The sequence below is a fragment of the Candidatus Accumulibacter contiguus genome (genome assembly GCF_012940005.1).
Lineage (GTDB): Bacteria > Pseudomonadota > Gammaproteobacteria > Burkholderiales > Rhodocyclaceae > Accumulibacter > Accumulibacter contiguus.
The window spans coordinates 1-56238 of sequence record NZ_SPMX01000015.1 but is presented as its reverse complement, the minus strand read 5'-3'; the positions used below and the strand labels follow the sequence as shown (position 1 = coordinate 56238).

56 protein-coding genes, 1 other RNA gene and 3 pseudogenes (1 of these 60 only partly in view) are annotated in these 56238 nt (G+C 61.3%); 22 read left to right on the top strand and 38 right to left on the bottom strand.

Features of this window, described 5'->3' with window-relative positions; translation table 11 throughout:
• The 4 genes in view from ubiU to E4Q08_RS07080 are tightly spaced (at most 16 nt apart) and all read left to right on the top strand, a layout consistent with a single transcriptional unit that may run on beyond the window.
• Window positions 1–310 carry the final stretch of a ubiquinone anaerobic biosynthesis protein UbiU gene (ubiU, locus tag E4Q08_RS07095; protein ID WP_169069854.1) on the top strand. 704 nt of this gene lie to the left of the window's left edge, so 310 of the gene's 1014 nt are visible here — the last part of the coding sequence; its start codon lies off the left edge, out of view; the stop codon is at window positions 308–310.
• A 9-nt stretch (window positions 311–319) separates the two neighbouring features.
• Window positions 320–1237 (top strand): U32 family peptidase, encoded by a 918-nt coding sequence (locus tag E4Q08_RS07090; protein WP_169069853.1) that lies wholly within the window; start codon window positions 320–322, stop codon window positions 1235–1237.
• Complete coding sequence (gene ubiT / locus E4Q08_RS07085) at window positions 1234–1686, top strand: ubiquinone anaerobic biosynthesis accessory factor UbiT (protein WP_034910110.1); 453 nt, start codon at window positions 1234–1236, stop codon at window positions 1684–1686. Before E4Q08_RS07090 ends, ubiT begins: the two co-directional genes overlap by 4 nt.
• Window positions 1687–1702: 16 nt before the next feature.
• On the top strand, window positions 1703–2644 hold the full coding sequence (locus tag E4Q08_RS07080) for a DMT family transporter (protein ID WP_248594750.1): 942 nt from the start codon (window positions 1703–1705) through the stop codon (window positions 2642–2644).
• Between the two features lie 57 nt (window positions 2645–2701).
• On the opposite strand, the gene E4Q08_RS07075 is transcribed toward E4Q08_RS07080, so the two are convergent.
• Together E4Q08_RS07075 and E4Q08_RS07070 are read right to left on the bottom strand one after the other, a co-directional pair.
• Window positions 2702–3622, bottom strand: a complete 921-nt coding sequence (locus tag E4Q08_RS07075; protein ID WP_169069851.1) for a hypothetical protein — start codon at window positions 3620–3622, stop codon at window positions 2702–2704.
• A gap of 103 nt (window positions 3623–3725) precedes the next feature.
• On the bottom strand, window positions 3726–4418 hold the full coding sequence (locus tag E4Q08_RS07070; RefSeq protein WP_034910114.1) for a Crp/Fnr family transcriptional regulator: 693 nt from the start codon (window positions 4416–4418) through the stop codon (window positions 3726–3728).
• Between the two features lie 185 nt (window positions 4419–4603).
• Here E4Q08_RS07070 and E4Q08_RS07065 point away from each other — a divergent pair, with 185 nt between their 5' ends.
• Window positions 4604–5038 (top strand): DciA family protein, encoded by a 435-nt coding sequence (locus tag E4Q08_RS07065; RefSeq protein WP_169069849.1) that lies wholly within the window; start codon window positions 4604–4606, stop codon window positions 5036–5038.
• Here E4Q08_RS07065 and E4Q08_RS07060 read toward each other — a convergent pair.
• From E4Q08_RS07060 to rnpB, 18 genes are all read right to left on the bottom strand, one after another.
• Window positions 5025–5213, bottom strand: coding sequence for a hypothetical protein (locus E4Q08_RS07060; protein ID WP_034913323.1), 189 nt, complete (start codon window positions 5211–5213; stop codon window positions 5025–5027). The two genes, E4Q08_RS07065 and E4Q08_RS07060, sit on opposite strands and share 14 nt — an antisense overlap.
• Window positions 5214–5217: 4 nt before the next feature.
• Window positions 5218–6147, bottom strand: a complete 930-nt coding sequence (gene lpxC, locus E4Q08_RS07055; protein WP_034913326.1) for a UDP-3-O-acyl-N-acetylglucosamine deacetylase — start codon at window positions 6145–6147, stop codon at window positions 5218–5220.
• A 98-nt stretch (window positions 6148–6245) separates the two neighbouring features.
• Complete coding sequence (gene ftsZ, locus E4Q08_RS07050) at window positions 6246–7409, bottom strand: cell division protein FtsZ (RefSeq protein WP_169069848.1); 1164 nt, start codon at window positions 7407–7409, stop codon at window positions 6246–6248.
• 71 nt (window positions 7410–7480) lie between these two features.
• Window positions 7481–8710, bottom strand: a complete 1230-nt coding sequence (gene ftsA / locus E4Q08_RS07045) for a cell division protein FtsA (RefSeq protein WP_034945042.1) — start codon at window positions 8708–8710, stop codon at window positions 7481–7483.
• Window positions 8707–9459: a cell division protein FtsQ/DivIB gene (locus tag E4Q08_RS07040; protein WP_169069847.1), complete on the bottom strand. Its 753-nt coding sequence runs from the start codon at window positions 9457–9459 to the stop codon at window positions 8707–8709. Before E4Q08_RS07040 ends, ftsA begins: the two co-directional genes overlap by 4 nt.
• A gap of 3 nt (window positions 9460–9462) precedes the next feature.
• The gene (locus tag E4Q08_RS07035) at window positions 9463–10389 is read right to left on the bottom strand and encodes a D-alanine--D-alanine ligase (protein WP_034915718.1); all 927 of its coding nucleotides are present in this window, start codon (window positions 10387–10389) and stop codon (window positions 9463–9465) included.
• A 10-nt stretch (window positions 10390–10399) separates the two neighbouring features.
• Complete coding sequence (murC, locus tag E4Q08_RS07030) at window positions 10400–11788, bottom strand: UDP-N-acetylmuramate--L-alanine ligase (protein ID WP_169069846.1); 1389 nt, start codon at window positions 11786–11788, stop codon at window positions 10400–10402.
• Window positions 11785–12843 carry an undecaprenyldiphospho-muramoylpentapeptide beta-N-acetylglucosaminyltransferase gene (gene murG / locus E4Q08_RS07025; protein ID WP_034910773.1) on the bottom strand — a complete coding sequence of 353 codons (1059 nt, stop codon included), beginning with the start codon at window positions 12841–12843 and terminating at the stop codon, window positions 11785–11787. The genes murC and murG overlap by 4 nt, the downstream gene beginning before the upstream one ends.
• Before the next feature lie 67 nt (window positions 12844–12910).
• The gene (ftsW, locus tag E4Q08_RS07020) at window positions 12911–14071 is read right to left on the bottom strand and encodes a putative lipid II flippase FtsW (RefSeq protein WP_169069845.1); all 1161 of its coding nucleotides are present in this window, start codon (window positions 14069–14071) and stop codon (window positions 12911–12913) included.
• Window positions 14071–15438, bottom strand: coding sequence for a UDP-N-acetylmuramoyl-L-alanine--D-glutamate ligase (gene murD, locus E4Q08_RS07015; RefSeq protein WP_169069844.1), 1368 nt, complete (start codon window positions 15436–15438; stop codon window positions 14071–14073). The genes ftsW and murD overlap by 1 nt, the downstream gene beginning before the upstream one ends.
• A gap of 1 nt (window position 15439) precedes the next feature.
• Complete coding sequence (gene mraY, locus E4Q08_RS07010) at window positions 15440–16528, bottom strand: phospho-N-acetylmuramoyl-pentapeptide-transferase (protein WP_034917238.1); 1089 nt, start codon at window positions 16526–16528, stop codon at window positions 15440–15442.
• A complete protein-coding gene (locus tag E4Q08_RS07005) occupies window positions 16528–17901 on the bottom strand; it encodes a UDP-N-acetylmuramoyl-tripeptide--D-alanyl-D-alanine ligase (RefSeq protein WP_169069843.1) in 1374 nt (457 codons plus the stop codon). The genes mraY and E4Q08_RS07005 overlap by 1 nt, the downstream gene beginning before the upstream one ends.
• Window positions 17898–19406, bottom strand: coding sequence for a UDP-N-acetylmuramoyl-L-alanyl-D-glutamate--2,6-diaminopimelate ligase (locus E4Q08_RS07000; protein ID WP_169069842.1), 1509 nt, complete (start codon window positions 19404–19406; stop codon window positions 17898–17900). Before E4Q08_RS07000 ends, E4Q08_RS07005 begins: the two co-directional genes overlap by 4 nt.
• Complete coding sequence (locus tag E4Q08_RS06995; RefSeq protein WP_169069841.1) at window positions 19403–21154, bottom strand: peptidoglycan D,D-transpeptidase FtsI family protein; 1752 nt, start codon at window positions 21152–21154, stop codon at window positions 19403–19405. Before E4Q08_RS06995 ends, E4Q08_RS07000 begins: the two co-directional genes overlap by 4 nt.
• Window positions 21151–21429, bottom strand: a complete 279-nt coding sequence (gene ftsL, locus E4Q08_RS06990; protein ID WP_169069840.1) for a cell division protein FtsL — start codon at window positions 21427–21429, stop codon at window positions 21151–21153. Before ftsL ends, E4Q08_RS06995 begins: the two co-directional genes overlap by 4 nt.
• Window position 21430: 1 nt before the next feature.
• Window positions 21431–22375: a 16S rRNA (cytosine(1402)-N(4))-methyltransferase RsmH gene (gene rsmH, locus E4Q08_RS06985; protein WP_169069839.1), complete on the bottom strand. Its 945-nt coding sequence runs from the start codon at window positions 22373–22375 to the stop codon at window positions 21431–21433.
• An 8-nt stretch (window positions 22376–22383) separates the two neighbouring features.
• Entirely contained in the window at window positions 22384–22830 is a 447-nt protein-coding gene (mraZ, locus tag E4Q08_RS06980) for a division/cell wall cluster transcriptional repressor MraZ (RefSeq protein ID WP_034920297.1), read from the bottom strand.
• A gap of 349 nt (window positions 22831–23179) precedes the next feature.
• Window positions 23180–23545: RNase P RNA component class A (rnpB, locus tag E4Q08_RS06975), an RNA gene on the bottom strand.
• 161 nt (window positions 23546–23706) lie between these two features.
• Here rnpB and E4Q08_RS25665 point away from each other — a divergent pair.
• From E4Q08_RS25665 to mepK, 3 genes are read left to right on the top strand one after another with little or no spacing between them, the layout of a single operon-like run.
• Window positions 23707–24624: a L,D-transpeptidase scaffold domain-containing protein gene (locus E4Q08_RS25665; protein ID WP_308240080.1), complete on the top strand. Its 918-nt coding sequence runs from the start codon at window positions 23707–23709 to the stop codon at window positions 24622–24624.
• A complete protein-coding gene (locus tag E4Q08_RS25660; protein ID WP_308240079.1) occupies window positions 24599–25330 on the top strand; it encodes a L,D-transpeptidase family protein in 732 nt (243 codons plus the stop codon). Before E4Q08_RS25665 ends, E4Q08_RS25660 begins: the two co-directional genes overlap by 26 nt.
• Window positions 25331–25348: 18 nt before the next feature.
• Window positions 25349–25900 carry a peptidoglycan L,D-endopeptidase MepK gene (gene mepK / locus E4Q08_RS06965; protein WP_169069838.1) on the top strand — a complete coding sequence of 184 codons (552 nt, stop codon included), beginning with the start codon at window positions 25349–25351 and terminating at the stop codon, window positions 25898–25900.
• Window positions 25901–25955: 55 nt separating this feature from the next.
• Here mepK and E4Q08_RS06960 read toward each other — a convergent pair whose 3' ends face one another.
• The 3 genes from E4Q08_RS06960 to flgK all read right to left on the bottom strand — a co-directional run bounded on the left by E4Q08_RS06960 (window position 25956) and on the right by flgK (window position 30006).
• Window positions 25956–26363 (bottom strand): hypothetical protein, encoded by a 408-nt coding sequence (locus E4Q08_RS06960; RefSeq protein ID WP_169069837.1) that lies wholly within the window; start codon window positions 26361–26363, stop codon window positions 25956–25958.
• Window positions 26364–26509: 146 nt separating this feature from the next.
• A complete protein-coding gene (gene flgL, locus E4Q08_RS06955) occupies window positions 26510–27826 on the bottom strand; it encodes a flagellar hook-associated protein FlgL (RefSeq protein WP_169069836.1) in 1317 nt (438 codons plus the stop codon).
• 134 nt (window positions 27827–27960) lie between these two features.
• Window positions 27961–30006 (bottom strand): flagellar hook-associated protein FlgK, encoded by a 2046-nt coding sequence (gene flgK, locus E4Q08_RS06950; protein ID WP_169069835.1) that lies wholly within the window; start codon window positions 30004–30006, stop codon window positions 27961–27963.
• Between the two features lie 270 nt (window positions 30007–30276).
• Here flgK and cas2 point away from each other — a divergent pair, with 270 nt between their 5' ends.
• From cas2 to E4Q08_RS06925, 5 genes are all read left to right on the top strand, one after another.
• Window positions 30277–30597, top strand: coding sequence for a CRISPR-associated endonuclease Cas2 (gene cas2 / locus E4Q08_RS06945; protein WP_248594749.1), 321 nt, complete (start codon window positions 30277–30279; stop codon window positions 30595–30597).
• Window positions 30594–31565 carry a CRISPR-associated endonuclease Cas1 gene (cas1, locus tag E4Q08_RS06940; RefSeq protein ID WP_169069834.1) on the top strand — a complete coding sequence of 324 codons (972 nt, stop codon included), beginning with the start codon at window positions 30594–30596 and terminating at the stop codon, window positions 31563–31565. Before cas2 ends, cas1 begins: the two co-directional genes overlap by 4 nt.
• Before the next feature lie 186 nt (window positions 31566–31751).
• Window positions 31752–32006, top strand: a complete 255-nt coding sequence (locus tag E4Q08_RS06935) for an AbrB/MazE/SpoVT family DNA-binding domain-containing protein (protein ID WP_169069833.1) — start codon at window positions 31752–31754, stop codon at window positions 32004–32006.
• Window positions 32006–32428, top strand: coding sequence for a type II toxin-antitoxin system VapC family toxin (locus E4Q08_RS06930; protein WP_169069832.1), 423 nt, complete (start codon window positions 32006–32008; stop codon window positions 32426–32428). The genes E4Q08_RS06935 and E4Q08_RS06930 overlap by 1 nt, the downstream gene beginning before the upstream one ends.
• Window positions 32429–32602: 174 nt before the next feature.
• Window positions 32603–32893: an Eco57I restriction-modification methylase domain-containing protein gene (locus E4Q08_RS06925; protein ID WP_211203338.1), complete on the top strand. Its 291-nt coding sequence runs from the start codon at window positions 32603–32605 to the stop codon at window positions 32891–32893.
• 173 nt (window positions 32894–33066) lie between these two features.
• On the opposite strand, the gene E4Q08_RS06920 is transcribed toward E4Q08_RS06925, so the two are convergent.
• The 10 genes from E4Q08_RS06920 to flgB form a co-directional block, all read right to left on the bottom strand.
• Window positions 33067–33375, bottom strand: a complete 309-nt coding sequence (locus tag E4Q08_RS06920) for a hypothetical protein (protein WP_169069831.1) — start codon at window positions 33373–33375, stop codon at window positions 33067–33069.
• 250 nt (window positions 33376–33625) lie between these two features.
• A complete protein-coding gene (flgJ, locus tag E4Q08_RS06915) occupies window positions 33626–34573 on the bottom strand; it encodes a flagellar assembly peptidoglycan hydrolase FlgJ (protein WP_169069830.1) in 948 nt (315 codons plus the stop codon).
• 39 nt (window positions 34574–34612) lie between these two features.
• The gene (locus tag E4Q08_RS06910) at window positions 34613–35734 is read right to left on the bottom strand and encodes a flagellar basal body P-ring protein FlgI (protein WP_372703546.1); all 1122 of its coding nucleotides are present in this window, start codon (window positions 35732–35734) and stop codon (window positions 34613–34615) included.
• 24 nt (window positions 35735–35758) lie between these two features.
• On the bottom strand, window positions 35759–36439 hold the full coding sequence (locus E4Q08_RS06905; protein ID WP_169069829.1) for a flagellar basal body L-ring protein FlgH: 681 nt from the start codon (window positions 36437–36439) through the stop codon (window positions 35759–35761).
• Window positions 36440–36449: 10 nt separating this feature from the next.
• Entirely contained in the window at window positions 36450–37232 is a 783-nt protein-coding gene (gene flgG / locus E4Q08_RS06900; RefSeq protein ID WP_169069828.1) for a flagellar basal-body rod protein FlgG, read from the bottom strand.
• Window positions 37233–37243: 11 nt separating this feature from the next.
• Window positions 37244–37993: a flagellar basal-body rod protein FlgF gene (gene flgF, locus E4Q08_RS06895; protein ID WP_169069827.1), complete on the bottom strand. Its 750-nt coding sequence runs from the start codon at window positions 37991–37993 to the stop codon at window positions 37244–37246.
• Between the two features lie 154 nt (window positions 37994–38147).
• On the bottom strand, window positions 38148–39422 hold the full coding sequence (gene flgE / locus E4Q08_RS06890; protein ID WP_034909514.1) for a flagellar hook protein FlgE: 1275 nt from the start codon (window positions 39420–39422) through the stop codon (window positions 38148–38150).
• A gap of 16 nt (window positions 39423–39438) precedes the next feature.
• On the bottom strand, window positions 39439–40122 hold the full coding sequence (locus tag E4Q08_RS06885) for a flagellar hook assembly protein FlgD (RefSeq protein ID WP_169069826.1): 684 nt from the start codon (window positions 40120–40122) through the stop codon (window positions 39439–39441).
• A 20-nt stretch (window positions 40123–40142) separates the two neighbouring features.
• The gene (gene flgC / locus E4Q08_RS06880) at window positions 40143–40547 is read right to left on the bottom strand and encodes a flagellar basal body rod protein FlgC (protein ID WP_169069825.1); all 405 of its coding nucleotides are present in this window, start codon (window positions 40545–40547) and stop codon (window positions 40143–40145) included.
• 5 nt (window positions 40548–40552) lie between these two features.
• Window positions 40553–40954, bottom strand: a complete 402-nt coding sequence (gene flgB, locus E4Q08_RS06875; protein ID WP_169069824.1) for a flagellar basal body rod protein FlgB — start codon at window positions 40952–40954, stop codon at window positions 40553–40555.
• A gap of 22 nt (window positions 40955–40976) precedes the next feature.
• Here flgB and E4Q08_RS06870 point away from each other — a divergent pair, with 22 nt between their 5' ends.
• On the top strand, window positions 40977–41135 hold the full coding sequence (locus E4Q08_RS06870; RefSeq protein WP_169069823.1) for a hypothetical protein: 159 nt from the start codon (window positions 40977–40979) through the stop codon (window positions 41133–41135).
• 138 nt (window positions 41136–41273) lie between these two features.
• Window positions 41274–42494: a PLP-dependent transferase gene (locus E4Q08_RS06865; protein WP_169069822.1), complete on the top strand. Its 1221-nt coding sequence runs from the start codon at window positions 41274–41276 to the stop codon at window positions 42492–42494.
• A gap of 2060 nt (window positions 42495–44554) precedes the next feature.
• Here E4Q08_RS06865 and E4Q08_RS06860 read toward each other — a convergent pair.
• Complete coding sequence (locus tag E4Q08_RS06860; protein ID WP_169069821.1) at window positions 44555–45190, bottom strand: lipid-binding SYLF domain-containing protein; 636 nt, start codon at window positions 45188–45190, stop codon at window positions 44555–44557.
• 170 nt (window positions 45191–45360) lie between these two features.
• Between E4Q08_RS06860 and E4Q08_RS06855 the strand changes: the two genes are divergently transcribed.
• Both E4Q08_RS06855 and E4Q08_RS06850 read left to right on the top strand, forming a co-directional pair.
• Window positions 45361–46836: a DUF1254 domain-containing protein gene (locus E4Q08_RS06855; protein ID WP_169069820.1), complete on the top strand. Its 1476-nt coding sequence runs from the start codon at window positions 45361–45363 to the stop codon at window positions 46834–46836.
• Window positions 46837–47186: 350 nt separating this feature from the next.
• Window positions 47187–47618 carry a hypothetical protein gene (locus E4Q08_RS06850; RefSeq protein ID WP_308240078.1) on the top strand — a complete coding sequence of 144 codons (432 nt, stop codon included), beginning with the start codon at window positions 47187–47189 and terminating at the stop codon, window positions 47616–47618.
• A 398-nt stretch (window positions 47619–48016) separates the two neighbouring features.
• On the opposite strand, the gene E4Q08_RS06845 is transcribed toward E4Q08_RS06850, so the two are convergent.
• The 3 genes and pseudogenes from E4Q08_RS06845 to E4Q08_RS06835 all read right to left on the bottom strand — a co-directional run.
• On the bottom strand, window positions 48017–50512 hold the full coding sequence (locus E4Q08_RS06845; protein WP_169069819.1) for an arylsulfatase: 2496 nt from the start codon (window positions 50510–50512) through the stop codon (window positions 48017–48019).
• A 401-nt stretch (window positions 50513–50913) separates the two neighbouring features.
• Window positions 50914–51210 carry an antibiotic biosynthesis monooxygenase family protein gene (locus E4Q08_RS06840; RefSeq protein WP_169069818.1) on the bottom strand — a complete coding sequence of 99 codons (297 nt, stop codon included), beginning with the start codon at window positions 51208–51210 and terminating at the stop codon, window positions 50914–50916.
• Window positions 51211–51346: 136 nt separating this feature from the next.
• Window positions 51347–51505: pseudogene (locus E4Q08_RS06835) on the bottom strand (LacI family transcriptional regulator); the annotation flags it as partial.
• Between the two features lie 5 nt (window positions 51506–51510).
• Here E4Q08_RS06835 and E4Q08_RS24495 point away from each other — a divergent pair.
• Window positions 51511–51678, top strand: a pseudogene (locus E4Q08_RS24495) (NAD(P)H:quinone oxidoreductase); the annotation flags it as partial.
• Window positions 51679–51749: 71 nt separating this feature from the next.
• On the opposite strand, the gene E4Q08_RS06830 reads toward E4Q08_RS24495, so the two are convergent.
• The gene (locus tag E4Q08_RS06830; RefSeq protein ID WP_169069817.1) at window positions 51750–52391 is read right to left on the bottom strand and encodes a trimeric intracellular cation channel family protein; all 642 of its coding nucleotides are present in this window, start codon (window positions 52389–52391) and stop codon (window positions 51750–51752) included.
• Window positions 52392–52978: 587 nt separating this feature from the next.
• Here E4Q08_RS06830 and E4Q08_RS26025 point away from each other — a divergent pair.
• From E4Q08_RS26025 to E4Q08_RS26355, 4 genes and pseudogenes are all read left to right on the top strand, one after another.
• Window positions 52979–53200, top strand: coding sequence for a DUF2789 family protein (locus E4Q08_RS26025; RefSeq protein ID WP_372703544.1), 222 nt, complete (start codon window positions 52979–52981; stop codon window positions 53198–53200).
• A gap of 104 nt (window positions 53201–53304) precedes the next feature.
• The gene (locus tag E4Q08_RS25290; RefSeq protein WP_169069816.1) at window positions 53305–54252 is read left to right on the top strand and encodes an IS1634 family transposase; all 948 of its coding nucleotides are present in this window, start codon (window positions 53305–53307) and stop codon (window positions 54250–54252) included.
• On the top strand, window positions 54233–55012 hold the full coding sequence (locus tag E4Q08_RS25285; RefSeq protein WP_169069815.1) for an IS1634 family transposase: 780 nt from the start codon (window positions 54233–54235) through the stop codon (window positions 55010–55012). Before E4Q08_RS25290 ends, E4Q08_RS25285 begins: the two co-directional genes overlap by 20 nt.
• 1085 nt (window positions 55013–56097) lie before the next feature.
• A pseudogene (locus E4Q08_RS26355) lies at window positions 56098–56238 on the top strand (ISAzo13 family transposase); the annotation flags it as partial.

The window sequence follows — 56238 nt, the reverse complement described above, 5'->3', positions numbered from 1 at the left end:
GACACTGTGCAAGGGGCGCTTCGAGGTGGACGGCGAAACCTACTACGCACTCGAAGAACCGACCAGCCTCAATGTCCTGGAAATTCTGCCGAAGATCGCCAGTATCGGCGTCGCGGCGATCAAGGTCGAAGGACGGCAGCGCAGCCCGGCCTATGTCGCGCAGGTCACCCGCGCTTTGCGCGCGGCGCTCGACGAACTCGCCAGGGACGCGCGGCACTTTCATGTCAAGCCAGAGTGGCAGGCTGAACTGGCACGCGTCGCCGAGGGCAGCCAGGTGACACTCGGCGCCTATAACCGCCCGTGGCGATAGGGAGGCACAATGAAACTCGCTCTCGGACCACTGCTCTACTTCTGGCCGAAACACGAGGTCTTCGAGTTCTATGCCGAAATGGCGCAGAATCCGGCGATCGACATCCTCTATGTCGGCGAAGTGGTTTGCTCACGCCGCCAGCAACTCCGCGTCGCCGACTGGCTGGGACTGGCACGCGACCTCAGTGACGCCGGCAAGGAAGTGGTCATTTCGGCACAGGCACTGCTCGAATCGGAAAGCGATCTGAAGGCGCTGCGTCGTCTGCTGGACGAACTCAGCGAAATTCCGCGCTGCCAGTTCGAGGCCAACGACCTCGGCGCGGTGAACATCGCCGCCGGCAGGCCTTTTGTCGCCGGCCCCCATCTGAACATCTACAACGAAGTGACGCTGGCCACTTTTGCCCGCTACGGGATGCGCCGCTGGCTGCCGCCGCTGGAGGGTGACCGTCGGCTGATCGAAGCGCTGCATCGCAGTCGCCCGGCTGGTGTCGAGACCGAGGTCTTCGTTTTCGGCAAACTGCCGCTCGCCTACTCGGCACGCTGTTTCACCGCACGTCGCTATCACCTCAACAAGGACGACTGCCAGTTCAAGTGTCTCGACCACCCCGAAGGAATCACGCTGCGCACCCGTGAAGGGCAGCCGTTTCTGGCCATCAACGGCATTCAGACGATGTCGGCACAGACCTACAACCTGTTGGCGCAGATCCCCGAACTGCTGGCGATGGGCGTCGAGGTCATCCGCATCAGTCCGCAGCCGCAGACCATGGCAGCGATCATCACCGCTTTCGACAGTGCACGCCATTCGCAGGCAGTCGAACCCGATCCCGTCGGCTGGGCATGCGAAGGGCTGGTCAACGGTTACTGGTTTGGCAAACCCGGCATCGTGCAGCAGACTACTGTCGCAGCACGGCAAGGAAGCTGTATATGAACAATGGTTTTTCGATTCCCCGTTTCAGGCTGCCGATCCTGGTCTCGGCGATCGGCGCACACCTGCCGCAATGGCCACACTCGCTGGCGCTGGCAACGGCGCTCAACGCTGCGGCCAAGCTTGGGGTGCTCCCCGCGGACAATCTGGCGCAACTCGAAGGGCGCTGCTTCGTCATCGAAGTCCTCGACGTCGGTGGGCAGGCATCTTTCAACTATTACAAAGGCATTTTCCGGCCGCTGTTCAAGGTTCCGGAAGTGCCGGATCTGTGCTTTCGCGCCAACCTTTCGGCTTTTCTGCAACTGCTGGTGCGCCAGGAAGATCCGGACACGCTATTCTTCAACCGCGAGCTGTCGATCGTCGGCGATACAGAACTGGGTCTGTTGGTCAAGAACATGCTGGACGCCATCGAGTGGCCGCCACTGCCGAAGGCGCCGATCTTCCGCCACTGACCGGGTGCAACCAGAGTTGCTGGTCCACCGCGCCCTTGTCGAGGGCGTAGCCTGCGCACTCGGCGCCGGTCTGCTGTGGGGGCTGGTGTTTGTCGTTCCCCTGATGCTGCCCGACTATCCACCGGCAATGCTTTCCTTCGGTCGCTACCTCGGTTTCGGAATCATCGCGCTGCTGCTCGCCTGGACCGACCTGCCGCGCCTGCAACAATTGCAGCGGCAGGACTGGCGGATGGCTTGCGAACTGGCGCTGGTCGGAAACCTCCTCTACTACCTTTTTCTCTCGGCGGCGATCCAGCTCGCCGGAGCCCCCTTGCCGACGATGCTCATCGGCACGCTGCCGATCGTCATTGCGCTTGTCGCCAACTTCGGTGCCGAAGCCCTACCCTGGCGTCGCCTGCTGCCTTCGCTGGCGGTGATCGCGAGCGGCATCGCGCTGGTGAACCAGCATGAGATGGCGCTGCTCGATGGCCAGCGCAGCCACCATGACCATCTCCTGGGAGCGCTGCTCGCCATCGCTGCAGTACTTGCCTGGACCTGGTACCCGGTACGCAATTCCCGCTGGCTGCGCCAGCGACCGGCGCTCGCTTCCGGTACCTGGGCGATCGCCCAGGGCCTGGCGACGCTGCCGCTGGCGGTCATCGGCATGGCTGGTGCCGGCCTGTACTTGCATGGGTCGAGCAGTTTCGACTATCCACTCGGACCACAAGCGCTACGCTATGTTGGCCTGATGCTGACCCTGGGACTGTGCGCGTCTTGGCTTGGTACGCTGCTCTGGAATCGTGCCAGCAAGCTGCTGCCGACCGCTCTCACCGGCCAGTTGATCGTTTTCGAAACGCTCGCCGCTTTTGCCTATGCCTTCATCTGGCGAGGCGCGCTACCCGGCAGCACGGCACTGATCGGTATCGTCTTGCTGATCGGCGGCGTGATTCTCGGGGTACGAGTATTTCGGCCGGCCTGAAGGGTGAAGATATCTGCCAGGATGATCCGCGGAAAGAATGCGGACTTCCGCGCGGAGTCAGCGGAGCCAGTTGCCAAGCACTTGTAGTAGCGGATTGACGTTGGCGGCTACACCGCTGCCGCGGATGGTATTGATCAGGGCTTGCAACTGGTCCGCTGCGCTTGCTGATGTAGTCGCTTGAGTGGCTTCACTGTGGCTGGCGGTGGTGCTGGAACTTGAGTTGCGAGCGCGAATGCCGACGCTGGCATTCGCGCTTGCCTGGGAAGCAATGTCGGTGACGCTGCCGCCATAGAGTTGACTTGCCTGGTTTGCCTGTTCACTGCTGCCATACCAGGCGGCGACGCTGCCATTGAACATCACATAGTGACGCGGCGATGCTCCTGTTGCCGCCTGTGTTGTGAAGCGAGTCGGGTCGATACCCTGGTTTTTCGTCACTTCGGCGTGGGCCGTGAGATTGAGTGACTTTGCCAGGGCGGCTGCCTCTTCGAGTCTCTGGAGAGCGCCCGGGCCCTTGGCGGCAACATTGGCGTCCCGAGTCCAGTCATAGGCGGTTCCCAGCCCACCGGCAATCAGGTCATCGAAATCGATCCCATGGTCCGAACCGGTTCCCTTGTACAGATCATAGGGCTTGTAGCCAATGCCTGCGGCATCGAGTTGCCTGCCGAGATCCTTGAGATCACCAAGGCTGATTCCAAGCTGCTGCGTATTGCGCAGGATGCTCTCTGCGGAGAAGGCCGAGGCAGTCAATCTGTTCCCTTGCTCGTCGAGGTACACCATTCGCAACGGGACACCGTTGGAATTCAGGTCGACGCCGAGACGCCCGGAAACGAAGCTGGCCTCTTTTGCCTCCTTTCTTTCGGCAAATTTGACCGTATCCACAAGCAGGTCGGCAAAATTTGCCGCGCTGGAGTTGTTCTTGGGAGCCGTGATGGCTGTCGATGCCAGATTGGTGACGGCTGTCGCAGAAGTAATTTCCATCGTGCGCCTTTCGAAATAGATTCTCTTGCACAGCAAATTTTATGCCAGGCAAAGTAGCAGGATGAGGCAGCCCTTCGCCACCGGGCGCCGATGCGCACTGCTGTCAATCGCTGCCGCTGCCCGCACGACTGGTCGCCAGTTCAGACAATTTGGCGGAATCCACCAGCAGGTCTTCTCCTTCCCTGGTCAGCACCCCCTTGGTTTGCAGCACCTGAAAAGTGCGCGTGACGGTTTCACGGGTCAAACTCACCATGATGGCGATCTCCTGGTGCGTAGGTGCCTTGAGAATGCGCCGGTTGCCATCACTACCCATGGTCAGGAGTTCCAGATGCGCGCAGATGCGTTGCAAGGGATTGTTCAAACCCAGAATCTGGCGATGGTTCACCTGGATGCGCACTCTTTGTGCCAAGCGCCGACACAGTGCCTCGGCCATCGAAGGCGTTGAGAACAGCAAGGGCCGAATCTCGGCTCCCGGTACAAACACCACCTGGGATGCGCTATTGGAGATCACCAGTTCCGGCTGCGTCTGACCGTCGATCAGGGCCAACTCGGCAAAATAGTCGCCTGGGTCGATGAAATAGAGGCCGACTTCCCTGCCGTCGAGGGTAAAGTCAATTGCCTGAAGGCGCCCATTGACCAGGAAGCAGAGGTTGCGAGGAGCACTCGATTTAGGCAGCACCACCTCTCGTTTGGCGAAGGTCTGGGTACTGGCCTGACCGGCAAGTCGTTCCAGCTGATCTGCAGGAAGCGAGTTAAGTAGCGGAAATTGCTGCAAAAGAAGGGGATGTACAGCCATGACGGGGATTATATCGCTTGTTTTTGCCCGATGCCGGTATTGCTGCGCCTGAGCGCATCCTGGCGGTTTCCCGGTAGGCGGGCGATTGGCATCTGGATGGCGCGCATGCACCCACCATCGAATCGCTGTCAGTGGACGTCCCACAGCTGTCTGGCGTATCCTGCAAACCCTAACCAGGAAAGCTGATGGCAGACTTACTGCTGAATTATCTTGAAGGAACCGAGGGCGCCGGCAAGGTGCTGGCGCACGCGCGACTCCTGGTCAAGCTGGAAGGTCTCTACCAGGAGATCGTTCCGGCACATCTGGGCGAGGCCAGTTGCGTGGCCAATTACAAGTCGCGAGTCGTGGTGATTCACGCCAGCAATGGCGCAGTGGCCACCAAGCTGCGCCAGATGGCGCCAACGCTCGCCGACGAACTGTCGAAGCGGGGGCTCGAATGCACCAGCGTGCAGGTCAAGGTACAGGCCCGGCCAGAGCGTGCCGCGACCCCTGCGCCGACGCAGAAGCCACTCAGCACCAGGACCAGCCAGGAATTGACGGCATTGCGCGATGCGCTGCCGGCATCGGCATTGCGCACGGCGGTCGAAAACCTGCTGGCGCATTCAGCTAGACAGGAATGACGGCAACCCGTTCGAGGATCAGCAGCGCGAAAATCAGCAGTGCAACGATCAGCGAATAGCGAAACAGGCGCCAGGAAAACTGCAGATAGCGCGCGTCCCGAGTGAAAAGGAAGGCCAGCACGCCGCCGGCGACGGTGAGTACCGTCAATACCCCCAGCAGACGCAACAACCACATGTATTCAGAAAGCCGGCAAGGTCAGCCAGCGGGAGACGGTCGCTGGTGCCAGTTCGCGATTTTCGAAGCTGACGTACTCCCATGCCGCCGGGGTGGCCAGGAGTGCCCGGGCCAGCGCATTGTTCAGCGCATGCCCGGATTTATGAGCGCTGAATGAAGCCAGCAAGGGGTGGCCGAGCAGGTAGAGGTCGCCGATCGCATCGAGTACCTTGTGCTTGACGAATTCATCGCTGTAGCGCAGACCATCCGCGTTCAGCACGCGATACTCGTCAAGGACGACGGCGTTTTCCAGGCCCCCGCCTTGTGCGAGACCGTTTTCGTGCAGCCACTCGACCTCCTGCATGAAACCGAAGGTACGCGCCCGCGCCACTTCACGGACATACGAGTGCTCGGCAAAATCGATGGTCACCTGCTGACCGGTGCGATCGATTGCCGGATGGTTGAAACCGATCGAGAAAGACAGGCGGAAACCATCGTATGGTTCGAGGCGTGCCCACTTTTCGCCGGAGGAGTCCATTTCGCGGACTTCGATCGGACGTTTGATCCGGATGAAGCGCTTGGCGACCGGCTGTTCTTCAATTCCGACCGACTGAATCAGGAAGACAAACGGCGAGGCCGAGCCATCGAGGATCGGTACTTCGGCGGCATCGAGGTCGACGAAGGCGTTGTCGACCCCCAGGCCCGCGAAAGCCGACATCAGGTGTTCGATGGTCCCGACCTTGGCGCCGTTACGCTCCAGGCACGAGCACATGCGCGTGTCGCCGACGAGCAAGGCCGACGCTGGCAGGTCAAGCACCGGATCGAGATCAATTCGCCGAAAGACGATACCTGTCCCGGAAGCGGCCGGACGCAAGCTGATGTTCACCTTGACGCCGGAATGCAGACCAACGCCTGCGGCGCGGACCACCGACTTGAGAGTTCGCTGCTTTAACATCTGTCTGAAATAACGGTGGAATTGGCGGATTCTAGCACAGGCTGGCCGGCCCAGGAACCCGCCAATCCCCACAGGAGAGTGACGACCACTTGCCAGGCCTAGTCCGCCTGTTTCCTCAGAAAGGCCGGAATATCGTAGCGATCGACACCGCTATTGGCCAGCGCTTCGACGGTTGCACTGCGCCCCTTGCGGACGATCGCCGGAACCTGATCGAGCGACGAGTAGTCAATGTTCGGACCATGCGCGAAACGGCCGTCGGTACCGGTGCCCTGGTTGATCGAGCTGTTGATCACTTCGAAGCGTTTGGCCTGTGCCTGGCCAAGACCGGTGGCCACCACCGTCACCCGGATGTCCTCGCCCATATTTTCGTCATACACTGCGCCGAAGATGATGTGCGCGTCGTCAGCCGCAAAGGCGCGAACGGTGGTCATCACTTCATTGACTTCCTTCATTTTCAGGGAACGCGTGGCGGTGATATTCACCAGCACACCCTTGGCGCCGGACAGGTTGACACCTTCGAGAAGCGGCGACGAAACGGCGCGTTCGGCAGCAATTCGCGCCCGGTCGACACCCGCAGCGTTCGCAGAGCCCATCATGGCCATTCCCATCTCGCCCATGACCGTCCGTACGTCCTCGAAGTCGACGTTGACCAGTCCCGGGAAGTTGATGATTTCGGCAATGCCGCCGACGGCGTTACGCAAGACGTTATCGGCGGCCTTGAAGGCGTCATCCATGGAAACATCATCACCGAGAACGTCCATCAGTTTGTCATTGAGGATGACGATCAGTGAATCGACATGCTTCTGCAGTTCGGCAATCCCGACGTCCGCCACTTTCAGGCGCTTGCCTTCGAAACCGAAGGGCTTGGTGACCACGGCGACGGTCAGCACCCCGAGTTCGCGGGCCACTTCGGCAACGATCGGCGCGGCACCGGTACCCGTTCCGCCCCCCATGCCGGCGGTGATGAATACCATGTGCGCACCTCTGAGCGACTCGACGATGGCTTCGCGCTCCTCGATCGCAGCGCTACGCCCGGCTTCGGGCTTGGCACCAGCGCCGAGGCCGGTCTTGCCTAGTTGCAGCTTGTGAACGGCAATACTGCGGCCGAGCGCCTGGGAATCGGTATTGGCGGTGATGAAGTCCACGCCATTGACACCCTCGCGGATCATGTGATCGACGGCGTTGCCACCGGCACCACCGATCCCGATCACCTTGATGACGGTATCCCGTTCGCCTTCTTCCTTGTCGATGATTTCAAACATGGTCGTCTCCTCTGCAAAAATAAAAAATCAATAAACTTGTAAAAAACCGGTAATTCTGGTCCACGATCCGATCAGAAATTCTTTTCGAACCACGACTTCATGCGGCCGAAGACCTGTTTGACATCGCGGGTTTCCCGTACCTTCAAGCCACGCTTGCGTTGCGTCTGTGCTTCCAGCAGCAATCCACAAGCGGTCGCAAAGCGGGGGCTCTGCACCACGTCGGAGAGGGCACCCTGATACTTGGGTACGCCCAGCCGGACCGGCATATGGAAAATTTCTTCGCCAAGCTCGATCATCCCTGGCATCACCGAAGCGCCGCCGGTCAGCACGATGCCGGAAGACAAAACGTCCTCGAAACCGGAGCGACGAAGTTCCGCCTGAATCAATTCGTACAGTTCCTCGACGCGTGGCTGAATGACATCCGCCAACGCCCGGCGCGACAGCTTGCGTGAAGGACGGTCGTCCACACCGGCAACGTCGAGGACGTCTGCCGGGTCCGCGAGATGGGCAAGCGCACAACCATACTTGCGTTTGATGTCCTCGGCCTCGCGTGTTGGCGTACGCAGCGCCATCGCGATGTCGTTGGTGATCTGGTCACCGGCGATCGGAATGATCGAAGTGTGACGAATGGCTCCCTGTGTCCACACCGCCAGATCGGTGGTGCCACCGCCGATGTCGATCAGGCAGATCCCGAGATCCTTTTCGTCTTCCGAGAGGACGGCACAGCTGGAGGCAAGCGGTTGCAGCACCAGATCGTTCACCTCCAGCCCACAGCGGCGAACGCATTTGACGATATTCTGAGCCGCCGAAACCGCACCGGTAACGATGTGCACTTTCACCTCAAGGCGAAAGCCGCTCATGCCGATCGGCTCGCGGATGCCATCCTGGTCGTCGATGATGAATTCCTGCGTCAGAATGTGCAGGATTTCCTGGTCGGCAGGGATTGGCATGGCGCGCGCCGTCTCGATCACCCTTTCGACGTCCATCGTCGTGACTTCCTTGTCCTTGATGGCGACCATTCCGTTCGAGTTGAAGCTCCGGATGTGACTGCCGGCGATGCCGGTATACACGTCGCGAACCTTGCAATCGGCCATCAGTTCCACTTCCTGCAGAACACGTGAAATAGTGGCGACGGTCTCCTCGATGTTGACCACGACCCCCTTTTTCAGCCCTTTCGATTCCTGGGAACCCATGCCGATGACGTTCACTCGCCCTTCCGGAGTGAGTTCGGCGACCAGCGCCACAATTTTCGAGGTGCCGATGTCGAGTCCAACGATCAGATCCTTGCTATCCCTGCTCATTTCTTTCCTTTGACTTCTTGACCTGCACTGGCCGGAAAGCGCAATGCGAAACCGTTTGGATACCGCATATCCACCGCCATTGGCCGCCCACGGCGGGCGTCCGACAAGGTCGGGTAGTAGTCGACGAAACGCTGCAGGCGCATACGGATCGGCGCCTTTGCCTGTTCGCGACCGAGTTCAATCAACATGCCATCCTCCAGTTTCAGGAGCCATGCCAGGCGCGGCGACAGCGCCACCTGCGCCGGCAGTCGGCCGCTTGGTTTCAGGATCTGTACGAACTCCTCGTAATGCCGCAGGACCTCGCCCGAGGAGCCAATCGGCCCACTCAGCCGCGGCAGCACCTGCTCCCGCGACAGCGAGGCCGGAAAAAGTTCGCCATACGTATTGACCAACTGCCCCTCCCCATCGCCCCAATAGGCCGCTGCCTGATGTTCCTCGATACGGACCTCGAGACGTGCCGGCCATTTTCGCCAGACCTCGGCACGCCGTACCCAGGCCAATTGTTCCAGCGACCGACGCAGTGCGTCCACATCGACGGTAAAGAAATTGCCACGCAGCAGTTCCGACAGCGATTGCTCGATTTCGCTGCGTTGTACCTCCTGCAATTCGTTGATCACCTGCAATTCGGCCAGAGGAAACAGACGCAGGCGCGGCGTTCCCCAGACAACGGCGGCAACCAGCAAGGCAGCAGTGCCCGCCAGGAAGAGCAGATCCGAGACAGCCATCAGCAGGTGCGGTTTGTGCCACATCGCTCATCCCAGGGTGGCAAGTGCAAGCACGCGCACCACCAGTTCGTCATAGCTCATGCCGGCAGCACGCGCAGCCATCGGCACCAGCGAGTGGTCGGTCATCCCTGGCGAGGTGTTCACCTCAAGGAAGTAGGCCCGACTTTCGCCCGATACCTTTGCCTCGTCCATCAGGAAATCGACCCGCCCCCAGCCGCGGCCGCCAAGGATCCGGAATGCTTCGAGTGCCCGCTGGCGAAGTTCGTTTTCCAGGTTCTCCGGGAGACCGCAAGGGCAACGGTAAGCGGTATCGTCGCGCAGGTATTTGGCTTCGTAATCGTAGAACTCGCTAGCCGGCTCGATTTTGATGATCGGCAGCGCCTGCTCGCCGAGGATGGCGACTGTGTATTCGCCGCCAAGGATCGCACGCTCGGCGATCACCAGCGAATCATGCCTGGCTGCTTCTGCATAGGCTGCCCCCAGATCGCCGACCCGCTTGACTTTACTGATGCCGATCGATGACCCCTCGCAGGCTGGCTTGACGAACAGCGGCAGCCCCAATCCTGCCGCCAGCTGCGCGAGGTCGCTGGCAGCATCGAGCAGCGCGTATTCCGGCACCGGCAGACCTGCGGCACGCCAGAGCAACTTGCAGCGCCATTTGTCCATCCCCAGCGCCGAGGCCATCACACCACTGCCCGTGTAGGGAATGCCCATCAGTTCGAGTACCCCCTGGATCGTGCCATCTTCGCCATAGCGCCCGTGCAGCGCGATGAACGCACGCTCGAAAGCCGCCAGTTCGTCGAGCTTGCGCTCTGCCGGATCGAAGGCATGCGCGTCAACGCCCTGCCGCCGCAAAGCCGCCAGCACGCGGCTGCCGCTGTTCAGCGACACCTCGCGCTCGGCGGAACGACCTCCGAAAAGTACCGCAACCTTACCGAAATTCTGGACGTCCATTGCCCTCACCTTACGCGGCAGCCAGTTTGCCGGGAACCGAACCGATCGAGCCGGCGCCCATCGTCATCACCACATCGCCATCACGGGCGACATCGAGGATCGCTTGCGGGAGATCGCCAATGGCCTCGACGAACAGCGGTTCGACCTTGCCGGCAACACGCAGCGCACGTGCCAGCGCTCGACCATCGGCAGCAACGATCGGCTGTTCACCCGCGGCATATACTTCGCTCAGCACCAGCGCGTCTACACCACCCAGCACCTTGACGAAATCGTCGAAGCAGTCGCGCGTCCGGGTATAGCGATGCGGCTGAAAAGCCAACAACAGGCGACGACCGGGGAAAGCACCACGCGCAGCCGCGAGCGTCGCTCGCATCTCGACCGGGTGATGACCGTAGTCGTCGACCAGCGTGAATTGCCCGCCAGCCGGCAGGACAATCTCACCATAGCGCTGAAAACGTCTACCGACTCCTCTGAATTCAGTCAATGCCTTGGCGATGGCGGCATCGGCGATACCCAGTTCACCAGCGACCGCAATCGCTGCCAGGGCGTTCAGGACGTTATGCCTCCCCGGCAGATTGAGCGTGACCGACAAGCGGTTGACGCTGCCGTTGACGCGCACACAATCAAAACGCATCTGACCATCGACCGCGGTGACGTTCTCTGCATAGCAACTGGCCGCAGGATCGAGACCGTAAGTGACGATCTGCTTGCTGACCAGGGGCATGATTTCACGGACGTTGGCGTCGTCAGCACAGAGTACCGCCACGCCATAAAAGGGCAGGCGGTTCAGAAAATCGACGAAGGCCTGCTTGAGCCGGCTGAAATCATGACCATAGGTCTCCATGTGGTCTGCGTCGATGTTGGTGACGATCGAGATCACCGGCGAGAGCAACAGAAACGACGCGTCGGACTCATCGGCCTCGGCCACCAGAAAATCGCCGGATCCCAGACGGGCATTGGCGCCGGCGGCGTTGAGACGGCCCCCGATGACGAAAGTCGGGTCCATGCCGCCCTCGGCGAGAATCGACGCCACCAGACTGGTCGTCGTCGTCTTGCCGTGCGTGCCGGCGACGGCAATTCCCTGCTTGAGCCGCATCAGTTCGGCCAGCATCTGCGCGCGCGGCACCACCGGTACCTTGCGGCTGCGTGCTGCGATCACCTCTGGATTGTCGGACTTGACCGCGGAAGAAATCACCACCGCATCCGCGGCAGCGACATTCGCGGCAGCATGCCCGACCACGGTGCGCACGCCGAGAGCAGCGAGGCGCCTGATAGTCGAACTATCGGCCAGGTCCGAGCCGCTCACCGAAAAACCGAGGTTGGCCAGCACTTCGGCAATACCGCTCATGCCGGCACCGCCGATGCCGACGAAGTGGATGTTCTTGACCTTGTGTTTCAATTGACCAGCTCCTCGCACATCCGGGCAAGCTCCGCCGTCGCCTCGGGTTTGGCCAGTTCACGGGCTCTTTCGGCCATTTCCTGCAAGCGGCTGCGCGGACACTTGCAAAGTTCGCTGATCGATTCTGGTGTCATCTGGTCCTGTGGCAGCAGGATGGCGCCGCCAGCCAGCGACAGAAAATTTGCATTGAGTGTCTGATGATCGTCCACCGCGTGCGGAAAGGGAATCAGAACACTGGCCACGCCGGTGGCAGCCAGTTCGGCGACTGTGAGTGCACCAGCACGACAGATCACCAGGTCAGCCCACTCGTAGGCGCCAGCCATGTCTTCGATGAAAGCGACGCAGTGCGCCTGCACCGCAGCGGCTGCATAATTTTCCTGCAATTGCGCCAGATGCCTGGCGCCGGCCTGATGCACCACCAGCGGCCGCTGTTCGGCATCGATCAGGGCCAGACCCTGGGGTACGATTTCGTTCAGCGCAACGGCACCCTGGCTGCCGCCGAGGACCAGCAGATGCACCGGCGCTTCGCGTCCGGCAAATCGCTGTGCCGGCGCCGGCAGATGATTCATCTCCGGACGCAGTGGATTGCCGACCCAGACGCCACTCGGCAGCGCATTCGGAAAACCACAGGCGACCCGCTTGGCAAATCTGGCGAGCACCCGGTTGGCCAGACCGGCGATCGAATTCTGTTCATGAATGATCAGTGGGCGACCGAGCAGCGCCGCCATCAGGCCACCGGGAAAGCTGACGTAACCGCCCATTCCGAGAACCACATCCGGTCTGACCCGGCGAATCTCGCGCCGCGCCTGCCAGCATGCGGCAAACAGACGGAACGGAAGCTGCAGTTTGCGCAGCAGCCCCTTGCCGCGCAAGGCGGCAAAACGAACCCAGGCCATCTCGTAGCCATGCGCGGGAACGAGCTTCGCTTCCAAGCCATCCGGAGCGCCCATCCAGACCACATGCCAGTTTCGGCTCTTGAGCAGATCAGCCACCGCCAGGGCCGGAAAGACGTGTCCGCCGGTACCCCCCGCCATGACCAGCAAGGTTCTGCTCATGCCGGAACTCCGGTGCGAGGGCTGCCCGGCAAAGTAGAGGCGACAAGGCTGCGCATACGCATGCCGCTCATACCTTGGCTCCGCGCATCAACTGGCGATTTTCCCAATCGATTCTCAAGAGGACCGCCAGGGCCACGCAGTTGGCCAGGATGCCTGAACCGCCAAAACTCATCAGGGGCAGCGTCAGTCCCTTGGTCGGCAGCAGACCCATGTTCACGCCCATATTGATGAAACTCTGCACCCCCAGCCAGACGCCAATCCCCTGTGCCACCAGCGCGGAATACAGACGCTCAAGGGCCACTGCCTGACGACCGATCGCAAAAGCGCGCTGGATCAGCAGGCCGAACAAGACGATGACCACCAGAACGCCGACAAAACCGAGTTCTTCGGCGATCACCGCGAGCAGAAAATCGGTGTGCGCCTCGGGCAGGTAGAACAGCTTCTCGACGCTTGCGCCGAGGCCGACGCCGAACAGCTCGCCCCGCCCGAAGGCAATCAGGGCATGCGAAAGCTGGTAGCCGCGACCAAAGGCGTCCGCCCAGGGATCCATGAAACCAAAGATGCGATCACGCCGGTAAGGTGAAAAAATGATCAGCGCGGCGAAGGCGGCGGCCAGGACGAGGATCAGGATGACGAACAGACGCGCCCGCATCCCCCCGAGGAAAAGAATTCCCATGGCTATCGAGATGATCACCACGAAGGCGCCGAAGTCGGGTTCCTTGAGCAGCAGGATGCCCACCGCGACCATCGCGCTGGCCAGAGGCAGGAAGGCTTTTTTGAGATCATGCATGTGCGGCATCTTGCGGGCGGTGTAGTCCGCCGCATAAAGGACCGCAAACAGCTTCATCAATTCGGACGGCTGCAGATTGACGATCCCGAGCGGAAGCCAGCGGCGGGCTCCGTTGACATCGCGGCCAATCCCGGGAATCAGCACCAGCGCCAGCAACGCAAAGCCGGCAACGAAGAGCCACGGCGACCATCTTTGCCAGGTCGATAGCGGGATCTGAAAGGCGACAGCGGCGGCGACCAGCGCGATGATCAGAAAAACCGCATGTCGTACCAGAAAATACGCCGGCTGATTGCCGGTCTGGCGGCCGGCCTCGGCCGTCGCCATCGACGCCGAATAGACCATGACCATGCCGATCACCAGCAGCATCAAGGTACCCCACAGCAGCGCCAGATCGATTTCCGACGGCAGGCGGCGCGGCGAGTCCAGAGTTCCCAACATCAGGCAGCCTCTCTTTCGATGGCACGCACGGCGGCAACGAATGCTTCGGCACGATGCGCGTAGTCACGATACATGTCCATGCTGGCGCAGGCCGGAGAAAGCAGCACGGCATCACCAGCTTGCGTTTGCGTGGCGCACCAGCGAACCGCCGCAACCATGTCGGTGCAATATTGCAGGGGGATGCGACAACCCTCGAGGGCAGCGGCGATGAATGGAGCATCGCGTCCGATCAGTGCCGCGGCACGCGCATGCTGGTCGATGGCAGTTCTCAGGGGCGAGAAGTCCTGGCCCTTGCCGTCGCCGCCCAGGATGATCGCCAAGGGGCGACCGAGGCCTTGAATTGCCGCCAGGGTTGCACCGACATTGGTCCCTTTCGAGTCGTCGAAGTAGCTGACACCATTGATTTCGGCGACCCACTCGACGCGATGCGCAAGACCGCTGAAGGCCGTCAGCGCCGGCAACACCGAGTGCGGCTCGATACCGATCGCCTCGCACAAGGCCAGCGCCGCCATCGCGTTGGCTGCGTTGTGGCGCCCGACGAGTTTCATGTCGGCGAGCTTGACGAGCGGGTCGCTGCCACGAACGATGCAGGCATCGACCAGCCCGTAGTCACAGCGGCGCGCTGGCTGATCGAGACCGAAGGTCACTACCTGGCGCCCGTCACGGGCTGCCGCCAGGCTGCGGGCATCGTCGCGATTGAGGACCATGATGCCGTTGCCCTGGAAAATGCGCGCCTTGCTGGCGGCGTACTCTTCGAGACCGTCATAGCGATCGAGATGATCCTCGCTGACATTGAGCAAGGTCGCGGCCGCGGCTGCCAGCGTCTGCGTCGCTTCGAGCTGAAAACTCGACAGCTCCAGCACCCAGACGGCCGGCAGTTCGTTGCTGTCGATTGCGCTCATCAAGGCGTCCAGCGCCGCCGGGCTGATGTTGCCGGCAACCGCCGTGCTGCGACCGGCGGCACGACACAGAACACCGGTCAGAGCGGTGGTGGTGGTCTTGCCATTGCTGCCGGTAATTGCAATCACCCGCGCCTGCGGCGACCACTGGCGGAGGCCCCAGGCAAACAGTTCGATCTCGGACACCACCGGGACGCCAAGCGCTGCCGCCTTCTGAACCAGCGGTTCCTGCCTGGGGACGCCGGGAGAAATGGCGATCAGTTCGGCCCCGGCAAAAGTCGCTGGCGTAAACGGGCCGGCAAACAAGGTCGCCGCGGGCACTGCCGCGCGCAGCGCGGCGGTTCGTGGTGGAATCTCGCGGCTATCGGCGACGCGGACGACCGCGCCCTGCCGCGCCAGCCACCTGGCCATCGCCAGTCCGCTTTCGCCGAGGCCGACGACGAGTGTCCGCTTTCCCTGAAGGTCCATGTCAGCGCAGCTTCAGGGTTGACAGGCCGACCAGCACCAACATGATGGTGATGATCCAGAAGCGGACGACTACCTGCGTCTCTTTCCAGCCGCCGAGTTCGAAATGGTGGTGCAGCGGCGCCATGCGGAAAATCCGCCGGCCCCCGCTCCACCGGTAGTAGAGAACCTGGGCAGCCACCGACAGTGTTTCGGCCACAAAAATGCCACCCATGATCGCCAGCACGATCTCCTGGCGGACGATGATGGCCACGGTGCCGAGCGCTGCACCCAGTGCCAGTGCGCCGACATCCCCCATGAACACTTCCGCCGGGTAAGCGTTGAACCACAGGAAACCGAGCCCGGCACCTGCCATCGCCCCAAGGAAGATCGCCAGTTCACCAGCGCCCGGGATGTACGGCAGGAACAGGTACTTGGCATAGACGGCGTTGCCGGCGACGTAGGCGAAGATGGCCAAGGCGTTGGCGATCATCACCGTCGGCATGATCGCCAGGCCATCGAGGCCATCGGTCAGGTTAACGGCATTGCTGGTGCCGACGACGACCAGATAGCTGAGGACAATGAAGCCGAAGATACCGAGTGGATAGGAAACGGTCTTGAAGAAGGGAACGATCAGCTCCAGCTGTGCCGGTCCGCTGGCAGTCAGGCCGAGATAGAGTGCCACCACCAGACCGATTGCCGATTGCCAGATATACTTCCAGCGAGCCGGCAGACCTCGCGGATTGCGATGCACCACTTTTTGCCAGTCGTCGTACCAGCCGATGCCGCCGAAGCCAACGGTCACGATCAGCACCACCCAGACATAACGATTGCTGAGGTCACCCCACAACAGCGTGGTAATGACGATGGCGATCAGGATCAGGGCCCCGCCCATGGTCGGCGTACCGGATTTGATCAGGTGCGTTTGCGGGCCATCGCGCCGCACCGCCTGGCCGATCTTCTTGGCGGCCAGCCAGCGAATCACGCGCGGTCCGGCAATGAAGGAAATGATCAGCGCGGTCATCGCAGCCAGCACCGTGCGCAAGGTGATGTACCCGAACACATTGAAAGCCCGCACGTCCTGTGCCAACCATTGCGTCAACAGCAGCAGCATTACTTGCCCCCCTCGGGTGCCGGAACACTGATGGCGTTCGCCACCCGTTCCATGCGCATGAAGCGCGATCCCTTGACGAGGACGGTCGTCTCCGGTGTGAGTTCAGCGGTCAATGCTTCGATCAGCTGGTCGATATGCGTATGGTACTCACCACCGGAACCGAAGTTGTGAGCGGCAAGTGCACTGGCTTCACCCAGCGCGAACAGGCGATCGATTCCCTGGCTCTTGGCGTAGCCGCCGATCTCGTCGTGAAACTGGGCGCTCATCTCGCCGATCTCACCCATGTCGCCAAGCACCAGCACCTTCTTGCCGATCGTCGCCGCGAGCACATCGATGCCGGCGCGCACCGAGTCGGGGTTGGCGTTATAGGTATCGTCAAGCAGCACCGCGTCATGCAGGGCAGTGCGTCGCTGCAGGCGGCCCTGGAGACCACGAAAGCTGGCCAGCCCCGCCTGCACGGCGTCCAGCGAGACGCCGGCCGCCAGACAGGCAGTGGCAGCGGCGAGGGCGTTGCGCGCATTGTGCTGGCCCGGCAGGGCCAGCAGGACCTCGAACCGACCCTGTGGAGCGCAGACGCTGAGGCGATTATCCAGACCATGCAGGGTGGACTTGCCAGTGACATCAGCCGCCTGCTCCAGACCGAAAGTCATCACCCCGAGTCCGCGACTCTGGGTGCGCCACAAATCGGCCCATTGGTCGTCGGCATTGAAAACCGCGATGCCGTCTTCATCGAGGCCGCTGTAGATGCTGCCCTTTTCGCTGGCGATCGCTTGCAGCGTACCCATTCCGGCGAGATGGGCGCGCTGTGCATTGGTCACCACGGCAACCGTGGGACGGGCGATGCCCGCGAGATAGGCAATTTCACCGGGACGATTCATGCCCATCTCGATGATCGCCGCGCGATGAGTGGCGTTGAGCCGGAGCAGGGTCAAGGGCAGGCCGATGTCGTTGTTGTAATTACCCTGCGTAGACAATACCGCCTCGGCGAAGGCCGCCTGGAGGATGCTGGCGATCATCTCCTTGGTCGTGGTTTTGCCGTTACTGCCGGTCACGGCGATCATAGGCAGCGTGAAACGGCTCCGCCAATCGGCGGCCAGGGCACCCAGCGACAGCCGCGTCTCGGCCACCTGCAGCAGTGGCAGGCCCAGCGCGCGCAGGCTTTCGGCAGCGTCTGCAGCAACGATCGCGGCGACCGCACCACGCATCTGGGCTGCCGCCACGAATTCGTGGCCGTCGAAGTTCTCCCCGCGCAGCGCAACGAAAAGCTCACCTGCAGCAATGCTACGGCTGTCGGTCGACACACCGCAGAAAGTCACGTTGTCGCCGATCAGTCTGGCGGCCGTGGCACGTGCCGCAGCGAGGAGATCCATCATCTTGTCATCTCCTGGCGGGCAGCGAGGGCGGCACGCGCCTCGCCAGCGTCCGAAAACGGCCGACGCACAGCGGCGATCTCCTGATAGGATTCGTGCCCCTTGCCGGCAATCAACACCACCTCGGCCGGATGCGCCAGGAGAATGGTGCGGCGAATCGCTTCGGCGCGATCGGCAATGATTTCAACGCCGGTGGCAGCAACGCGGATATCGTCAAGAATGGCCTGCGGATCCTCACTGCGCGGATTGTCACTGGTCAGCACAACGCGGTCGGCATGGCGGACAGCAACATCTCCCATCAACGGCCGCTTGCCGCGATCCCGATCACCGCCACAGCCGAAAATGACGGTCAGACCGGCACCACGGGCAATGGCCATCGGACGGAGCGCGAGCAAGGCGCTTTTCAGGGCATCCGGGGTATGGGCGTAATCGACGATGACCAAGGGTTCGTTGCCACCGCCAATCTTCTCCAGGCGGCCTGCCGGCGAATTCAGCGTGGCAAGACGCTCGGCGACCGCCTGCGGAGTCAGGCCGGCGTCAAGCAATACCGCCGCCACGGCGAGCAGATTGGAGACGTTATAACGGCCGAGCAGGCCGGTCTCGACCAGAGCGCGACCGCTCGGGGCGCAAAGCCGGAAACGCAGACCGTCGATGGTTTCTTCGACATTCTCGGCGCGGATCGTTCCCTGCCGGTCGTCGGGCAGATTTTGCTGGGTGTAGCCAAGCACCTTGGTCGCCGTACTCAGCGCGGCCAGTTCACGCCCGTAGGGATCGTCAAGATTGCTGACCGCCAGACGCAGTCGCGGCCAGGTGAACAATCTGGCTTTGGCCTCTGCATAGTCCGCCATCGTGCCATGGTAGTCGAGGTGATCGCGCGTCAAATTGGTGAACACCGCGACGTCAACGCGAACGCCGTCGAGACGTCCTTCGGCAATGCCGATCGAACTTGCTTCGAGCGCACAGGCTTGTGCTCCCGCATCGGCAAAATGGGCCAGGCAGCGCATCAACGTGGTCGCTTCGGGTGTCGTGAAACCGGTCTCGACCATCTGACCGGGCAAACCCGCACCCAGCGTGCCGATGATCGCGCAGCAGCGCGGGTGGCTGGCACCGATCCACTGCGTGACGCTGGTCTTGCCGTTGGTACCGGTGACCGCAAGCAGCGACAGGCGCTCACTCGGATGCCCGTAGATGGCGTGCGCCAGCGGTCCGCAAAGCGCACGCAGACCGATGATCGGCAGATTGGCAATTCTCCAGGCGCTGTTCCAGGCGAAATCAGCCGTGCTGGTGGTCGTCGCCTCCCAGAAGACCGCAGCAGCGCCGTTGGCGATGGCCTCGGCAATGTAGCGGCGGCCGTCGGCAAGATCGCCGGGATAGGCCAGAAACAGGTCGCCGGGAAGAACCTGGCGGCTGTCATCCGTGACACGATTCGGCACGACGCCAAGCGCTGCCAGCCGCGCCAAGCTTGCGCTGGCAGCGTCACTGCGTGCGAGAGTCGCCTGCGTGCTCACAGCCTCGCCTTGGGTGTCGGCGCTTTCGGGCTTTGCGCGACCACCAGCGGCACGTCCGGCGCAATGCCGAGGGTCCGCAAGGAGCTTCCCATGACGGAGGCAAACACCGGTGCCGCAACATCGCCACCATAGTGTTTGCCGGCACCCGGCTCGTCGATCATCACCGCGACGATCAGGCGCGGATCCGATGCGGGCGCAAAACCGACGAAAGACGAAACGTACTTGTTCGCATAGCGACCACCGACGAGCTTGTGTGCCGTACCCGTTTTGCCGGCCACACGATAGCCGGGAATCTGCGCCTTCGGCGCCGTTCCGCCTGGCAGAACAGCCATTTCGAGCATACTGCGCACCTCACGCGCGGTCTTCGGGCTGAATACGGCCATACCGCTGGGCGTAGACGACTCAACCTGGGTCAGCGAGAGGGGCAGCACGTCCCCATCGCGTGCAAAAGCCGTATAAGCGCGCGCCAACTGGATCAGGGACACTGAAATGCCATGCCCATAAGCCATCGTTGCCTGTTCGATTGGCCGCCAGTTCTTCCATGGACGCACCCGGCCACTCACCTCGCCAGGAAAGCCCAGGCGTGGCACCTGGCCAAAACCGACATCGTCGAACATCTGCCACATTTTCTGCGACGGCAGCATGGCCGCAATCTTGGCTGCACCGACATTGGAGGATTTCTGGATGACCTCGGCGACACTCAGCGCGCCGTGGGGATGCGCGTCGGAAATCGTCGCATTGCCAATGGTCAGGCGTCCTGGCGCGCAGTTGATGATCGTGTCGGAACGGACCTTGCCCGCCTCAATTCCCAGGGCGATAGTGAAAGGCTTGAGTGTCGAACCAGGTTCGAAGGTATCGGTCACCGCACGATTGCGCAACTGGCTCCCGGACAGACCCTCGCGATTGTTCGGGTTATAGGTTGGCCAGTTGGCCAAGGCGAGGATCTCACCTGTCCTGACATCGACCACGACGACGCCACCAGCCTTGGCATTGTTGTCGGCAATCGCCTGCTTCAGGTGGCTGTAGGCCAGATACTGAATCTTCGAATCGAGCGCCAGCCGAATCTCCTTGCCATCCTGCGGCGGCTTGATCGAGCCGACGTCCTCGACGATCTGGCCGCGCCGATCCTTGATGACGCTACGGCTACCGGGCTGGCCCAGCAGTTGGCGATGAAACGCCAGTTCGACACCTTCGAGTCCCTTGTCGTCAACGCCGGTGAAGCCGACCATGTGCGCAGTCATTTCACCGGTCGGATAGAAGCGACGGTATTCCTTGTCCTGGCCGATGCCAGGCAACTTGAGCGCCGCCACCTGGTCGGCCACGGCAGGCGGGATCTGGCGGCGAAGAAAAACGAAGGTTTTGTCGGTGTCCAGTTTGCGGGTCAGCTGCTTGACGTCGGTCTCCAGCAGAGCGGCCAACTGCCTCGCCTGCACAGGCGTCAGCGTCGTTGCTGGCGGAATCGCCCAGATCGACTTCATCGGCGTCGAAATGGCCAGGACGTCCCCGTGCCGGTCGGCAATCCGTCCGCGCGAAGCACTGATTTCGATATCGCGCCGATAGCGGGATTCGCCCTTTTCCTGCAGGAAATCATTGTTCAGGGTCTGCAGGTAGAATGCTCGTCCGATCAGCACGCCGAACGAACCGAGAATCAGCAGAGCCATCAGGCGCGAGCGCCAGAGCGGCAGGCGCATCTGTAATAATGGGCTTTCGGCGAACTTGTGCGCCACTTGACCTTTGAAACGCATCATTGCGGCAAGCCTCCGGTGGGGATTGCGGTGATCACGTGGCCCGTTTCCGGCGCACGCATCTTCAGCTTCTCGCGAGCAATTTTCTCGATTCGTGGCGCCGTTCCCCAGGTCGAGAGTTCCAGTTGCAACTGCCCGAACTCGACCTCGAGTTGCCGCGCATGCTCCTGCTCGGCCTCAAGCGCCTGAAAAATCTTGCGCGCCTTGTGCTGTGAAGTCACTACGGCCAGGCTGCAGATCACCACCGCCAGCAACAGGAAAATATTCAGGCGAACCATTTCAGGCGGCCTCCCTGGCCCTGGCCAGTTTCTCGGCGACGCGCATCACCGCACTGCGCGCCCGTGGGTTCGCAGTGACTTCCGCAGCACTCGCTCGACGCGGCTTGCCAATCAGGCGAAGTCCTGGCTGCGGCAGTTCATTGGCACGCAAGGGCAGCTTCCTGGGCAAGCAGTCAGGCGCCGCCTGCTCACGCATGAAGCGCTTGACGATCCGGTCTTCGAGCGAGTGGAAACTGATCACCACCAGGCGCCCTCCTTGTTTCAAGACGGTCATGGTCTCGGGCAGGACTAGCGCGAGTTGCTGGAGTTCTTGATTGATATGAATCCGTAGAGCTTGAAAGGTACGCGTCGCCGCGTCCTGCCCGGGCTCGCGGGTCCACACGGCCGCGCGTACAAGGGCGGCAAGTTCCCCCGTGGTTGTAAGCGGCCGCTCTCCCCGAGCAGCCACAATCTTCTTTGCAATCTGGAAAGCAAACCGTTCTTCACCATAATTCCTTATGACCTCCGTGATCTCCTGCACACTGGCCCGTAGCAGCCACTGTGCGGCGGTCTCACCTTGTGTCGTATCCATCCGCATATCGAGCGGCGCGTCGTAGCGAAAACTGAAACCGCGTGCTCCCTCATCCAGTTGCGGCGAAGAGACCCCGATATCGAGAAGCACGCCATCGACGCCCTTCTCTACTGCAACACCTGCCTGCCGTAAGGCATCGACCAGATCGGCGAAACGGCGATGCATGACGAGCAAGCGCCGATCCTGGATTGCGCGGGCCAGTTCCACCGCCTGCGGATCACGATCGAGTGCCAACAGACGACCGTTCGGCCCGAGTCGTTCGAGAATTGCTCGCGTATGGCCACCCCGACCGAAGGTGCCGTCGACGTAGGTTCCTGCGGGCTTGATCTCCAGAGCTTCAACCGCCTCCCGCAGCAGAACGGTTTGATGCTGCAATGGCGCGCTCACAGCGCCAGATCTTCGAGACCGGGAGGCAGGAACTGATCGCCAAGAGCGAAAACAGCCTCCTGTTGCTTTTGCCAGCCCGCGTCCGACCAGATTTCGAAATGGCTCCCCTGGCCAACGAGCCAGACCTGCTTCTCGAGTTGTGCAAACTGGCGCAGTTCGGGCGCGATCAACAGGCGACCGGCAGCATCCATGCTTTCCTCGCGGGCGTTACCCACCAACAGACGCTTGATGGCCGCTGCCTGCAGATTGAAACTCGAAGCCGACAACACCTTGTCGCGGATCGGTTCCCACGCAGGTTCGGGATAGAGCAGCAGGCAGCGGTGCGGGTGGGCGGTCAGGACCAGTCGGCCGCTGGCAGCAGACGCAAGCGCCTCCCGGTGACGCGCCGGAATGGCGAGCCTGCCCTTGGCATCAAGACTTAACGCTGCCGCACCCTGAAACATCAAACCAACCCTTGCTGTCCGCCCATCAAAACCGACATTTTCCCACTTTTCGCCACTTACTCCCACTTTAAGTTAAGGACTCGCCTAAAGCAAGAGGTACAGCTTTACATTTCTCAATGGCTACAAGGACTTATGAGCGACTTTTGAGGTAGTTAGAAAGGAGATTACTTGCTATAAAACAATGCTGCAATCACCACACTTAAAGTAATTTCTCAAGATTGCTTCCTAAGTGTTGGTACAAACGACGAGATGGAAGCGAACATTTGGCAGCGATGCAACATGCGAGCGAACACTGGAGCAGGGACAGCGATCGCTGCCCGCCATGCCGGAAAGGTGGAACAGTAGGAAAGTGGGAAGCCGGTCGATAAGCCGGGTTCTGTCGTGGACAGCCATTCCTCTAGACGTACTGTTACCAGCACGCTCAAGCAGCCTACCCGGAAGCAGCGCGAGCCACGCCCATGCTTCCCTATTTGGCCTTGCTCCGGATGGGGTTTACCGTGCCGTCCGTGTTACCACGGCCGCGGTGAGCTCTTACCTCGCCGTTTCACCCTTGCCTGCTCCCACATGCGCGAGAACATCGGCGGTTTGATTTCTGTGGCACTTTCCGTCACCTCACGGTGCCCGGTCGTTAACCGGCATCCTGCTCTGCGGAGCCCGGACTTTCCTCTCGGCTCAAGGTTTGCACCTATTGCCCAGCGGCTGCCTGACCGACTTCCCATGCGGATTATACGCTCCACCAAGCAAGTTGCCGGGGCTCATCACCAGCAGTGGATGCAGTCTACAATGGCCGTCCGGATTGGCCGAATCCACCTGCAACACCCAGTACGATCCGTTGATGATGGATAATGCGCAGTCCGCAACATTCCTGGCTTCCTTATGCCTTCCCGTTCGCCGCTCTTCCCCACAACACCTGTCCGCCGCTTTCGAGACTGGCATTTTCCGGCAATCCGCCTGGCCATCGGGCTGACGGTGGCGAGTAGTCTCTCTTTCGCGACCGAGGCGCCGCTATGGTTCGCTGCAGAGCGCCCAACGCTTGCTGCCCAGCAGGCCGTGGAGCTGCTTGCCGAGGCAGATGCGGACGGTCTGGAAGCACAGGACTACAACACCGATTGGCTGCGAATGGCCATCGAAAATGCAATCAGCGGACAGGCACTGGCAGAAGATCAGGTCGCCAGGATCGATCTCGCCCTGACTGCGGCGATGCGGCGCTTTCTCACCGACCTGCACTTCGGGCGCGTCGATCCGCATCAGCTTGGCGCAAACTATAGCCAGGCAGCTGGAGCTTTCGACGTCGATTTCTTGCTGACTTCGGCGATCACCGATGACCGTCTCGCCGAAGCTGCCCGCAGCGTGGCGCCCGCCCTGCCGCAGTACGTTGCTTTGCGGGAGGCGCTTGCCCGCTACCGCGAACTGGCCGGCCATCCCGCCTGGCAACAGGATCTGCCAGCGCTGCCCAAGGGCAAACTGAGGCCCGGCGAAAAATACGCCGGCATTGCGGACCTGTGGCAGCGACTCGAATTACTCGGAGACCTGCGCGCCGACATCGTGCCGCCAGCACGCTACGAGGGAGCCATCGTCGAAGGCGTGCAGGCATTTCAGGAACGGCATGGCGATGGTGCCCGACGGCGTGCTCGGAAAAGATACCTTCGGGTTACTGCATGTGCCGCCGGCAAGCCGCGCCCGCCAGCTCGAACTGGCGCTCGAACGGCTGCGCTGGACGCCGCTGCTGTCAGCGCCGCGTACGATCGTGGTCAACCTTCCGGAGTTCATGCTGAGTGGATATCATGTCCGTGACGGCAGGATCGAGATCAAGACCGCGATGAAGGTCATCGTCGGTACGGCACGCAAGTCCCCGACCCCGCTTTTTGATGCCGAAATGCGCTTCATCGAGTTCAGCCCCTACTGGAACGTCCCACCATCGATCGCCAGGAGCGAAACCTTGCCCAGGCTGCGCAGCGATCCAGGCTATTTCGACCGACAGGGCTTCGAATTCGTCGACAGCGAAGGCCGCGTCATCAGCGGCTTTTCCGGGGCCAATCTCGACGCAGTGCAACGCGGCCAGATGCGCATCCGTCAGAAACCCGGGGCAGGCAATGCCCTCGGCGATATCAAATTCGTGTTTCCCAACAAGGACAACATCTATCTTCATCACACACCGACACCACAACTCTTCAAACGCGACCGGCGCGATTTCAGTCACGGCTGCATTCGCGTCGAGGCGCCAGTGGCGCTGGCGAAATTCGTCCTCGCCGATGCACCGGAATGGAGCGAAGCGCGCATCGTGCAGGCGATGCGCAAAGGCAAATCCACGACCATCCGCCTGCAGGAAGAATTGCCTGTGGTCATCGCCTACCACACGGCAGTCGTCCGGGATGGGCGGGTGTATTTTTTCCCCGACATCTACCGGCAGGACCCGCTTCTTGACGCTGTCCTGCGCCAGAACCGGCTCGCCTTCCGGCCTTCCCACACCATCAACATTGCCGCTGAATCAACCCGTTAGCCTTGCCAAGGAGCAGTCATGCCGAAGCCTCACGCACGTCGCCTGTTTCTCGCTCACGCCGCTCGTCTGGTCATCGCCGGCGCCGCACTGCCGCTGGCAAAGCCTGCACTGGCAGCCCTGCCGAATGCGCGCCGCCTCGAGTTTGATCACACCCATACCGGCGAACGCCTCTCTGTCGTATTTGCCATCGGTGATCGCTATCTTCCCGAGGGGCTGCAGCGTCTCAACTTTTTTCTGCGGGACCATTACTCGGGTGAAATCGGCAGCATCGACCCGCAATTGTTCGACCTGCTTTTCCAGCTCCGGCAAGAGCTGGACTGCGAGCAGCCTTTCCAGATCATTTCCGGCTACCGTTGCGCCCAGACCAACGCCAGGTTGCGCAGCACCGGCAGCGGTGGAGTGGCGAAGCAGAGCCTGCACATGCAGGGCAAGGCCATCGATCTCCGCCTTGCCGGCGTTCCCCTGGTCGATCTGCGCGACGCCGCGATCTCCCAGGGTGCCGGCGGAGTCGGCTTCTATCCGCACGACCAGTTCGTTCACCTCGACACCGGCAGGGTGCGTTCCTGGTAGTCGGGCAGCGGGTCACGCGCCGACCCGACACTTGCCATGGGTATAGGGATGACGCTCAAGGCGTTTTCGGAGGATCGGCGCGGACCAGCTGAATCACGCCTTCCGCGAAACGGTGCGTGAAAGGCGTACTCGAGTCGATCCCTTCCGAGTAGTCGAGGATACGGTACGCGGGAACACCTCGTTCGCGCTGCAGCTGCAGTGCCCGCCGCTTGAAAATCAATCCGGATTCCCCATCGCCACCGGTGCGAAAGCTCTTGGCGCGCATCGAGATACGGTAGGTGTCGGCATCAAGCATCCTCTCCTCAATCGTCCAGTTGGGTGCCAGAGGATCGTAGATGGCATAGGCGGCAACCGCAGCAGCAACGGCCAGCCCCAGATAAGCGGCATTGCCCGCATATTCCTTGACCGAATAACCGACCGCTCCGGCGATTACGGCGGCCCGGAGTGGCTCCACGCTCGGCATCGGATTCTGCGATTCTTTGAAGGAATAGTCAGACACATGGCTGCTGTCTGGACGCGGCCGCAAGTACCAATCGACGTTTCCACAGCCACTCAGCAGGATGAGCAGCAAGAAACCTGCAGGCACACGCATGCTCATGTCTTTGCCGATCAAAGGTACTTGAAAAGGCTCAGACCGCTGATCTGTACAAAAGACTTCTGCGCGGCTTCCAGGCTGACCTGCTGCATCGTGAAATCGGTGATCGCCTTCGCATAATCCAGATCCTGGAGGTCCGACAAGGTCTGCGCATACTGAATATCCAGCGCTTCGGAGTTGCTGCTCAGGCCGTCCAGTTCCTGCAGGTACCCACCCACGGTCGTATGCACGCGGCTGACATTGACCAGCACCTGATCGAGATTGCTGAGGTGCCCCTGCAACTGGCTGGAGAAGTCGGTTCTTGTCGTTCCCGACGTCTGCAGCGGCGAACGCAGCAGGCCGATCAGCTCCTGCATGGTCTGAAAAACGCTCTTGTTGACGCTTGGCTTGATCGTGAAGGTATCACCGGCAGCAGGCACACCATTGATCACCACCTGTGCGCCGAAGTCAACGGCCGGGATGGTGGTGACCAGAGGAATGGCCTGTCCCGAAACAAAGGGCAGCACCGCGCTGACTGCCTTGGCAGGCAAGGCCGTACCTGACGAGTCTGGCGTCGAAGCATCGAACAACTGGTAACTGGTGACGCCTGCGACCGAGGAGAACTGCAGCTGTAGCGAGAAATTTCCCGTCCCTTGCCAGGGGAAACCGGAATTCAAGGCACTTTGCCATTTCTGGAGATCGAGCACCGAACCCGGTTCAATGATCCCTGAACCCTGGTTGGAAAAACCTCCGCCGCCAGTGGCTGCCGTCGAAAAGGTGCCATTGCCTTCCCGGATATTCATGAACAAATCGCTGCCAGCGACATTGATCGGCATCTGTTGAGTCGAACTCACCTGCAGCAGACGCTGGCCATCATCACCTGCGTAAGTAACCGATGAGGTCGCACTGCCGGCAAACGGGATCGTTGCCCCCTGGTACCCTGAAAACAGGTAATCGCCTTCGGCACCACGACTATTGGCAAGCCCGAGCATCCCGTCAAAGCTCGCCTCCAGATCAATGGCGATGGCCTGGCGATCGCTGTCGGACAGGACCGTATTGCCCGCCTGAATGACCCGCTCACGAGCGCTCTGCAGCAGATCGGTCAAGGCGGCGAGCTGGCTGTCGACCAGACCAAGCCGCGCGGTCGCGTCACTCTGGTTACGCGCGTATTGGACGCCGACGTCCCTGGATTGCGAAACGGACAGTGCTCTGGCGGCGGCGACAGGATCATCCGCCGAAGTCAGCATGCGGCGCCCGCTGGACATTTGATTCTGCAGCCTGAGGAGCTGATTCTGACCGCGATCGATGCCGCGCAAACCAGTGCTGTAGGCTTGACTGGTACTGATACGCATATGACGCTCCTTGATGTGAAAGTCGCATCAGCGACTCACGAACCTCCCCTCCCCACTCGCGGGGGGAGGGGTTGGGGGGAGAGGGAAACGGTCATGACTTTCATGATCGGGGGTGCCTGGAAAAGTCATGACCGTTAGGCCGCCATTTGCAGAATCGTCTCGAAAAGACTGGATCCGATTTGCAGGGCCTTGGCCGCGGCCTGATAGGCCTGTTGATAAAGAATCAGATTGGCTGCTTCCTCTTCGAGATTGACCCCCGAGAGCGATTCGCGATTGTTTTGGGCCTGCGTCAGCAGGGCCTGCTGCGCCGCGCCGCTGACCTGTATCTGATTGGTCTTGCTGCCGGTCTGGCTGACCAATTGCGCATACGCTTCCTGGAAGGAGGAGGATTTCCCGGACATCGTCTGCTGCGTCTGGAGTTGAGCGAGAACCAGCGCGTTACGCCCATCGGCGAGCGCACCGGAATTCCTGGCAATGCTAAAGGTATCGCCATTGTTGGGCACACCAGTAAGGGTAAAACTGAAACCGGGCGTACTCGTAAGCGGGTCGAGAAACGCAATCGTCGCCCCGCTCGTATAAGGGACGACATCCGTGCTCGCAGCAATCACCACCGGAGCGGCACCATTGATCGAAACTTGCGCACCCACCGGAAAGTTCTGCAGCTTGCCGCCCTGGTACACCAGCGACATCGGCATTCCTGCCACAGCCGTCGCATAGCCTGCTGCGACACTGCCTGCCGAGACCTTGGCCAATCCGGTATTGGTCGCCCCTGTCGAGGTGCGGATTGGCCCGGCAGCCGTGATCAGACTGGCGTCCGCCACAACCGCCGGATTGACCGTGATCTTACGGGCAGCGTCGCGGGTTGGCTGGATGAGATAGCTCGACCCTTCCAGCAGGGTCGGGGAAGGATCCAGCGTGAATCCTTGCGGATCGCTTGCCAGATTGGTATTGAGTACCCCGAGGTCAGCCCCGCTCCATTGCTTGTTGTCGGACAGACGAGTCAGCGTCACCCCGCTCGCGTCTGCGCTCAGCCGGTAATCGCTGCTCCCGAGATCGGTATAGAAGTTGCCGTTGAACGGGGGAGGGTTGACAAAAGTGGCGCTGACTGTCGGGCTACCAGGCGGATTGTTCGTATTCGCAATCACCTTCGGCGGCGAAACCAGGAACAGATCCGGTGTAAAACTGCTGAGCGCAGGGGGCGCCGGAGAGATCTGCGACTGACCGAGCAGATCCTGCCCAAGAGCGCTCTGCGCATTGAAGGTGAGAGCCAACGAGGCCGCGTTGCGGCCCAGTTCATTGCTCGCCTGATCGAGCGATTCGCTCCGGAAAGCCAGCAATCCGCCGAGCGACCCGCCACTGAGCAGCGACTCCGGGATCTCGTGGTCACCAGTCACGCTTTCCTGGCCGACCACCCGCCGCGAAGGATCGCCCGGCGATCGCATGGTCGCGAGATCCATCGTGATCGAGCCGGCGACCAGTTGCTGGCCGCTACCGATGAATACATTGTAACTGCCATCGCTATTGGTCGTGGTCTTTGCCTTGATCAGCTTGTTCAGATCCAGAACCAGCTGGTCGCGGGTATCCAGCAGGTCGTTGGCGGGTTGGCTGGTAGCAGCCTGGGCAACGGAGATTTGCTGGTTCAGCAGTGCGATCTGTTTGATGTTGGCATTGATGCTGGTGACGGTTGCCTCGATTTGGCCATTCACCCCGTCGTACATCTGGGCGAGTTGGTCGCCCATCGACTGATAACGAGTGCTCAGCGTCTGTGCGTTGGCGATCATGATTTGGCGGCTCGCCAATTGGGAAGGATTGGCCGCAACCTCCTGGGCACTCGTGAAGAAACCCTGTAGTGCCGGCGACAAGCCAGTGGTCGGATCGGCGAGCAGGTTGTTGATCTGGGTGATTTGAGCGGCATAGCTGTCGAGTTGACTCGTACTGCTCTGCGAACGATTGACCTGGTCGTTCAGAAAGCGGCTGTACATGCGTTCGACCGTCACGACATGCGTGCCCTGCCCGAAAAAGCCGCTACCCGTCTGCTGGGCAAAATTGCTCGCCTGGATCGTCCGCTGCCGCGAAAACCCTGGGGTATTGACGTTGGCGATATTATGTTCGGTAGTTTGCAGACCGAACTGGGCGGCCTGCAGAGCGCTGAGACCGACACCGATGATTCCTGAGCCCATGGCATGAGTTCCTCTTCGACTATTCTGTAGACGGCACCTGCAGCGATAAATTTAGTCCCGGCGCGTGAAATTGCTCAGGCCATTAGAAAGTGTTGATGAATTCACGGCCCCGTTGCGATTGCGGCGCAGATTTTCTCTTTATAACCCAACATTGGCTTAACGTAAAACCGAAAATTTGGCCGCGCGAAGTATAGGCAGCAATGGATCACAGTCTTGAATCCGGCCCCGGATCGTGCGTTGCTTGGGTACTGGATTTTTTTCGAGACGAGATTGAAAGCGGAATCGCAACACGATCATCGGCCTTCGGCAAATGCGCTTGCCGCGAGACCACATGCCCTGCCGGTCTATGTTGCCTACGACATTTCCGACCGCCGCCGCCGAAACTGTCTGCGACGTCTGCTACTCGGTTTCGGTGAGCCGGTGCAGGAATCGGTGTTTCTGTGTTGGCTCGACGCCACGCGCCAGCAGCGCTTCGACAGGCTGCTCGATACGTTTCGACGGTTACCGCACGTCGGCGACGAGCGCATTGACTGCATTCGGGCACGTGCCGATTCGGTGCCGCCGCCGGCCAGGGAATGGGTGATCGAATGAGCGGCGTGTTATATATCGATCGTCACGGCGTCAAGGTCGGCGCCTCGCAGGGACGACTGACCCTCAAGGTCACGGGAGAAGAAGAACTGGCGCTACCCCTGCATCAGGTCGAACAGGTGATCGTGCTTGCACACGCGCACTTCAGCCACGACGCCATTGCGGTTCTGCTGAGGGAGGGCATCCCGGTGATCTTCTCCTCGCTACGCGGCGGTTTTCGCGGCAGCCTGCTGGGAAAGCCCGGCCGCCAGATCATGCTCCGCAAGCAGCAGTACCAGGCGATGGACGATCCAGTCCGGTGCATGACTGTCGCCCGCGCACTGGTGCAGGCGAAACTTCGCGGTCACGGCCGGCTGCTGCGGCAGTGGCGCGTCCCTGGACGGCACGAGATCGCCGACGGGCTGCTGGCCAGCCACCATTGCCTGGATCTGGATCGCCTGCGTGGCCATGAGGGTGCCGCGGCGCGGGCGTTCTTCGACGGTTTGCGTCAGCATCTGGAAGGCAGCCTTTTCGTTTTCGAGCAGCGCCGTCAGCATCCGCCGCCCGATCCGGTCAATTCCGTGCTCTCGCTGGTTTATACCCTGCTGCTCAACGAGGTCGAGGTGGGTGCTACCGCAGCCGGGCTCGACGTCTCAGGAGGGTTCTACCACTCCGCCGAGGATGGCCGGCCAACACTGCTGATGGACCTCGTCGAACCACTGCGGCCGCTCGCCGACCGCTTCAGCGCCAGGCTACTGAAGTCGGAACTCGCTCCCGACGACTTTCAGACCGAGGGCGACCGCTGCCTGCTGCACGATGGGCGGCGAGGAGTGGTTTACCGAGCCTGGGAGCGCTTGCTTGCGGGAAGCATTGCCTGGCGGGGCGAGAGTTTGTCGTGGCGCAGGCTCATTCACCTGCAGGCGCGAGAACTGGCGCACTGGCTGGGCGGCACGACCGGTGCTCCGCGTTTCTGGCATCTCGACGACGCCTGATGCGCGCGCGGGCATGGTAGGCTGACGCCGTCGCCTCGCTCCTTGACCATTCGACAGGTTTCTTCGACGTTCACCCCGCTGCAAGGTATTGACCGAGTCAAGGAACCTGCACCCGCGAAGTCATGGTCAACAACGACCCCGCGTGATACTGTAGATACGCGGCTATACATCGTGGAGAAACCATGCATGAAAGTACATCTGGCCAAATGGGGCAACAGCCTGGCGGTACGCATCCCTGGCGAGTGTGCCCGCCAGGCGCGTGTCAAGGCGGGCGACGCTCTGGAAATCGAAGTCACGTCAACAGGCGATCTGCGCTTGCGCCCCATGGCGACGGAGTCCTTCGATAAAGCGGCGTTCCTGAAACAGGCGCGGGCACTGCGCGCCAATTTACCGATCGGCGAACCGGTTGTCGAGGCGATGCGGCAAGCCGATCGTTTCTGATGATCTACGCCGACACCAGTGTCTGGGTGGCTTTGTTGACACCGGAGACAGGAACGGCGCGGGTGGAACAGTGGTTCGAAGATCTATCCGAGACGCTGGTCAGTGCCGACTGGACACTGACCGAGTTCCACAGCGCCATTGCCCTCAAGACCCGCATCGGCCAACTGCTCAGCCGACAGGCCAAGGACGTGCTCGTTCTCTTCGAGCAACTCAGCGCCGGCGGACTGACCTTGACGCCCGTCTCGCGGGTCGCTTACCGCGCAGCGGCGGCTCTGGTGGATGATTTTGAGCAGGGGCTTCGGGGCGCCGATGCCTTGCACATCGCCGTCGCCCAGGAGTTGGGAATTCAGCGTTTCGCTACCCTGGATCACAAGCAGGGCGTCAATGCACGACGCCTGGGCCTCACCCTGGAATTCGGCTAAGTCCATGGCCTTCGACCAAACCACAAGAAATCGCCTGCAGCGTTTCGTCAACGAGGTGCGCAAGGAACCTGGCAAAGGACCGGAGACCACCTGTGCGTCGCCCTGAGAGATTATGGCCGGGCGGCGAAGGCGACCTCCCAGGGCCGCCTGTTTGCCCAGGATGCGCTGGAAGGCTTGCGCCTGATCGACCTCACTCGCGAAGCCTTCGATTTGGTGGCGATGAATCCGCCGTTCGGCGCGCTCGGCACCGGCGTCAAGGACTTGCTGGCCAGAGCCTATCCGGGCAGCAAGAACGACCTGCTGGCGATCTTCGTCGAACGTGGGCTGCAACTGTTGCGCCCTGGCGGTCGCATGGGCGCACCTCACGCAGCCGTTTCTTCCTCTCCAGCTTCCAGAAATGGCGCGAGGCGGTGGTGCTCGGTATCGCCACGCGGGAAGTCATGGCCGACCTGGGGTACGGAGTGATTGTCGTGGCGCAGGCTCCATTCACCTGCAGGCGCGAGAACTGGCGCACTGGCTGGGCGGCAAAACCGCTGCTCCGCGTTTCTGGCATCTCGACGACGCCTGATGCGCGCGGGGACGTGGTAGACTGACGCCGTCGCCTCGCTCCTTGACAATTCGACAGGTTTCTTCGACGTTCACCCCGCTGCAAGGTATTGAAAGAGTACAGGAAGAATTTTCCGAGGAATGATGGAAGCATTGTTGGCCCGGTTCTTGCCCCCGTTCACCTTTTCCGCCCCGGAAAGGCAGGCGGGGCAAGGGTTCCAGAAGGCACTGTCCGTCAGACCTGCCCGTTGATAGGGCTTTGTGACATAGACCTCACGGTCTTCGGGCAGGCCGGCCAGTTCACGCGGCTTGTAGTTCATCAGGACGGTCGCGGAGATCTCGTACAGTCGTGTCCAGCCGGCCTGATCAAGGTCACGCCGGCGGCTCCAGAGATCACGCAACTCCGCATCGAGTGGGTGGTTTGCGCTCATGCGTCAGTAGCGGGATTTCAGCCAGGTCAGCAGTTCGATACGCGCCGGCTGCGGCATGACCCCGATCTTGCCCTTGAGACGCTCACCGCTCACCACTAAGCGGTTGTGAAGAAGTCTTCCGACATTTCAACAGCTAATCCATGAGGAAATGCCGTCTCGGAATGTCGGAGAACTTACCCAAGACCGCTTACCGGCTCCAGGCAAATTAATCAACACGCTTTTAAGCGCTTAGCGCCTGCCGCAGCATCGGTCCGCTGATGATGCGAGCCAGCTTGTCGGCGTACATCGGGTCAGTGGCATAGCCCGCCTGCTGCAGGGAACGCGCAAACTGCGTGCCATCCTGCTGCCCAATGACCCCGGCAAAGCGGGGATTACTGCTCAGGACTTTTGCATAGTCGCGAAAGGCCTCGGCATACGAACCATAGACGCGGAACCTGGCGCGTACCGATTGTGCCTCTCCCTTGACGAATTCGGTGGTCTGCACTTCGGCTGTCGGTCCCGACCAGCTCCGCCCGGCCTTGATCCCGAACAGATTGAAGCTTGGCGAACCATCGGCGGCCTTGATCTCACGTTTGCCCCAGCCACTCTCGAGTGCCGACTGTGCGACAAGAAAATGCGCGGGCACGCCGGTCAGCGCTGCCGCCTCGACAGCCTGCGGCCAGACGCGATCGACAAAAGCACGCGCACCGGATGACGTGCCGGCCGTGCTCAGCGCGCCGCTGTTTGCCACGGGGAGTGCGGCTGTGCTGCGCTGGGCTCCGGTCATGGACCTGATGGTCGCCGTACTCGCCTTGATCTGCGCAGGCAACGACTGCTGCAGCAGTTCGAGGGGAGAAGTCGCCGCAGCCGCAGTGCCGGCAGTCATCTGTCGCGCCAGCTGCTTTTCGATCAATGCGGCGAAACCCAGCGGCGTTTGCGCAGCGAGATCCTGCGCCATTTGCTGGTCACCGATAGTGGTGAAAAAGCGGCTCTGATCGCTGTCGAGCAGCCCACCGACGGTAGACGCATCACGCATGCTTTTCAACATCAGGTGCAGCAGCATGCCTTCGAACTGTCGCGCGGCCTGCCGCACGCCGGCTTGCGGATCCGCTCGGAGTCTGGCGCGCAGATCGCCGCCCAGGGTCGGATCGATCGCCAGACGATTGACGCCGAGATTGGCGGAATTCATCAGTGAAGGGCTCCCCTTGGTGTTCTGCTCGACATGGGTTCAGATGATTTCGAGGTCGGCGCGCAGCGCGCCCGCAGCTTTCATCGACTGCAGGATGGACAACAGATCCTGCGGGCCGGCGCCCAGCGCATTGATCGCCTTGACCACCTCGGCAAGACTGACGCCCGCTTTCAGCTGGATCAACGCCCCTCCTCCCTGTTTGACCTCGATCTCGCTCTGTGTCGTGGTGACCGTCTGTCCGCCAGCCAGCGCGTTGGGCTGACTGACTTTCTGCTCGCTATTGATGATCACCGACAGATTACCATGCGCCACCGCGCAGGAGTCGATGGTGACCGTCTGGTTCATGACCACCGAACCGGTACGCGGATTGATGATCACCTTGGCGACGGTTTGGGTCGGGCGCACTTCGAGAGACTCGACTCGCCCCAGGAAAGCCACCCGGCTATTCGCTTCCTCGGGAGCGAGCACGCGAATCAGGCGACCATCCACCGCCTGCGCTGTACCCGGACCAATCTCCCGGTTGATGACCTCGACCACCCGCTGGGTGGTCCCGAAGTCGGTCGTCGCCATCTCGTAATGAATGAATGCGCCCTGCCCGAGTGCCGTCGGCACCTCGCGTTCGACGGTGGCACCGCCCACCACTCGCCCGGCAAGCAGGTGGTTGACCACCACCTTGCTCCCGGCCGCTGCGGCTCCCGCGCCGGCCACCAGCAAATTGCCTTGCGCCTGTGCGTAGATCTGCCCATCGGCACCTTTCAGCGGCGTCATCAGCAGCGTCCCGCCACGTAGACTCTTGGCGTTGCCCATCGACGACACGGTGATGTCGATCTGCTGCCCAACCCTCGCAAAGGGAGGCAGGTTGGCAGTCACCATCACCGCGGCGACGTTCTTGAGCTGCAGAGATTGCGTCGTCGGCAAGGTCGTCCCGAGTTGCGCCAGCATGTTGATGATGCTTTGCGTGGTAAATGGAGTCTGCGTCGTCTGGTCACCACTACCATCCAGGCCCACGACCAAGCCGTAGCCAATCAGCTGGTTGTTGCGTACCCCCTGCACCGAAGCCAGGTCCTTGATCCGCTCGGCCGCGGCCGGAGCGCAGAACAACGCCGCCAGGACCGCCAGCATGGCTGTCCGACGCAGCTCCCTGCCGGCTCGAGTATTCATGATCCATGCCATCGCCGGTTCTCCTCAGAAGGGCAGGAAAGTCAGGAAGAAGCGCGCCAGCCAGCCCATGACCTGCGCTTCACTGATCGCGCCGCTTTCCTTGTATTCGATGCGGGCATCGGCAATCTGGGAAGACGCAATGGTATTGGCGGCATTCACGAAGTAGGGATTGACGATTCCCGACAGGCGGATGTATTCCTGCCCATGCCCGATCGCCACCTGCTTCTCACCGGAGACGAGCAGGTTGCCGTTCGCCAGCACCTCGATGACCGTCACCGTGATGGTGCCGGTAAACACGTTGTTGGCGGCGGCCTCCCCCTTGCCGGCAGCCGTGTTGCTGCTACTGCCTTTCAGTTCAATCAGCGACTTGCCGGGCAGATTGACGTTTGGTCCGGACGAGGCGCTGATGCTGCCGGTTTTGGAGAGGCTGTTGTTCGACTTGGTGGCCGCCGAAGTATTCTCGGTGATCGTCACCGTGATCGTATCGCCGACATAACGAGCGCGCCGGTCTTCGAACAGTGTTCGCGATGTTCCGGCCTGGTAAATGCTGCCCGTCGCCGCGAGGCTGGCAGCGAGCGCATCGGGCCGCTGCGCGGGGCGTGCGCTCATCGGTTGATGGACGTTGGTTGGCGGCACCGTCGTACATGCCCCCAGCAGAAATACAGGCAGCATCAGCAGCGGCCTCGCGACGAGCCATTTACTCATGATCATCCTCCTACAACTGGGTCAGACGCGCCAGCATCGCGTCCGAAGTCGACACCACCTTGGAGTTGAGTTCGTAGGCCCGCTGCGTCTGGATCATCATCACCAGTTCCTGCGCCACGTTCACGTTGGACGCCTCGACGAAGTTCTGCAGGACGACTCCGGAACCATTGGTTCCCGGCGTATTGGGAGTTGGAGTACCACTCGATGCGGTCTCCAGGTAGAGATTGTCGCCGACGCTCTGCAAACCACCGTTGTTGATGAAGGTCGCCACCTGAATGGTCCCGATCTGCACGGTTGCTGGCGAATTCGGCTGCGTGATGCTGACCACGCCATCGGTCCCGATGGTGATCGTCACGGCATTCTGTGGAATCGTGATCGCGGGCTGCAAGGGATAGCCATTGGCCGTAACGATCTGCCCCTGATTGTCTTTCTGAAACGAACCATCGCGCGTATAGGCGGTGGTGCCATCGGGCAGCAGAACCTGAAAGAAACCGGCGCCGTCGATCGCCAGATCGAGGCTGTTACCGGTTTGCTGGAGCGAACCCTGCGTGAAGATGCGGCCCGTAGACACCGGTGTCGTCCCGAGGCCAATCTGCAGACCATCGGGAATCTGGGTGGTCTGTGACGACTGGGCTCCCGGCTGACGCAGGGTCTGATAGAGGAGATCCGCGAAAATGCCGCGCGCCTGCTTGAAACCGTTGGTGCTGACGTTTGCCAGGTTGTTGGCAATGATGTCGATTTGCACCTGTTGGGCATTGAGGCCGGTACTGGCGGTCCATAGCGAGCGGATCATCGGTATTCCTGTCAGGCGTTGATCGTGAGAATCTGGGTGGCTGCGCGCGCATTGCTGTCCGCCGTCTGCAACATCTTGATCTGCATTTCGAACTGGCGCGCCAGACTGATCATCCGCACCATCGAGTCCACCGAGTTGACGTTGCTGCCCTCAAGCGCCTCCGGAACGAGCTTGACGTTCTCGTCGGCAACCGTCTCGTCGCCGTTGCGGGTGCGGAAGAGTCCGTCATCGCCGCGCACCAGATCGTTCTCCGGCGGATTGACCAGCTTGATGCGGCCGACCGCGCTGGCGTTGTTGATTGCCCCTGCGCCGAGCCGCGGGATGCTCGATACCGTCCCGTCCGGAGCAATCGTGATGTTGTTGTCCGGCGGCAGCGAGATCGGCCCGCCCTCGCCGAGCACGTTGAAGCCCGAACTGGTCTGCAGCACCCCATTGGCATCGGTCTTGAGATTGCCGGCACGCGTATACGCCTCGCGACCGTCGGCCCCCTGCACGGCGATCCAGCCGGCGCCGTTGACCGCGACGTCGAGTGGCCGCCCGGTAACCGTCAGCGGACCCTGTTCGAAGACATTGGCCAGCGACGCATCGACTGCGAATGCCCGCGTCGGCGCACCCGCGCCAAGCACCTGCGCGGCGCGGAAACGGTGCTCCATGGCACGATAAGCAATCGTGGTGACATTGGCCAGATTCTGCGCAACGCCGGCCTGCTGCAGGAAAGCCTGTTTGGCGCCACTCATTGCGGTGTAGATCAGACGATCCACGGTCTTCGTCGCTTTCTTCCGCTGTTGCGCTTAATGTGAAAGTCGCGTCAGCGACTCATGAATCTCCCCTCCCCACTCGCGGGGGGAGGGGCCGTGGGGAGAGGGAAACGGTCATGACTTTCATGATCGAGGGTGCCTGAAAAAGTCATGACCGTTAGCGCAGGTTCACCAGGGTCTGCATGACCTGATCCTGGGTCTTGATCGTTTGTGCATTGGCCTGATAGTTGCGCTGTGCGGAGATCATGTCGACCAGTTCCTTGGTGAGATCGACGTTCGAGTCTTCCACCGTCGCCGACTGGATCACGGCGCGCGTTCCTGTCCCCGGCGCACCGAGCAATGGCGGGCCTGAGGTCGAAGTCTCACTCCATTCATTGTTGCCCAGATTCAGCAGACCGTTGGAGTCGCTGAAATTGGCAAGCACGACCTGCCCGAGGTTGCGCGACTGACTGTTGCTGTAGCGACCCTGCAGGATTCCGTCTCTCGAAACGCCCACGCCCACCAGACTGCCAGCGGCATACCCCCCCTGGATCAGGCGATCGACGGTCGAATCATTCCCGAACTGGGTGGTGTCGGTGTAATCGATGCTTCCCGGCGACCAGGGCGTGGTGGCACCGTCCGTCAGATCCCATTCAGGCATCGGAATGGAGTACAAGGGGTCTCCTGCAGCCGGTGCTGGCACCACGCTCGTCAGCACCCCCGTGGTATCGAATACCAGACTCCGACCCCCTGGAGCAGCATCCGCAGACACCACCCCATCAAGCGTCGCATAGATGTCCCAGGTACCGGGAGTTGCCGTACGAACGTAGTAAGTGCTCAAGTTGTGCATCACCCCGAGGGTGTCGAAAACGTTCAGGGCGGTCGAGAAATTATACGATTGCGTATTGGCCGGATCGAAGGTCGCCACCAGCGGGATCGGGTCGAGGGCGTTGAGATTGAGCACCGCGCTGATGTCTCCCGCCAGCGGATCGCTGGTTGCCCGCGGCGGAATCTGGCTGGCAGACAACTGTATCTCGACCGGGTTGGTCGGGGAAATGTCACCATTCTCAGCGACCGGATAACCGGTCAGACGAAGGTTCTTGTCGTTGATGACGTAACCTTCCTTGTCGAGGTGAAACTGGCCGTTGCGTGTATAGGTGATTGCCCCTTCATGACTCATGCGAAAATAGCCGGGACCATTGAGTGCCAGGTCCAGGGGATTGCTGGTAGTCGTCAGATTACCCTGGGTGAACTGTTGCTGGACCGCCGAAACCGTCACCCCGATACCGATCTGCGAACCGGACCCGATACCCAGCGAAGCCGCGTAGAGATCCGAAAAGTGCGCATCCGCTCTCTTGAAACCGACGGTGGCGACGTTGGCGACGTTGTTGCCGATCACATTCAGCGACGCGGCCGACGCATTCAGACCACTCAAACCCTGTTGGAAACTCATGGTTGACCCCCTGCTCCTAGAAAATCTGCTGTACCTTGTTGAAATCCACTCTGCCCAGCCCAGCGAGTTCAAGCTGGAAAGCACCTTTGTCCCTGACCAAGGCAGAAACCGTACCCAACTGCATCGTTTCTGCGGCCACGCTTTCGCTGCCACGCACGGCAGTGATCGTGAAACTGTAGGTGCCTGGCGGTGCTGCCGTACCGGCATCGGTCTGGCCATCCCAGGTGAAGCTGAAGCTGCCGGCCTCGCGCGCACCCAGGTTCTGACTTTGCACTACCTTGCCAGCGGCATCGAGGATCGACAGCGTCACCTTGTCGGCCGGGCCGGCAAGATTGGCACCGCCGCCGGCTTCACCGTCGCTCAGAGCAAGCCGGGAGCCGGGGACCAGAACGTGCTTGCCAAGCAGCCCCGCCGCCTGCATCGACTGGCCGTCGTTGAAGTTGCTCAGCAAGGTCTGCATCGTCGCGTTCAGATTCTCGATACCGGTCACCGTACTGATCTGCGAAATCTGCGTGGTCACCGCAGCATTGTCGAGCGGGTTGAGCGGATCCTGATTCTTCAGTTGTGTCACCAGCAACTTGAGAAAGCGGTTCTGGACTTCCTCACTGCTCGAACTCGCATCGGCTGTTCCGGCCTTTGACTGGGCATTGATCGCCGCAAAGACGTCGCTGCTTGAGTTGACTGATTGCACGGTGTTCATGCGTTCCTCCTGTTCGATGGCTACTGACCAAGCGTCAGCGTCTTGAGCAGCAGCTGCTTGGCAGTATTCATCACTTCGACGTTGGTCTGGTAGGCGCGCGATGCCGAGATCATGTTGGTCATTTCATCGACCACGTTCACATTGGGCATCGCGACATAGCCTTTTTCGTCGGCCGCAGGATTGCGTGGGTCATAAACCATGCGCCCCGGACTGCTGTCCTCGACCACCTGCGTGACCCGCACCCCTTGTGCCGCAGCGTTGCCCATCGGTGTTGCCGCAAATACCACCTGTTTCGCCCGATATGGCTTGCCGTCCGAACCGAGCACGCTGTCCACGTTCGCCAGGTTGCTGGCAACCGCGTTGAGGCGTATCGCCTGCGCGGTCACTGCACTGCCGGCCACGTGAAAGGTATTGAACATGCTCATGGTGATTAGGGCTGCAAGGCCGCGAGCAGGGTCTTGACCTTGCCGCTGAGAAAGCTCATGCCAGCCTCATAGTGAATGGCGTTTTCGGCAAACTGCGTCCGCTCCACATCCATATCGACAGTATTGCCATCGGCACTCGCCTGGCTGGCCTGGCGATACATCAGGCGCACCGCGTCAGCTTCCGCACTGCCCTGAAAATGGCGCGCAGAAGTAGTTGTCAGGTGCAGCCTGCCTTCCCCTCTGCCAGTAACGGCATTCTTCAGCGCTGCAGCAAAATCGAAGTCCCTGGCCTGATAGTGCGGAGTATCGGCGTTGGCGATATTCCCCGCCAGAACCTGCTGCCGATTGGCACGCAGCGTCAGCGCCTGCTGCTCCACGAAAAGCGTGCTGTCCAACTTGCCGACCAAGGTAGTCTCCTCTGAAGAAGTAATGATCAGCACCAAAGCAATACTCATGCCATATCTGCAGCTGCTGCTGGCAACGGCTTCGCTGTCGCTCTGCACGAACATTACGGCGGCAGTTGCCGGATTTCCGGCAAATATTGCCGCTGACCGCAAATTGCCGCGGCCCAAAGGACAGGAAATCTAACGGCACCAGCGCCTTTTTGAGTGGTAGCGGAGTCAAGTGAGGGTAAGGATCAGGCCAATACCGGCGGTATTCCTTTGCCCTCGGCGACCCGTACGTGCTACGGTTGGTGTTCCCCATCACCAGCCGGAGGGTACCAGCATGGCTTTCAATCCAGCATCGCGCGTTCAGGACTATCTGGTGTTCGGTGAGTTCGGCGACGTCAACCCATCGATCACCGACTCATCCACCTACACCTTCCTGAGCCCCGAGCGAATGGCGGAACTGTTCGAACACGAAATCGAGGGCTGCTTCCTCTACTCGCGCCATTTCAACCCGACCAACAAGTATCTGGCGAGCGCGCTGGAGCGGATGGAAGACGGCGAATCCGCGCAGGTCATGGCGTCGGGGATGGGCGCGATCAGCACCACGCTGATGACGCTGTGCGGCGCCGGCGACGAGATCGTCTGTGGTCGCAGTATCTACGGAGGCACCTATGCCTTGCTCAAGAATCTGTTGCCGCGCTTCGGCGTGAACACCCGCTTCGTTGACCTCTGCAACCACGACGCCGTGCGCGCCGCGATGACCCCGCGTACGCGCGTCCTGTACTGTGAATCGCTGAGCAATCCGCTGCTGGAAGTCAGCGACCTGCCGGCGCTGGCGGCCATCGCGCACGCCGGCGGCGCGCGGCTGGTGGTCGACAACACCTTCACGCCGATGATTCTGTCGCCACTCCGTCACGGGGCCGACATCGTCGTGCATAGCCTGACCAAGTTCGTCAACGGCACCAGTGACTGCGTCGCCGGTTGCGTCGTTTCGTCGCACGAATTCATCGCCCGACTGAACGATATCAATGCCGGCCCAAGCATGCTCCTCGGTCCCGTGCTCGACAGCACACGCGCCGCCAGCATCCTGAAAAATCTCCACAGCCTGCACGTGCGCCTGCGCCAGCACGGTGCCAACGCCCTCTATCTGGCGAGCCGCCTCGAAGCGCTGGGCTACCCGGTGCACTACCCGGGGCTGGCCAGTCATCCGCACCACGCACTCCTGGCGCGGCTGATGAACCACGGCTACGGCTGGGGCGGAATGATGACGCTCGACGCCGGCAACCATGCTGCCGCCAATCGCCTGATGACGCTGCTGCAGCGCGACAAGGTCGGCTACCTGGCGGTGAGCCTCGGGTACTTCAAGACGCTGTTCACGACACCCGGCCACAGCACGTCTTCCGAGATCCCCCTCGATGAACGCGCGGCGGCGGGCCTGAGCGACGGACTGATCCGCTTTTCGATCGGCCTCGACGAAGACATCGCTCAGACGATGAACCGCATCGAAGACTGTCTCGCCGAGGCCAACGTGATGCCCGCGGCCGGCGCTGGTCTCTGATCCGTTCGCTGAGTCGGCGCCGGTGACTCCGAAGGTCGCGAGGCTGAGGGTGGTACCCTGCATGCTGCCTTGCGCGCGCTGCCTTGAATCCTGCCGATCGGGCGGTAAACCTGTAGAATACAGTCCCGGGCCTGTAGCTCAGTTGGTCAGAGCAGAGGACTTAGCGAGGTCATTCCGAACATCGTCGGATGTCGGGCTGGCCTCAAGGGTTGCCCGTGATCAGTTTCGATCTGGTGGCGGGTAGAACTGGTCAAATTCGGTGAACGCTAACTCCATCAGGACATGCCAATACCGAGCCAAGCCCCGGCAGGAAGGGGAAAGGTGTAGAGACTAGACGGCCAGCCTGTAACGGGAAGGTATAGTCCAGACCACAAACTCGGATGAGGCGACGAAAGCCGTAGTGGTAAGCATAATCCTTTGGTCCAGGGTTCAAGTCCCTGCGGGCCCACCAAACAAGAAGACCAACCCCTCATCGGGTTGGTCTTTTTTTTGCGTACTCCCGCGTGTTTGCGCGGGTTCGTGAGGGTTCCTGTGGACTTCGGCGCTTCGCGCGGGCGCCCGGATTTGGCCGTTTTCACTCTCTCTTGGCCATTTTTCTCTCCGGCCTCGCTGCCCGCTGGAGACCGAAGTCCACGAGTTCACGAAATTGCACCATTATGAATCAACAGCTTATACGTGGTCCAATCGAGCGGTTGATTCGTGGCATTGGTAGGCGGAGGGGACAGCGGCGCCGTTCCGACGAGCGCGAAATGCCGTCAGGCTATTAGCTGGCGGGCCGTTTTCGGCTAGGTCCGGCCGTTGCCCCGGGTGGAAAGAACCCGGGGCAACGGCCGTTTGCTACTCCAATTGCTGACCAAGAAGTTCAAACCCCAGCGGACAGCAGTCTTGCCGAAGCAGCTATCCGCGTTCAGGGAAGGCGCGCCCAAAGGCAAGGCGGTTTCGGCGCGCGGCATCACTGCGCCGTCAGGGCGATTTCAGCGGCAGACTCGCCTTCCGTCAATAATACGGCACGGGCCAGCGATTACCTCTTTCTCGGGCACTACAACAACTTCTTTCTTCGGTGCAACGACGACTTCTTTCTGTGGTGCGACCACGACTTCCTTCGCCGGCTCCGCGACGGGCCTACGCACTTCCACTGCGCCCTCGCGACCGACGCATCCGGCATGCCGGACCCCTTCGGCGCATTCCACAGCAACGGCAGTGCTGGCAGCTGCAGTCATGAGCACGGCAGCCGTCAGGGATACCACAAGACTCTTCATTTTCGTTCTCCAATCGATCAAGTGGCTGGAAACTAATCGTACATCGTTTTCATCAACTTTGCTTACCGGAGGGTGTGCGTGGACGTGTTCAGAGCGGAGAGCGAAGGCTGGCGGGAAGCCACCTCTCAAAATCGTATTCGTCTGCGAAACGGTCGATTCCATGCTGCCAGACTCAGGCCATGATCAACGAATCCGTGACGAGATCCAATGCCATGCGTGCCATCAGTGACCAACCCACGACTTCGCGGTTGAAGAGATAGAGTACGAACAGCCAGCGCTCATCCTTCCACCAAACAAGACGACGCCCCCCTCGTTGGGTTGGTCTTTTCTCCTTGCGTACGCCCGCGTTTTCACTAAGGTTCGCGCGGTTCCTTTACACTTCGGCCCTCCACTCGGGCGCCCGGAGTTGGCCTTATTCAATCGCGCCGGGCCACTCTTCCCTCCTGAGGGGCTCACCTTGCGGGAAATTGCACGGTGTGTGGTGCGCGGCGTGCATACAGACATGGAGGGCTCGAATTCGGTCAAGCGCAGGACGTGTGGCCCGCTGAGGACTCCGAGCAGCACTTCGATCACGACGACGGGCACTCGCGATCCCTCGCGCGTCTGCGCCAGCAGTGGAGCGACCACCGCTGCGACGGAGATGACGAAGATCGGGTGTTGGCCAAGCATCGGAGCAGGGCTCCGCGATTCATGGGAAAGAGCCGCGGCGCGCCAGCGGCCTCGCCCGCGCTCAACGACTCACGACAAGGGCTGCGGCCGCTGCCGTGCTCGGCATTTCGACGTCAGCGCGCTCTTCGGCTGTTACTGATTAAGCTTGGTGATCTTGGTGCCCTCCAGACCCACGCCCGCCATCAGCCCTTGCTGGCCGAAGACGAAGGCATACGCGTCGCTGGTCAGCGTCTCCGATGTGAGCGACTTGGCCTTGCCCTGATCCAGGACGACGACACTCGGGCCGACGCCGACCTGCAAACCGCCCGCGGCATCCAAAGCCTGCAACGCCCGCTCGTTCATGAAGAACAACGCGTAGCCGAAGGTCTGCGCGCCCGCCTGCAGTCCGTACGATACGCCGGCGGTGTTGTAGTGCCCGGCGAAGCGTTCGCCCCGGAACATGATGCCGTTGCCATATTCACCGCCGATCAGGAACCCCGCCTTCGTTACCTCCGGAAACACCAAGACGGCGACCGCGCGCTTTGCGAGCGTGGCAGCGAGGGGATCTTGCGCCTCGAGGCTGCTCAGGGCCGCGCGCGCGTTGGCTTGCAGTTCGGGATGGCCCTGCGCCGCGGCCGGCGCGGAGGCAACAGCGATCCCCAGCGCTCCGGCGAATGCGCAAGTCCACGCCCGAACGACCGCCAGCGAAGTTCGTCCACGGGCTCTTGCCAGAAAGCTCGCCACGATCGCAGGGACAGACAAAAATCGATAACTCGGAATCGCTTGCATTGGGCCTCCCCGTTGTCTGGTTTTCACAATTTGCGCGTCGATATGTATAGCTTAGAATATGATCCAACCCTCGCGCAATGGGCGACCTACTTCATCGACTCTTAATGGAGAACACAAGAAATGGCCATATTCCCCGAATTTTCGGCATCGCATCGGCGGTGGCAATCGCAATGTTGAAACGCACACTGCTCAGTGGCGCCATGGGCGTCGCCATGGCCGCCGCGCTGCTGGTCGGCTGCAACAAGCCCGCCGACCCCGTCACGCAAGCGGCGAAGAAGGACGTCGCAGCCGGGGTGGCCGCGCCGAGCCTCGCCGAGGTCAAGGCGATCGCCGAGGAAGGCTTCGTCTACGGCCTGCCGATCGTCATGAACTACGCGGTCATGTATGAATACGTGATCGACAAGAACTCGGGCCAGTGGAAAGCACCGTTCAACCAGATCCACAACGAGGCCCGCGTCTTCACCTACCAGGACACGGCAATCGTGACGCCCAACAGCGACACGCCCTACTCGTTGCTGTGGATGGACCTGCGCGCGGAGCCGCTGGTACTCTCGGTGCCGGCGGTGGACAAGAACCGCTACTACTCGGTGATGCTGAACGACGGCAACACCTTCAACTACGGCTACATCGGCAGCCGCGCCACCGGCAATGACGCCGGCGACTACCTGGTCGTCGGGCCGAACTGGAAGGGCGAAACACCGGCGGGCATCAAGAAGGTGTTCCGCTCGACCACTGATTTCTCGCTCGCCGCGTACCGCACGCAACTCATCGACGCCAAGGACATGCCCAACGTCGAGAAGGTGCAGGCGGGCTACAAGGTTCAGCCGCTGTCGGCGTATCTCAAGCAACCGGCTCCTCCAGCGGCGCCGGCGATCGATTTCCCGAAGATCGACAAGGAGATGGTGAAGACCAACTTCTTCGATTACCTGGACTTTGCGCTTCAATTCGCGCCGGCCGGGCCCGAGGAAGAAGCGATCCGCGCCAAGCTCGCCAGCATCGGCATCGGCCCCGGCAAGAAGTTCAACTTCAAAGACCTTTCGCTTGAGCACAAGGCCGCCATCCTGCTGGCGATGAAGGAAGGCGACAGCAAGGTCGAGAAGTACCTGGAGGCCGGGCAGAAGGACATCAACGGATGGAAGGTCGGCTCGCTGTTTGGCGACCGCGCGTTCTACAACGGCGACTGGCTGAAGCGCGCCGCGGCCGCCAAGGGCGGCATCTATGGCAACGATGCCGTCGAAGCCATGTATCCCCTCACCAAGACGCTGGCGAACGGCGAAGTGCTCGACGGCAGCAAGCACAAGTACACGCTGACCTTCGCCAAGGACCAGTTCCCGCCGGTCAACGCCTTCTGGTCGGTGACGATGTACGACGGCAAGACCCAGTTCCTGATCAAGAACCCGATCGACCGCTACCTGATCAACTCGCCGATGCTGCCGGCGATGAAGAAGAACGCGGACGGCTCGCTCACGCTCTATGTCCAGAAGGACTCGCCCGGCAAGGACAAGGAGTCGAACTGGCTGCCCGCGCCGGACGGCCCCATCTACCTGGTGATGCGCCTGTATTGGCCGAAGACCGAGCCGCCGTCGATCCTGCCGCCTGGTGCGGGCACGTGGAACCCGCCCGAAGTGAAGCGGGTGGGAACATAGGAGTGCCAGCGGCCCACCCTCGTTCCGGAAGCTCATGCTGGCGGAACGAGGGTGGCGCGGGCCAACGCGAGCCTCAGAGTTGGTACGAGAGGTGGGTTCGCGGTATTCGCCTCGGGCCGCCCGTCCTGGCAAGCCGGCGCAGGTGCACCTCATGTTCACTGAGCAGCAAGCGCAAGTTTCGTGGCCGAACAGATTTCGCGCTTGTCGCGTAACGTCCGCATCCTCGTAGATTAAGCCTTGTAACGGGTCGGCTCGACCTGCCAACATGCCGCGCGTATCGGCCGAAAACCGGCCATCACTGTGTAAGTGAATACAGCAAGCACCGCCGGCAAAACCTAGGAGTAACTGCGGTGAACAAAACTGTCGAAAAGCTGAAGGAAGAACTTCTGGCCGTATTGCCACCAACCATCTTCTTCTTGATCGCTCTGCACATCGTCGGTTTGGTCAGAGTCCTTATGGCAAAGGGCACGGGGCTGCCGGTCACTTCGTCGGCCCAAATCGCGCTCGCCGCGCTGATCATTGGCAAGGCGGTCTTGCTCGCCGACCATTGGCCGCCAATCAATCGATTTCCAGAGAAGCCGTTGATCTACAACATCGCCTGGAAGACGGTCATTTACTATGTTGTCGCAAGCTTCATCCATTATCTGGAGCGGGTTTATGACTTCACCAAGGAGGCTGGAGGAATCCTCGCCGGCAACGAGAAGCTGCTGTCCGAAATCGTGTGGCCGCATTTCTGGGCGCTCCAGATCATCCTGCTTGTCGTCATTCTCAACTCTGCGTGATCCGGGAACTGGGCCGAGTGCTGGGCGAAAGACGCATGATTCGAATGTTCTTTCAGCAACCCGCCGCAGCGAGTATAGAAGAGCGTGACGACTTGCGTGCACCGATCTCCGCGACTCCCAAGAGGTGAGTGATCCGGTGGGAAAAGGCAGAGAACTCGTTGCCGCCCATGGCGGCGGCATGCCAACGACCGGCTTCTTTGCGTGCGAAAGGCTGCAACGAGTCGTTATGCAAAGCTTTGCCTAAGGACCCACTGCCGCCGGTGGCGCCATCAGCGGCTCACAGTCTGGAACAGCATCGAGCGGTCGCCCGGTGCGGTTACTCAAGAACAGCAGCGCGCCATGGCCCGGAGGACAAAACCATCCTACTATCCTATTCTGTGACGGGCGTCTAGACGAGCCTATTTCGCAGGCGTATCGTGCGCCACGGCAAGCGCCTGCCGCATTTCCTCCCGATGAGCGGCTGTTAGTTGCTCCGGCTTGACCGTGTACGTCACCTTGTCGACCGTCCCCGTGAAGCGGAACGGCAGCGTGTAGCTCTCGTCCACCGGCGTGCGCGTATCCAGTCCGATGTCGAGCGACTCGTCGATCGACATCAGGAACGGGATGGTGTGCTCCATTTTCTGCTGCGACAGCACGCGGCCGTCGACCGTCAGCGTGCCGGTGCCGCCCTTGCCGAGGCCGGGGCCGTCGTACTTGAAGTCGAACACGATGGTGTGCTTGCCGGGCAAGAGCGAACGGCCGAGCCAGTCCTCGCCGCCGACGCCACCCTCGAAGCGCGTGCGCTTGAGATTCAGCAGGTTGTAGACGAACACTGGCTTGCCCTTCTGCAGGTACAGGCCGTAGCCGCCGAAGCGCCCGCCCATGGTCGCGATCATCCCCTCGGCGCCTTCCTTGGGCACGGTGATCTCGGCGGTGATCGTGTAGTCGCGGTTGAGCAGCGCCGGCGCATTCGCCACCGGGATGCCGGCGTTGACGCCGCGGTAGGTGAAGGTCGTGCGACCGGCCGCGCCGCTCGGACGCGGCGTCAGCAGGCGCGGCAGCACCGAGTTGTCGAGCGGGAAGACCTGGTTCTTGTTCGCCTCGGCGATGAACGCCGCCTGCAACTCCTTGAGCTTGTCGGGGCGCTGGGCCGCGAGGTCGTTGGCCTGCGAGAAGTCCTCGGCGATGTTGTAGAGCTCCCACTTGTAGTCCTGCACCGGCGGCAGCGCCTTCGTGCCGACGAGCCAGGGCGGCTCGGGCGGCGTCGTCGCCGCGTACCAGCCGTCCTTGTAGATGCCGCGGTTGGCGAAGATCTCGAAGTACTGCGTCTGGCGCTTCGAAGGCGCATTGGCGTTGGCCATCTTGAAGGTGTAGGCCATGCTCACGCCCTCGATCGGCTTCTGCTTGATGCCGTCGACCATGTCGGGCGCGCGGATGCCGGCGGCTTCGAGGATGGTCGGCACGACGTCAATCACATGGTGGAACTGGGTGCGGATGCCGCCGACGCCGTCGATATGGCCGGGCCAGGAGATGGCCATGCCCTGGCGCGTGCCGCCGAAGTGCGAGGCGACCTGCTTGACCCACTTGAACGGCGTGTCGAAAGCCCAGGCCCAGGGCACCGCCATGTGCGGGTAGGTCGCATCCGACCCCCAGGATTCGTAGTAGCGCAGGTACTCGAGCTCGGGCAGTTCGAGCACGCCGTTGTAGACCGTCATGGTGTTCGGCGTGCCCATCATCGAGCCTTCCGAGCTCGTGCCGTTGTCGCCGTTGATGTAGATGATGAGCGTGTTGTCGAGCTTGCCCATGTCCTGCACGGCCTGGATCACGCGCCCGATCTCGTGGTCGTTGTAGGCGGTGTAGGCGGCGAAGACGTCGGCTTGGCGCGTGACGATCTTCTTCTGCACCGCGGAGAGCGACTCCCACTTCGGCAGGCTGTCCGGCCAGGGCGTGAGCTGAGTGTTGGCGGGGATCACGCCCAGTCGCTTCTGGTTGGCGAAGATCTGCTCGCGCAGCTTTTCCCAGCCCTGGTCGAAGAGCTTCATCGCGCTGACCCTGTCGATCCACTCCTTGGTCGGGTGGTGCGGCGAATGCGTCGCGCCGGGCACGTAGTAGACGAGGAAGGGCTTGTCCGGCGTCGCGGCGTCGAGTTCCTTCATGTAGCGGATCGCGTCGTCCGCCATGTCGGTGATCAGGTTGTAGTCCTTCTGGCCGACCCACGGGAATACCGGCGTCGTGTTGCGGAACAGGTAGGGCGTCCACTGGTCGGACTCGCCGCCCATGAAGCCGTAGAAGTACTGGAAGCCCATGCCCGTCGGCCACTGGTCGAACGGCCCGCCAGCGCTGTACAGGAACGCTGGCGTGTTGTGGTTCTTGCCGAACCAGGAAGTGGCGTAGCCGTTGTCGGAGAGGATGCGCCCGATGGTCGCATTCTCGGTCCCGATGACCGAGTCGTAGCCCGGAAAGCCGGTGGCGAACTCGCTGACCTGGCCGAAGCCGACCGCGTGGTGGTTGCGGCCGGTGATCAGGGCCGCGCGCGTCGGCGAGCACAGCGCGGTCGAATGGAACTGGGTGTAGCGCAGGCCGTTCTTGGCGATGCGGTCCAGCGTCGGCGTCGGAATCACGCCGCCGAAGGTGCTGGGCACGCCGAAGCCCGAGTCGTCGGTCATTATCAGCAGCACGTTGGGTGCGCCCTTTGGCGGCACCACGGTCGGCGGCCACCAGGGCTTGGAGGTCTTCGCGTCCTGCGTGATCACGCCGCCGAACTTTGGTGGCGGCGGCGGCAACTGGTTGCCGGGAATGGTGGTGCTGGCGCTGGGCGAACCCAAAACACCCGTGACTTGCTGCGCCGATGCAAACCCCACGAAGCCGAGCGTAGTTATTCCGAACAGCGCTAGCCCAAGACATTGCCTTTTCATGAGTCGCTCCAGTTGTCTGAATGGAATTGCCACCACTTTACTAGACACTATGCCGCCGGTTGAAATTCTGCATCCCCAACTCTACCCGAGAAACGCTACCGGCATACCGGCGGCAGCGTTGCGGATTGTAGAACATCTCAATGAAGTTCAAAACATCGCGGCGTGAAGCGCCCCGGATTTCCTAGACACACAACATCGCTCCTCTCAGCAACCTGCCGTTGGAGCATCGAAACGACAAATGGCCGCAACGAAGACCATGTAAGGCTTTCCATAAGAGTCGTCAGCTGCCAGGGGACTTCGACTTGCCCTATCTTGAGAAAAGTGTCGATTTTCTCCCTTTGGCTGAGTGGCGGTTCCCCGACCGAGGCGGGCATGACGCCCACCACTACATACTCTACATCTTATTTCAACCCCAGCACCACCGGCCCCGAGACCGGATCGGTGACACCGAGACCGCCGCCCAGATCTTCCAGTGTGTCGCGGAACGAGTCGAGTGTGGCGATCATGTTGGGCCGCGCGTTGGCAAGCGAATCCATGTCGTCCCATTCAGCAATGATGCAGTAGCTTCTGTCGCCGGTCTGCAGCATGTTGACCCGCCTGAGGCCGGGCCAATCGCGTGAGACCTTCTGATGCGCGTCCAGGAATTCTTGCTCGCGCCCCGGCTTCACCCGGAAGCGCACGACGTTGAAGGCGGTCATGAGGCTTTCTCCTTGTTGTCGGTAGGCGGAATGGGGTGACACACGCCGTCCATCGACGAGCGTTCGGTAGAAAATCCGGCGTTTCCGCTCTGCGTTGCATACGGCGGCCACGTCGAATAGACCTGGGTACGGCCGATCAGTTCCGCTGCACGTCCTCGCCAACCACACCCATCCGCTCCCGCCGCTCCTCCCACAACACCGGCGGACTGATCGCCAGCTCATGCACGGTGACGTGAGAAGGCAAGGTCTCATCCAGGATGGCCGCCACGATGTCAGGCGCGAGCGTGGTCAAGTTGTGGAAGCTACCAGGGTCAGGCCACGATTGACGAAGTCGCTGGCGGCAGCCCGTACGGCGCGACGACAATTGCCGGCGGACAGTGCCAGCGTCGGCCGAGCGTAAACGAACTCGATGACGCGCGGTTCCAGGGGAAGCTGATGGCCGAGACCGCCAACAATCTGTCTAGCTGAGTCAGTCCGCCGCACCTGGCGGGATCATCAGGATCGGGTGACGCCAACGTGGCGTTTGCCCGATTTTTCCGTCAATCGGCCCGCCATTGCGGCAGCCGCCAATCGAATACCAGAGCCAGTCCGCGCAGGACGGTCGCAAGCGACGCTCCGGCCAACAGACCCACCCAGCCGGTCAGGCCCAGCTGATCGGCAGCAACTACCACCCAGCCGCCGGCAAACGAACATACAGCATAAGGTCGATGATCGCGGAACGCCTGCGGGATTTCGTTGCACACGATGTCGCGCAGGACGCCGCCGAACACAGCAGTGACCATCCCCATCAGCACGGCAACGATGGCCGGCATGCTGGCCGCGATGGCGAGTTGGGTGCCACCGGCGGTAAATAAGCCGAGTCCTATGGCATCGGGCCACTGCATCGCGCGCTCGGTCAGCGCGAAATGCCGCGCCTGCAGGAAGAACATCGACAGGACTGACAGGGCGAGAAGTACCCATAGCCAGACAGAATGCTCGACCCAAAAAAAGGGCCGGCGGTCGAGCAGAATGTCACGTAATGTGCCACCACCGAAGGCGCTCAGCCCGACTACGATGCAGACGCCCACCGCGTCCAACTTCTTGCGCGCAGCCTCAAGCAGGCCGGAGATGGCAAAGGCGAGGATGGCCGCCGCCTCGATGGCAAACTGTGCTGTCGACAAGGGGGATGCGTCGGAGACCATGTGCTGCGTCTTGCAAGCTCTAAAGGTGACTGGACCGGGGAAAAGCGATGCTGCGCCGGTTTGGATGGTTTTTGCCGCCGGCGCATTGTAGGGAAAAAACATGCGACCATGCGGGCTCGCGCGAACATTAGCCGCCCTCAACCGGACATTGTCGACCAACCGTCATCATCCGGTTTGGAGCCAACCCTGTCCGTGATTCAGGGAACGTCATCGTTGGCCCAGGACCTGCCAGTGAGCAGTCGTCTTGAACCGTCGCTAAACTATCATACCTGCACTTCATGCGGCAATAGCGCGAAAGTCAACAAGAGGTCGCTTTCAGCGGATGGGTAAAGGAAAGAACGGGCATTGCCCTGACGGATCTTCCCCCCTCGCTCTAATAATTTCAAGCACTTAGCTCATTTGTAGGCATGTAACGGTACTAATGTTTTCAAGCACTTAAACAGCTACGGGGGGAAGACCCGCCTGAGCGTGATCTGGCTGATGGAACTGTTCTGCCTTGCTTCCATCCAATTGCAATAAACGTTACAACCTGCGGCACAGAAACGGAGTTCCTATGGAAGCCCACCTACACACCATGAGCAACTTGTTTGCCCAGCTCTGATTACCGGCTGACCCGACGGCAATTGACGACTTCATCTCTGCATACCGACCCCCCCGGCAGCGGCGTTGCACTTTACCGCGCTCCGTTCTGGACGGCGACCCAGAGGGCCTTCCTCAAGGAGGAGATAATGGAGGCCGCGGACTGGGCTGGCGTTATCGACGAGCGCACATTCCGCACCCCAGTCGGGCCACGCCAGGGCATTTTTTGAGCGTACATTTCGCTAGACATCGCGCCCGGATTCTGGCACGCTAGGCGTAGACGCGCCTGGTGCTCTAACTCGCTTTCACTTTTTTTGTCAGTGGGAGAGAGCCAATGGCCGAACCGTTTGGCGCGAACGGGGTGAGCGCGCCGCAGGAAATCTCGGTAGCACAGGTCAATCACCTACCCCTCGTGGCCCACTTTGCGCGGCGCTTGGGGCTGGTGGAGATTGTCAATGAGCTGGTGCCCACACAGATGGAGGTCGAGCCCGGTGTGATTGCCTTGGGCCTGGTGCTCGACACCCTTTCCGGGCGTAGTCCGCTCTACCATTTGCAGACGGCCTTCGGGGAATGTGACCGGGCCCTGTTGTTCGGCCAGGAGCTGCCGGAGGAGTACTTCAGCGATGACAATGTCGGACGGATGCTCGATGGCTTCTTCGAGGCGGGCACGCAGCGGATCTTCTCGGTGCTGTCGGTGAGGGCGTTGGAGAGCTTCCCCGTGTCAGCCCACCACGTTCACTTCGACACGACCTCGATCAACGTTTTTGGCGACTACCTTGGCGCCCAAGAGGAAACGGCGCCGTTCAAGATGGCCCATGGCTACAGCAAGGACAAGCGTCCAGATCTGAAGCAGTTCGTGCTCTCGCTGCTATGCGTGGAGGGCAACGTGCCTATCTTGGGCAAGATCGAGGACGGCAATGCCTCGGACAAGGCCATCAATCACCGTCTCCTCAGCGAGATCTCCGGACACATGCACAAATACGGGGTCGAGGCGGATGCCTTTGTCTACATCGCCGACTCGGCGATGGTCACCGATGCCAATTTGGCGCAGCTTGGCGAGCGCACGCTGTTCATCTCCCGCCTGCCGGCCACCTACAACGAGCACGAGCGGGTAATCCTCGCCGCCCTCGAGGCCGATGACTGGCAGACGGTCGGGCACCTCGCCCAAACCGCCCCCACGAAGAATCGTCCCGGCGCGTCCTACCGCCTCCATGAGGGCTCACTCGGTTACGATCGACGGGAAAGCCTATCGGGCAGTGGTCGTGCACTCCAGCGCGCATGATCGACGCCGCCTCAAGCGCTTGGAGCGAGAGATCAAAGCCTCGCGCAGCGAGATCGCGCAGGTGGCGAAGGAGACCGAAAAGCAGACCTTCTTCTGCCGCCCCGATGCCGAGGCGGCCGCAGCGCAGGGCCGCACGCTCCGCACCGCCTATCACCTTCTCGAGGTGGGGGTGGAAGAGCGCCCACGCTTTAGCCCGGGGCGCTCCAAAAAGGGCACCCCGCGTCTCCCCGTGGCCATCGACTATGTCCTGCGCACGCGCATTGCGGAGCAGCAGGAGGCCATCGCCCAACGCCAGCAGATGGCCGGTTGCTTCGTCCTGCTCAGCAATGTCCCTGCCGATGGCGAGGCCGCCTACAGCGCCGAGCGCATCCTCCGCACCTACAAAGAACAGCATGGCATCGAGAAAAACTTCGGCTTCCTCAAGGACGATCAGATCGTCAACGCCCTGTTTCTCAAACGCCCCGAGCGAATCGAAGCGTTGGGCTTGATCCTGTTGATCTCCCTGCTCCTCTGGCGGCTCATCGAGCGGGTGATGCGCACGGAGCTCGAAGCACGCCAAGCGACTCTCCCGGGGTGGGACAACAAACCGACCGCACGTCCCACAGCCTACATGGTGACGTGGAAGTTCAAGGGCGTATTGCTCCTCTGCTTCGGGGGACAACGCCAACTCGCCAAACCACTCACCGACACTCAGATCGCTTTCCTGAGCGCGTTACAGGTCCCCTCCAACTGCTTCACGCAATACCCCAAAGACGGATAGGTTTTCCGCAATATGCCTATCCGGTTAACTCAGGAAGAACACGAAACGTGGTTTGAAGCCGTGCGCGACGTTCCCTCAGCCCCAGGATGCCCGCGCCTTACCCCGAAATCCACACGTCCTCTAGCTTGTGGGCGCGCCACTGCTGGGTGCGCACGCGGCGACAACGCCGCACGACTAGCGGTGGTAGTTACCGCAGTCAACCGGATGACATACTCCGCAAAAAATCCCGCTCCTTTTCATCGTGGGGGTGCGGAATGTACGATAGGCAGTTCGGGCAGGCGGGCGATCTGCGCCAGGACCGACGGCGGCGTGGCGGGAAGGCGAGGGGATATGTTCATCATGACTCCGGTTTATTCCTTGTGGACGGGGTGTGAATGAACGCGCTGGTCGCCGGAGAAGGCAAGCTCAAACCCGTTCTCTCGGGCCACGTTTTCCAATGGTTGAGGCCCACCGGAGCTACGAAGGCGGACCAGCCCATTGGCGAGCAACGACGCGATCTCGCACCGACGCTGCGCTGCGGTCATGTGCTCCGGGGGCAGATGGGTGACTGGGCAATTGCTGCGCGCCGTTGCGCTCTCGACTCGCGAGGTTGCACTTCGTCTGATGTCTCGCATGGGTATCGGTCCTTATCCGTCCAACTCGCTTGAAGCGTCATTGTCCGGATGAACCGCTACCCACACCACGAGGGAGTTTCGGGCAGTTGCGGAGTGCTGCGGGTGGCCGCGAAAAGCGGCGAGGAAAGCGTTGACAGTGTCGCTGGTAGGGCTACCAGCGGGCGTTCTATATAATGGCAGGCAAGACAAACCAACAAAAATGTCACAGGGTTCCTGCCTTCCTCCAGAGGTGAAGCATTCAAGCTTCGCCGTTTCAAATCAAGAGTAGCGGGCACGACTTTGCGCCGCCGTGCGCACCATTCAACCGAGGACGACGCGCCGCAATGAAGGTCTTTTCTCCCGCACATTTCTTGCGACACATCGCCATGCCGACGCTTCAGCAATTTGCCGAAGCGCACGTTCTCGGGCCCGATCTAAGTATCTGTCCAGAAATAACTTGTACAACTTATACGAGTAGGCGACGATCTCGTCATGAGTAATGACGAGCTAGTTGAAACGATCCGTAAGAAGTTCGAGCGCGTGTCCACGGTTTTGGATGAGCGGGGGCGTCGTGTGTGGGCGTTGGCGGAAGCCGAGGCGCTCGGTTACGGCGGACAAAGCATCGTCGCTAAA

Coding starts and splice junctions, on each gene's coding strand:
- E4Q08_RS07090 (WP_169069853.1), top strand. CDS start 320: ATGAAACTCGCTCTCGGACCACTGCTCTACTTCTGGCCGAAACACGAG.
- ubiT (WP_034910110.1), top strand. CDS start 1,234: ATGAACAATGGTTTTTCGATTCCCCGTTTCAGGCTGCCGATCCTGGTC.
- E4Q08_RS07075 (WP_169069851.1), bottom strand. CDS start 3,622: ATGGAAATTACTTCTGCGACAGCCGTCACCAATCTGGCATCGACAGCC.
- E4Q08_RS07070 (WP_034910114.1), bottom strand. CDS start 4,418: ATGGCTGTACATCCCCTTCTTTTGCAGCAATTTCCGCTACTTAACTCG.
- E4Q08_RS07065 (WP_169069849.1), top strand. CDS start 4,604: ATGGCAGACTTACTGCTGAATTATCTTGAAGGAACCGAGGGCGCCGGC.
- E4Q08_RS07060 (WP_034913323.1), bottom strand. CDS start 5,213: ATGTGGTTGTTGCGTCTGCTGGGGGTATTGACGGTACTCACCGTCGCC.
- lpxC (WP_034913326.1), bottom strand. CDS start 6,147: ATGTTAAAGCAGCGAACTCTCAAGTCGGTGGTCCGCGCCGCAGGCGTT.
- ftsZ (WP_169069848.1), bottom strand. CDS start 7,409: ATGTTTGAAATCATCGACAAGGAAGAAGGCGAACGGGATACCGTCATC.
- ftsA (WP_034945042.1), bottom strand. CDS start 8,710: ATGAGCAGGGATAGCAAGGATCTGATCGTTGGACTCGACATCGGCACC.
- E4Q08_RS07040 (WP_169069847.1), bottom strand. CDS start 9,459: ATGTGGCACAAACCGCACCTGCTGATGGCTGTCTCGGATCTGCTCTTC.
- E4Q08_RS07035 (WP_034915718.1), bottom strand. CDS start 10,389: ATGGACGTCCAGAATTTCGGTAAGGTTGCGGTACTTTTCGGAGGTCGT.
- murG (WP_034910773.1), bottom strand. CDS start 12,843: ATGAGCAGAACCTTGCTGGTCATGGCGGGGGGTACCGGCGGACACGTC.
- ftsW (WP_169069845.1), bottom strand. CDS start 14,071: ATGTTGGGAACTCTGGACTCGCCGCGCCGCCTGCCGTCGGAAATCGAT.
- murD (WP_169069844.1), bottom strand. CDS start 15,438: ATGGACCTTCAGGGAAAGCGGACACTCGTCGTCGGCCTCGGCGAAAGC.
- mraY (WP_034917238.1), bottom strand. CDS start 16,528: ATGCTGCTGCTGTTGACGCAATGGTTGGCACAGGACGTGCGGGCTTTC.
- E4Q08_RS07005 (WP_169069843.1), bottom strand. CDS start 17,901: ATGATGGATCTCCTCGCTGCGGCACGTGCCACGGCCGCCAGACTGATC.
- E4Q08_RS06995 (WP_169069841.1), bottom strand. CDS start 21,154: ATGATGCGTTTCAAAGGTCAAGTGGCGCACAAGTTCGCCGAAAGCCCA.
- ftsL (WP_169069840.1), bottom strand. CDS start 21,429: ATGGTTCGCCTGAATATTTTCCTGTTGCTGGCGGTGGTGATCTGCAGC.
- mraZ (WP_034920297.1), bottom strand. CDS start 22,830: ATGTTTCAGGGTGCGGCAGCGTTAAGTCTTGATGCCAAGGGCAGGCTC.
- E4Q08_RS25665 (WP_308240080.1), top strand. CDS start 23,707: ATGCCTTCCCGTTCGCCGCTCTTCCCCACAACACCTGTCCGCCGCTTT.
- E4Q08_RS25660 (WP_308240079.1), top strand. CDS start 24,599: ATGCTGAGTGGATATCATGTCCGTGACGGCAGGATCGAGATCAAGACC.
- mepK (WP_169069838.1), top strand. CDS start 25,349: ATGCCGAAGCCTCACGCACGTCGCCTGTTTCTCGCTCACGCCGCTCGT.
- E4Q08_RS06960 (WP_169069837.1), bottom strand. CDS start 26,363: ATGCCGAGCGTGGAGCCACTCCGGGCCGCCGTAATCGCCGGAGCGGTC.
- flgL (WP_169069836.1), bottom strand. CDS start 27,826: ATGCGTATCAGTACCAGTCAAGCCTACAGCACTGGTTTGCGCGGCATC.
- flgK (WP_169069835.1), bottom strand. CDS start 30,006: ATGGGCTCAGGAATCATCGGTGTCGGTCTCAGCGCTCTGCAGGCCGCC.
- cas1 (WP_169069834.1), top strand. CDS start 30,594: ATGAGCGGCGTGTTATATATCGATCGTCACGGCGTCAAGGTCGGCGCC.
- E4Q08_RS06935 (WP_169069833.1), top strand. CDS start 31,752: ATGAAAGTACATCTGGCCAAATGGGGCAACAGCCTGGCGGTACGCATC.
- E4Q08_RS06930 (WP_169069832.1), top strand. CDS start 32,006: ATGATCTACGCCGACACCAGTGTCTGGGTGGCTTTGTTGACACCGGAG.
- flgJ (WP_169069830.1), bottom strand. CDS start 34,573: ATGAATTCCGCCAATCTCGGCGTCAATCGTCTGGCGATCGATCCGACC.
- E4Q08_RS06910 (WP_372703546.1), bottom strand. CDS start 35,734: ATGAATACTCGAGCCGGCAGGGAGCTGCGTCGGACAGCCATGCTGGCG.
- E4Q08_RS06905 (WP_169069829.1), bottom strand. CDS start 36,439: ATGAGTAAATGGCTCGTCGCGAGGCCGCTGCTGATGCTGCCTGTATTT.
- flgG (WP_169069828.1), bottom strand. CDS start 37,232: ATGATCCGCTCGCTATGGACCGCCAGTACCGGCCTCAATGCCCAACAG.
- flgE (WP_034909514.1), bottom strand. CDS start 39,422: ATGAGTTTCCAACAGGGTTTGAGTGGTCTGAATGCGTCGGCCGCGTCG.
- E4Q08_RS06885 (WP_169069826.1), bottom strand. CDS start 40,122: ATGAACACCGTGCAATCAGTCAACTCAAGCAGCGACGTCTTTGCGGCG.
- flgC (WP_169069825.1), bottom strand. CDS start 40,547: ATGAGCATGTTCAATACCTTTCACGTGGCCGGCAGTGCAGTGACCGCG.
- E4Q08_RS06870 (WP_169069823.1), top strand. CDS start 40,977: ATGATCAGCACCAAAGCAATACTCATGCCATATCTGCAGCTGCTGCTG.
- E4Q08_RS06865 (WP_169069822.1), top strand. CDS start 41,274: ATGGCTTTCAATCCAGCATCGCGCGTTCAGGACTATCTGGTGTTCGGT.
- E4Q08_RS06860 (WP_169069821.1), bottom strand. CDS start 45,190: ATGCAAGCGATTCCGAGTTATCGATTTTTGTCTGTCCCTGCGATCGTG.
- E4Q08_RS06855 (WP_169069820.1), top strand. CDS start 45,361: ATGTTGAAACGCACACTGCTCAGTGGCGCCATGGGCGTCGCCATGGCC.
- E4Q08_RS06845 (WP_169069819.1), bottom strand. CDS start 50,512: ATGAAAAGGCAATGTCTTGGGCTAGCGCTGTTCGGAATAACTACGCTC.
- E4Q08_RS06840 (WP_169069818.1), bottom strand. CDS start 51,210: ATGACCGCCTTCAACGTCGTGCGCTTCCGGGTGAAGCCGGGGCGCGAG.
- E4Q08_RS06830 (WP_169069817.1), bottom strand. CDS start 52,391: ATGGTCTCCGACGCATCCCCCTTGTCGACAGCACAGTTTGCCATCGAG.
- E4Q08_RS25290 (WP_169069816.1), top strand. CDS start 53,305: ATGGCCGAACCGTTTGGCGCGAACGGGGTGAGCGCGCCGCAGGAAATC.